The 55,334-nt window shown below is 64.9% G+C and carries 57 protein-coding genes and 4 tRNA genes (1 of these 61 running past the window's edge); 24 read left to right on the top strand and 37 right to left on the bottom strand.

Annotated elements, in window-relative coordinates:
• Positions 1–12: 12 nt before the first annotated feature.
• Complete coding sequence (locus EV691_RS08980; RefSeq protein WP_039802970.1) at positions 13–240, top strand: YheU family protein; 228 nt, start codon at positions 13–15, stop codon at positions 238–240.
• 9 nt (positions 241–249) lie between these two features.
• On the opposite strand, the gene EV691_RS08975 is transcribed toward EV691_RS08980, so the two are convergent.
• From EV691_RS08975 to EV691_RS08960, 4 genes are all read right to left on the bottom strand, one after another.
• Positions 250–609, bottom strand: coding sequence for a DUF2784 domain-containing protein (locus EV691_RS08975; protein ID WP_131302145.1), 360 nt, complete (start codon positions 607–609; stop codon positions 250–252).
• Between the two features lie 17 nt (positions 610–626).
• Positions 627–1,925 (bottom strand): hemolysin family protein, encoded by a 1,299-nt coding sequence (locus EV691_RS08970; RefSeq protein ID WP_131302148.1) that lies wholly within the window; start codon positions 1,923–1,925, stop codon positions 627–629.
• 160 nt (positions 1,926–2,085) lie between these two features.
• Positions 2,086–3,741: a cation acetate symporter gene (locus tag EV691_RS08965; RefSeq protein WP_039802963.1), complete on the bottom strand. Its 1,656-nt coding sequence runs from the start codon at positions 3,739–3,741 to the stop codon at positions 2,086–2,088.
• The gene (locus EV691_RS08960; protein WP_039802962.1) at positions 3,738–4,052 is read right to left on the bottom strand and encodes a DUF485 domain-containing protein; all 315 of its coding nucleotides are present in this window, start codon (positions 4,050–4,052) and stop codon (positions 3,738–3,740) included. The genes EV691_RS08965 and EV691_RS08960 overlap by 4 nt, the downstream gene beginning before the upstream one ends.
• Positions 4,053–4,356: 304 nt before the next feature.
• On the opposite strand from EV691_RS08960, the gene EV691_RS08955 reads away from it, so the two are divergent.
• Both EV691_RS08955 and EV691_RS08950 read left to right on the top strand, forming a co-directional pair.
• A complete protein-coding gene (locus tag EV691_RS08955) occupies positions 4,357–4,581 on the top strand; it encodes a DUF2061 domain-containing protein (protein ID WP_039802958.1) in 225 nt (74 codons plus the stop codon).
• A gap of 66 nt (positions 4,582–4,647) precedes the next feature.
• Positions 4,648–6,249 (top strand): glycoside hydrolase family 17 protein, encoded by a 1,602-nt coding sequence (locus EV691_RS08950; RefSeq protein ID WP_131302151.1) that lies wholly within the window; start codon positions 4,648–4,650, stop codon positions 6,247–6,249.
• On the opposite strand, the gene EV691_RS08945 is transcribed toward EV691_RS08950, so the two are convergent.
• Entirely contained in the window at positions 6,229–6,585 is a 357-nt protein-coding gene (locus EV691_RS08945; protein WP_131302154.1) for a hypothetical protein, read from the bottom strand. The genes EV691_RS08950 and EV691_RS08945 overlap by 21 nt on opposite strands.
• Before the next feature lie 138 nt (positions 6,586–6,723).
• Here EV691_RS08945 and EV691_RS08940 point away from each other — a divergent pair, with 138 nt between their 5' ends.
• A complete protein-coding gene (locus tag EV691_RS08940; protein ID WP_039802954.1) occupies positions 6,724–8,022 on the top strand; it encodes an alpha/beta fold hydrolase in 1,299 nt (432 codons plus the stop codon).
• Positions 8,015–8,791 (top strand): MlaA family lipoprotein, encoded by a 777-nt coding sequence (locus EV691_RS08935; protein WP_131302157.1) that lies wholly within the window; start codon positions 8,015–8,017, stop codon positions 8,789–8,791. The genes EV691_RS08940 and EV691_RS08935 overlap by 8 nt, the downstream gene beginning before the upstream one ends.
• A gap of 6 nt (positions 8,792–8,797) precedes the next feature.
• Here EV691_RS08935 and EV691_RS08930 read toward each other — a convergent pair whose 3' ends face one another.
• Positions 8,798–9,721 carry a lipid A biosynthesis lauroyl acyltransferase gene (locus tag EV691_RS08930; RefSeq protein WP_131302160.1) on the bottom strand — a complete coding sequence of 308 codons (924 nt, stop codon included), beginning with the start codon at positions 9,719–9,721 and terminating at the stop codon, positions 8,798–8,800.
• A gap of 233 nt (positions 9,722–9,954) precedes the next feature.
• Here EV691_RS08930 and minC point away from each other — a divergent pair, with 233 nt between their 5' ends.
• From minC to EV691_RS08905, 5 genes are all read left to right on the top strand, one after another.
• Positions 9,955–10,695: a septum site-determining protein MinC gene (gene minC, locus EV691_RS08925; RefSeq protein WP_131302163.1), complete on the top strand. Its 741-nt coding sequence runs from the start codon at positions 9,955–9,957 to the stop codon at positions 10,693–10,695.
• Positions 10,696–10,794: 99 nt separating this feature from the next.
• Positions 10,795–11,610 (top strand): septum site-determining protein MinD, encoded by an 816-nt coding sequence (gene minD, locus EV691_RS08920; protein ID WP_039802945.1) that lies wholly within the window; start codon positions 10,795–10,797, stop codon positions 11,608–11,610.
• Positions 11,607–11,861: a cell division topological specificity factor MinE gene (gene minE, locus EV691_RS08915; protein ID WP_039802943.1), complete on the top strand. Its 255-nt coding sequence runs from the start codon at positions 11,607–11,609 to the stop codon at positions 11,859–11,861. Before minD ends, minE begins: the two co-directional genes overlap by 4 nt.
• Before the next feature lie 98 nt (positions 11,862–11,959).
• On the top strand, positions 11,960–12,595 hold the full coding sequence (locus EV691_RS08910) for an RluA family pseudouridine synthase (RefSeq protein ID WP_131302166.1): 636 nt from the start codon (positions 11,960–11,962) through the stop codon (positions 12,593–12,595).
• Between the two features lie 85 nt (positions 12,596–12,680).
• Complete coding sequence (locus EV691_RS08905; protein ID WP_089168721.1) at positions 12,681–13,970, top strand: M18 family aminopeptidase; 1,290 nt, start codon at positions 12,681–12,683, stop codon at positions 13,968–13,970.
• An 89-nt stretch (positions 13,971–14,059) separates the two neighbouring features.
• On the opposite strand, the gene EV691_RS08900 is transcribed toward EV691_RS08905, so the two are convergent.
• Positions 14,060–15,022: a zinc-binding dehydrogenase gene (locus EV691_RS08900; protein WP_131254237.1), complete on the bottom strand. Its 963-nt coding sequence runs from the start codon at positions 15,020–15,022 to the stop codon at positions 14,060–14,062.
• 125 nt (positions 15,023–15,147) lie between these two features.
• Between EV691_RS08900 and EV691_RS08895 the strand changes: the two genes are divergently transcribed.
• Positions 15,148–17,229: a carboxy terminal-processing peptidase gene (locus EV691_RS08895; protein WP_131302168.1), complete on the top strand. Its 2,082-nt coding sequence runs from the start codon at positions 15,148–15,150 to the stop codon at positions 17,227–17,229.
• Positions 17,230–17,341: 112 nt separating this feature from the next.
• Here EV691_RS08895 and EV691_RS08890 read toward each other — a convergent pair whose 3' ends face one another.
• The 6 genes from EV691_RS08890 to EV691_RS08865 form a co-directional block, all read right to left on the bottom strand.
• Positions 17,342–17,704, bottom strand: a complete 363-nt coding sequence (locus tag EV691_RS08890) for a hypothetical protein (RefSeq protein ID WP_131302171.1) — start codon at positions 17,702–17,704, stop codon at positions 17,342–17,344.
• On the bottom strand, positions 17,701–18,042 hold the full coding sequence (locus tag EV691_RS08885; protein ID WP_131302174.1) for a helix-turn-helix domain-containing protein: 342 nt from the start codon (positions 18,040–18,042) through the stop codon (positions 17,701–17,703). The genes EV691_RS08890 and EV691_RS08885 overlap by 4 nt, the downstream gene beginning before the upstream one ends.
• A gap of 78 nt (positions 18,043–18,120) precedes the next feature.
• Entirely contained in the window at positions 18,121–18,558 is a 438-nt protein-coding gene (locus tag EV691_RS08880) for a YkvA family protein (protein ID WP_198866406.1), read from the bottom strand.
• Positions 18,559–18,865: 307 nt separating this feature from the next.
• Positions 18,866–19,618, bottom strand: coding sequence for a BamJ family beta-barrel-assembly machinery protein (bamJ, locus tag EV691_RS08875; protein WP_131302177.1), 753 nt, complete (start codon positions 19,616–19,618; stop codon positions 18,866–18,868).
• 244 nt (positions 19,619–19,862) lie between these two features.
• Positions 19,863–19,939, bottom strand: a tRNA-Asp gene (locus tag EV691_RS08870).
• Between the two features lie 12 nt (positions 19,940–19,951).
• Positions 19,952–20,027 (bottom strand) — tRNA-Val (locus EV691_RS08865).
• Between the two features lie 155 nt (positions 20,028–20,182).
• On the opposite strand from EV691_RS08865, the gene rdgC reads away from it, so the two are divergent.
• The 3 genes from rdgC (at position 20,183) to EV691_RS08850 (ending at position 26,577) form a co-directional block, all read left to right on the top strand.
• Positions 20,183–21,103 (top strand): recombination-associated protein RdgC, encoded by a 921-nt coding sequence (rdgC, locus tag EV691_RS08860; protein ID WP_131302180.1) that lies wholly within the window; start codon positions 20,183–20,185, stop codon positions 21,101–21,103.
• A gap of 661 nt (positions 21,104–21,764) precedes the next feature.
• Complete coding sequence (locus EV691_RS08855) at positions 21,765–25,250, top strand: hybrid sensor histidine kinase/response regulator (RefSeq protein ID WP_131302183.1); 3,486 nt, start codon at positions 21,765–21,767, stop codon at positions 25,248–25,250.
• Positions 25,251–25,317: 67 nt separating this feature from the next.
• The gene (locus tag EV691_RS08850) at positions 25,318–26,577 is read left to right on the top strand and encodes an MgtC/SapB family protein (protein ID WP_131302186.1); all 1,260 of its coding nucleotides are present in this window, start codon (positions 25,318–25,320) and stop codon (positions 26,575–26,577) included.
• Positions 26,578–26,728: 151 nt separating this feature from the next.
• On the opposite strand, the gene EV691_RS08845 is transcribed toward EV691_RS08850, so the two are convergent.
• A complete protein-coding gene (locus EV691_RS08845; RefSeq protein ID WP_242672658.1) occupies positions 26,729–27,100 on the bottom strand; it encodes a tetratricopeptide repeat protein in 372 nt (123 codons plus the stop codon).
• A 431-nt stretch (positions 27,101–27,531) separates the two neighbouring features.
• On the opposite strand from EV691_RS08845, the gene EV691_RS08840 reads away from it, so the two are divergent.
• From EV691_RS08840 to EV691_RS08820, 5 genes are all read left to right on the top strand, one after another.
• Positions 27,532–30,129 (top strand): intermembrane phospholipid transport YdbH family protein, encoded by a 2,598-nt coding sequence (locus EV691_RS08840; RefSeq protein ID WP_131302189.1) that lies wholly within the window; start codon positions 27,532–27,534, stop codon positions 30,127–30,129.
• Between the two features lie 12 nt (positions 30,130–30,141).
• The gene (locus EV691_RS08835; RefSeq protein ID WP_039802920.1) at positions 30,142–30,333 is read left to right on the top strand and encodes a YnbE family lipoprotein; all 192 of its coding nucleotides are present in this window, start codon (positions 30,142–30,144) and stop codon (positions 30,331–30,333) included.
• Positions 30,334–30,342: 9 nt separating this feature from the next.
• Positions 30,343–30,687, top strand: a complete 345-nt coding sequence (locus tag EV691_RS08830; protein ID WP_131302192.1) for a YdbL family probable chaperone protein — start codon at positions 30,343–30,345, stop codon at positions 30,685–30,687.
• Positions 30,684–31,340 carry a class I SAM-dependent DNA methyltransferase gene (locus EV691_RS08825; protein ID WP_131302196.1) on the top strand — a complete coding sequence of 219 codons (657 nt, stop codon included), beginning with the start codon at positions 30,684–30,686 and terminating at the stop codon, positions 31,338–31,340. Before EV691_RS08830 ends, EV691_RS08825 begins: the two co-directional genes overlap by 4 nt.
• Before the next feature lie 586 nt (positions 31,341–31,926).
• Positions 31,927–32,166, top strand: a complete 240-nt coding sequence (locus EV691_RS08820; protein WP_039802914.1) for a hypothetical protein — start codon at positions 31,927–31,929, stop codon at positions 32,164–32,166.
• 212 nt (positions 32,167–32,378) lie between these two features.
• Here EV691_RS08820 and EV691_RS08815 read toward each other — a convergent pair.
• From EV691_RS08815 to dapA, 4 genes are all read right to left on the bottom strand, one after another.
• Positions 32,379–32,468: transfer RNA gene (locus EV691_RS08815), tRNA-Ser, on the bottom strand.
• Between the two features lie 123 nt (positions 32,469–32,591).
• A complete protein-coding gene (locus EV691_RS08810; RefSeq protein ID WP_131302199.1) occupies positions 32,592–33,461 on the bottom strand; it encodes a phosphoribosylaminoimidazolesuccinocarboxamide synthase in 870 nt (289 codons plus the stop codon).
• 111 nt (positions 33,462–33,572) lie between these two features.
• Complete coding sequence (gene bamC / locus EV691_RS08805; RefSeq protein WP_131302202.1) at positions 33,573–34,685, bottom strand: outer membrane protein assembly factor BamC; 1,113 nt, start codon at positions 34,683–34,685, stop codon at positions 33,573–33,575.
• A gap of 19 nt (positions 34,686–34,704) precedes the next feature.
• Positions 34,705–35,583 (bottom strand): 4-hydroxy-tetrahydrodipicolinate synthase, encoded by an 879-nt coding sequence (gene dapA / locus EV691_RS08800; protein ID WP_131302205.1) that lies wholly within the window; start codon positions 35,581–35,583, stop codon positions 34,705–34,707.
• A 164-nt stretch (positions 35,584–35,747) separates the two neighbouring features.
• On the opposite strand from dapA, the gene EV691_RS08795 reads away from it, so the two are divergent.
• A complete protein-coding gene (locus EV691_RS08795; RefSeq protein ID WP_039802906.1) occupies positions 35,748–36,305 on the top strand; it encodes a glycine cleavage system transcriptional repressor in 558 nt (185 codons plus the stop codon).
• A 9-nt stretch (positions 36,306–36,314) separates the two neighbouring features.
• On the top strand, positions 36,315–36,791 hold the full coding sequence (locus tag EV691_RS08790) for a peroxiredoxin (RefSeq protein WP_131302207.1): 477 nt from the start codon (positions 36,315–36,317) through the stop codon (positions 36,789–36,791).
• Positions 36,792–36,816: 25 nt separating this feature from the next.
• On the opposite strand, the gene EV691_RS08785 is transcribed toward EV691_RS08790, so the two are convergent.
• Entirely contained in the window at positions 36,817–37,068 is a 252-nt protein-coding gene (locus tag EV691_RS08785) for a sulfurtransferase TusA family protein (RefSeq protein ID WP_131302210.1), read from the bottom strand.
• A 138-nt stretch (positions 37,069–37,206) separates the two neighbouring features.
• Here EV691_RS08785 and EV691_RS08780 point away from each other — a divergent pair, with 138 nt between their 5' ends.
• Positions 37,207–38,640 (top strand): M48 family metalloprotease, encoded by a 1,434-nt coding sequence (locus EV691_RS08780; protein WP_165496626.1) that lies wholly within the window; start codon positions 37,207–37,209, stop codon positions 38,638–38,640.
• A gap of 82 nt (positions 38,641–38,722) precedes the next feature.
• Here EV691_RS08780 and nadA read toward each other — a convergent pair whose 3' ends face one another.
• The 18 genes from nadA to EV691_RS08685 form a co-directional block, all read right to left on the bottom strand.
• The gene (nadA, locus tag EV691_RS08775) at positions 38,723–39,781 is read right to left on the bottom strand and encodes a quinolinate synthase NadA (RefSeq protein ID WP_089168738.1); all 1,059 of its coding nucleotides are present in this window, start codon (positions 39,779–39,781) and stop codon (positions 38,723–38,725) included.
• Between the two features lie 181 nt (positions 39,782–39,962).
• Positions 39,963–40,388 (bottom strand): polyhydroxyalkanoate granule-associated phasin, encoded by a 426-nt coding sequence (locus EV691_RS23850; RefSeq protein WP_242672659.1) that lies wholly within the window; start codon positions 40,386–40,388, stop codon positions 39,963–39,965.
• Positions 40,389–40,637: 249 nt separating this feature from the next.
• Positions 40,638–40,713: transfer RNA gene (locus EV691_RS08760), tRNA-Lys, on the bottom strand.
• Between the two features lie 57 nt (positions 40,714–40,770).
• Positions 40,771–41,472 carry a 7-cyano-7-deazaguanine synthase QueC gene (gene queC, locus EV691_RS08755; RefSeq protein WP_278250250.1) on the bottom strand — a complete coding sequence of 234 codons (702 nt, stop codon included), beginning with the start codon at positions 41,470–41,472 and terminating at the stop codon, positions 40,771–40,773.
• Positions 41,473–41,507: 35 nt separating this feature from the next.
• Entirely contained in the window at positions 41,508–42,155 is a 648-nt protein-coding gene (gene queE / locus EV691_RS08750; protein WP_131302519.1) for a 7-carboxy-7-deazaguanine synthase QueE, read from the bottom strand.
• 111 nt (positions 42,156–42,266) lie between these two features.
• On the bottom strand, positions 42,267–43,085 hold the full coding sequence (gene ybgF, locus EV691_RS08745; RefSeq protein ID WP_131302219.1) for a tol-pal system protein YbgF: 819 nt from the start codon (positions 43,083–43,085) through the stop codon (positions 42,267–42,269).
• Positions 43,086–43,091: 6 nt separating this feature from the next.
• Positions 43,092–43,634, bottom strand: a complete 543-nt coding sequence (gene pal / locus EV691_RS08740; RefSeq protein WP_089168742.1) for a peptidoglycan-associated lipoprotein Pal — start codon at positions 43,632–43,634, stop codon at positions 43,092–43,094.
• 64 nt (positions 43,635–43,698) lie between these two features.
• Complete coding sequence (gene tolB / locus EV691_RS08735; RefSeq protein ID WP_089168743.1) at positions 43,699–44,991, bottom strand: Tol-Pal system beta propeller repeat protein TolB; 1,293 nt, start codon at positions 44,989–44,991, stop codon at positions 43,699–43,701.
• Positions 44,988–46,367, bottom strand: coding sequence for a cell envelope integrity protein TolA (tolA, locus tag EV691_RS08730; protein ID WP_131302222.1), 1,380 nt, complete (start codon positions 46,365–46,367; stop codon positions 44,988–44,990). The genes tolB and tolA overlap by 4 nt, the downstream gene beginning before the upstream one ends.
• Positions 46,367–46,819, bottom strand: coding sequence for a protein TolR (tolR, locus tag EV691_RS08725; protein WP_131302224.1), 453 nt, complete (start codon positions 46,817–46,819; stop codon positions 46,367–46,369). The genes tolA and tolR overlap by 1 nt, the downstream gene beginning before the upstream one ends.
• Before the next feature lie 11 nt (positions 46,820–46,830).
• Positions 46,831–47,526, bottom strand: coding sequence for a protein TolQ (gene tolQ, locus EV691_RS08720; protein WP_039802885.1), 696 nt, complete (start codon positions 47,524–47,526; stop codon positions 46,831–46,833).
• A gap of 2 nt (positions 47,527–47,528) precedes the next feature.
• Positions 47,529–47,975 carry a tol-pal system-associated acyl-CoA thioesterase gene (gene ybgC / locus EV691_RS08715; protein WP_039802883.1) on the bottom strand — a complete coding sequence of 149 codons (447 nt, stop codon included), beginning with the start codon at positions 47,973–47,975 and terminating at the stop codon, positions 47,529–47,531.
• Between the two features lie 52 nt (positions 47,976–48,027).
• Complete coding sequence (gene ruvB / locus EV691_RS08710; protein WP_131302227.1) at positions 48,028–49,086, bottom strand: Holliday junction branch migration DNA helicase RuvB; 1,059 nt, start codon at positions 49,084–49,086, stop codon at positions 48,028–48,030.
• Positions 49,087–49,692, bottom strand: a complete 606-nt coding sequence (ruvA, locus tag EV691_RS08705; protein ID WP_131302230.1) for a Holliday junction branch migration protein RuvA — start codon at positions 49,690–49,692, stop codon at positions 49,087–49,089.
• Positions 49,693–49,708: 16 nt separating this feature from the next.
• Entirely contained in the window at positions 49,709–50,233 is a 525-nt protein-coding gene (ruvC, locus tag EV691_RS08700) for a crossover junction endodeoxyribonuclease RuvC (RefSeq protein ID WP_039802876.1), read from the bottom strand.
• A 55-nt stretch (positions 50,234–50,288) separates the two neighbouring features.
• A complete protein-coding gene (locus tag EV691_RS08695) occupies positions 50,289–51,038 on the bottom strand; it encodes a YebC/PmpR family DNA-binding transcriptional regulator (protein WP_131302233.1) in 750 nt (249 codons plus the stop codon).
• 90 nt (positions 51,039–51,128) lie between these two features.
• Positions 51,129–52,904, bottom strand: coding sequence for an aspartate--tRNA ligase (gene aspS / locus EV691_RS08690; RefSeq protein WP_131302236.1), 1,776 nt, complete (start codon positions 52,902–52,904; stop codon positions 51,129–51,131).
• A gap of 43 nt (positions 52,905–52,947) precedes the next feature.
• Complete coding sequence (locus EV691_RS08685; protein ID WP_131302238.1) at positions 52,948–53,214, bottom strand: FmdB family zinc ribbon protein; 267 nt, start codon at positions 53,212–53,214, stop codon at positions 52,948–52,950.
• 182 nt (positions 53,215–53,396) lie between these two features.
• Here EV691_RS08685 and EV691_RS08680 point away from each other — a divergent pair, with 182 nt between their 5' ends.
• Both EV691_RS08680 and EV691_RS08675 read left to right on the top strand, forming a co-directional pair.
• Positions 53,397–55,112, top strand: a complete 1,716-nt coding sequence (locus tag EV691_RS08680) for a proline--tRNA ligase (RefSeq protein WP_131302241.1) — start codon at positions 53,397–53,399, stop codon at positions 55,110–55,112.
• A 9-nt stretch (positions 55,113–55,121) separates the two neighbouring features.
• Positions 55,122–55,334 carry the 5' portion of a hypothetical protein gene (locus tag EV691_RS08675; protein ID WP_131302243.1) on the top strand. Its footprint extends 735 nt past the window's final position, so the window shows 213 of its 948 coding nt (coding positions 1–213); it begins with the start codon at positions 55,122–55,124; its stop codon lies beyond the right edge, outside the window.

Here is a 55,334-nt window from a genome sequence, read left to right as displayed (position 1 = left end):
CCGGAGACTCCCATGCTCATCCCCCACCACCTGCTGGAGGCCGACACCCTCACCCGGCTGATCGAGGACTTCGTGACCCGCGAAGGCACCGACAACGGCGACGAAACCCCGCTGGCGACCCGCATGCAGCGCGTCCGCCAGGCGTTGGAGCGCGGCGAGGCAGTGATCGTCTTCGAGCCGGACAGCCAGCAGTGCCTGCTGATGGCGAAACGGGACGTGCCGAAGGAGTGGCTGGACTGAGCCACGCGCTCAGTGCCGCCGCCCGAGCACCCACAGATAGACCAGCGCATTGACCAGCAGCACCAGAGCGCCCAGCCAGACCTGGATGCCCGGCGTCAGGCCGGCCGGGTAGATCAGCGGCCATAGGTAATGCTCGATGAAGCCGCCGCTGTAGCCGGACTCCCCGGCCGCCCGGAGCAAGGCGTTTTCCCAGTCGGTCAGCGGACAGGGCAGGCTGAAGAATTCGGTCGCCGCCCCCCAAGCCATCGCCGGCAGGTGCACCACGGCCAGGATACGCCAGCGCAGCAGCAACAGGCCGCCCAGCAGCACGAAGACTATGAACAGCAGATGCACCACCAGCAGGGCATCCGCGGCCAACCGGTACAGCATGCCGGCCTCCCCGGCGCTCAGGCCGCGGACGCGGCCAGACGCACCACCAGCACCTTGTCGATGCGCGTCCGGTCCATGTCGACCACCTCGAAGCGCCAGCCGTCGTGCTCGAAGTGGTCGGCGACCTTCGGCACGCGCTGCAGGCGGTGCATGACCAGCCCGGCGAGCGTGTGATAGGCATTCTCCGCCTCTCCCGGAAAACCGCTGGCGATGTCCAGCGCGGCCCTCAGCCGCTCGATGCCCATGCCGCCGTCGACCAGCCAGGAGCCGTCCTCGCGGCGGACGATCGCCGGCTCGCCATCCTCCAGCGTGCCGGGAATCTCGCCGACGATCGCGGTGAGCACATCCTTGAGGGTGACGATGCCCTGCAGGTCGTCGAACTCGTCGACCACGACGGCGAACTCGCAGCGCATCCGGCGGAAGCTTTCCAGCAGGCCGGTACTGCTCGCGCGCTCCTCGACGTAAAGCGGCGGGCGGATGCTCCGCTGCAGATCGAGCGCCTGTCCCTGCAAAGCCGGCCCGAGCAGGTCGCCGCGCTGCAGCACGCCGACCACCTGCTGCAGACCGCCCCGACAGACCAGAACGCGACTATAGGGACTCTCGGCGAGTCGCCTGAGCTGCTCCTCCCGCGGCTCGTCCAGATCGATGGCGTAGACCTGCTGGCGGGGCGACATGATCGCGCCGACCGGCTGCTCGTCCAGATGCAGGACATTGGCGACCAGTGCCTGCTCGCTCTCGTGGAAGACCCCGGCCTCGGCGCCCTGCTCCATCAGCACCTTGATCTCCTCGTCGGTGACCGGCGGCTCGTCGCGGTGCTTGACCCCGAGCAGACGCAGCAGCAGGTCGCAGGAGCACGACAGCAGCCATACCAGCGGTGCGGCGATCTGCGCCAGACGCTGCATCGGCGGGGCGATGGTGGCGGCGATGGCCTCGGGCGAGAGCAGTGCCAGGCGCTTGGGCAGCAGTTCGCCGAGCACCACCGACAGGTAGGTGATCGCCGCCACGGTGAGCACCAGGGCGATGCCCTCGGCATAGGGCGCCAGCGCCGGCAGCCCGGCGACCCGCTCCGCCAGCGGCCGGGCCAGCAGGCTTTCGCCGAGCGCGCCGCTGAGGATGCCGACCGTGGTGATGCCGACCTGGATGGTGGAGAGAAAGCGCGAAGGGTCCTCCTGCAGCGCCAGGGCGACCAGCGCGCCGTGCCGCCGCTCGTCGGCAAGCCTCTGCAGACGGGCCTTGCGCGAGGACACGACGGCGATTTCCGCCATCGCGAAGATACCGTTGAGCAGGATCAGCAGCAGGAGCAGGCCCGTTTCCATCGCTACGACCACCCTACACCGTTGGCGGTGCGACCTCGCTGTCGACTCGTCGAGACAACCATAGCATCGCCGGCCGGCGGATGACTCGGGGCGGAAAAGCCCTGCCACAGAAACAGGAAAGGCAGCCCGAAGGCTGCCTTTCCGACCTGCTAGGGAAGAATCAGTGGGCGACGGCGCCACTGGCTCCCAGGCCGGTCTGCGAGCGGACGAACTGCGGCAGGAAGCGCTCACGCTCTTCTGCAGCAGACTTCGACTTGTCGGTGATCGAGAAGAACCACACGCCAACGAAGGCCGCGAGCATGGAGAACAGCGCCGGGTACTTGTAGGGGAAGATCGCCTCGGCATTGCCCAGCACGTCAACCCAGACAGTCGGGCTGAGGATGGTCAGCAGCATGGCGACGGACAGCCCCAGAGTACCGCCGATCAGCGCACCGCGGGTGGTCAGGTCCTTCCAGTACATGGAGAGGAACAGGACCGGGAAGTTGCAGCTGGCGGCGACGGAGAAGGCCAGACCCACCATGAAGGCGATGTTCTGCTTCTCGAAGATGATGCCGAGCAGGATCGCCACGACGCCCAGGGACAGGGTGGTGATCTTGGTCACGCGCATCTCGTCCTCTTCCTTGGCCTTGCCCTTCTTGATCACGCAGGCGTACAGGTCGTGGGACACGGCCGAGGCGCCAGCGAGGGTCAGACCGGCAACCACCGCAAGGATGGTGGCGAAGGCCACGGCGGAGATGAAGCCGAGGAACAGGTTGCCGCCGACGGCGTTGGCCAGGTGGATGGCCACCATGTTGGTGCCACCGATGATGGCGCCTGCCGCGTCCTTGAACTCCGGATTGGTGCCGACCAGCAGGATGGCGCCGAAGCCGATGATGAAGGTCAGGATGTAGAAGTAGCCGATGAAGCCGGTGGCGTAGAACACGCTCTTGCGAGCTTCCTTGGCGTCACTCACGGTGAAGAAGCGCATCAGGATGTGCGGCAGACCGGCGGTACCGAACATCAGGGCCAGGCCCAGGGAGATCGCGGAGACCGGGTCGGAAACCAGACCGCCGGGGCTCATGATGGCCGCGCCCTTGGTGTGGATGTTCACGGCTTCGGTGAACAGGGTGCCGAAGTCGAAGCCCACGTGCTTCATCACCATGATGGCCATGAAGGTGGCACCGGAGAGCAGCAGGACCGCCTTGATGATCTGCACCCAGGTGGTGGCCAGCATGCCGCCGAACAGCACGTACATGACCATCAGCACGCCCACCAGTACCACCGCGACGTAGTAGTCCAGACCGAACAGCAGCTGGATCAGCTTGCCGGCACCGACCATCTGGGCGATCAGGTAGAAGGCCACCACGATCAGCGAGCCGAAGGCCGACAGGACACGGATCTGGGTCTGCCCGAGGCGGTAGGAGGCCACGTCGGAGAAGGTGAACTTGCCGAGGTTGCGCAGACGCTCCGCCATCAGGAAGAGGATCACCGGCCAGCCGACCAGGAAGCCGATCGAGTAGATCAGGCCGTCGTAGCCGGAGGTGAACACCAGGGCGGAAATACCCAGGAAGGACGCCGCGGACATGAAGTCACCGGCGATCGCCAGACCGTTCTGGAAGCCGGTGATGCTGCCGCCGGCGGTGTAGTAGTCGGAGGTGGAGGTGTTGCGCTTGGCCGCCCACTTGGTGATGCCCATGGTGAAGGCGATGAACACCACGAACATGATGATCGCGGTCCAGTTGGTGGCCTGCTTCTGCACTTCGCCGGTAATGGCGTCGGCCATCAGCAGGGGGGAGGCTGCCAGCAAGGCAGCAGCGGTCAGAAAACGCTTCATCATTTCTGCACCTCGTCGAGCACTTCCTGATTCAGACGATCGAACTCGCCGTTGGCGCGGTAGGTGTAGACACCGGTCAGCACGAAGGCGAGGAGGATCAGACCGACACCGACGGGCATGCCCAGGGTAGTGGCGGATTCGGCACTGAGCTTGGTACCCAGGACCTGCGGCACGAAGGCGATGATCAGGATGTAGGCGAAGTAGAGGCCCAGCATGATGGATGAGAGCAGCCAGGCGAACCGCTCGCGCCTTGCCACCAGTTCTCTGAAGCGCGGATTCTGCTCGATCCGCTTGTAGATACCGTCGTCGTTCATTTCTTTTATTATCCTCACGGAGTTGCGGGGTAGGCACACTCTAGATCGCCCGCCAACGGACAACAGACGACCTTAGTCTTAGCTCGCCGGCCCAATGCCCCGAAGTCCCTGTGTGAAGGCCTTCGCAGGGCTCTGCTCCGCGCCCGGACGGCCAGCCCGGGGACGCCTGCCGATCGTCGACACCGACAGAGTGCGCAGCGGGATTGACGGCCCCTATCGGAGCCATGTAGAGCGGCCATTTCCGCACCAGCCGTTCCGCCGCTATCGTGGTTTCATCAAGGAACGACTTCCTGCGAGGTGTGCCATGCTCAAGACCCTGACTTTCACGCTGATGCACTTCTGCATCGCCTTCGCCGTCGCCTACGCGCTGACCGGCAGCGTCGCGGTGGGCGGGCTGGTGGCGGCGGTCGAACCCCTGTGCAACTCGGTGGGCTTCTACGTTCACGAAAGAATCTGGCAGCGCCTGGACAAGGCCCGCGGCGCGCCGGCCGGAGCCTCGCAGCCTGGCTGGCGGCACCGCCACGCCTGAGGCCGGTGCGATACGCGGGCGGAAGCGGTTAAGATGCGCGGCCCGGCCGTCAGATGATCTCGAACCATGCCCGCCACCTCGCGCTTTCCGCTCCCCCCCTACCTGTTCGCCACCCTTCTCGCCCTGCTGGCCCTGAGTGGCATCTGGTACAGCGCCGGCCAGCCGGTCGTGCTGGCGGACGTGGTCAGTCCCACGCACAAGTTGCAGTGCGTGTCCTACAGCCCGTTCGACAAGGACCAGTCGCCCTTCGACCAGCCGTTCGTGCTGCGCGAGGCGCGCATGGACGCCGACCTGGCCCTGCTCGCCGAACGCTTCCAGTGCGTGCGCACCTATTCCATGACCGGCATGCAGGCACTCCCCGCCCTGGCCCGTAAGCACGGCCTGAAGCTGATGCTCGGCGCCTGGGTGAACCCCGACCCGGTGGAGACCGAGAGCGAAATCGCGCAGCTGATCGAGGCGGCCAGGGCCAACCCGGATATTGTCGAGGCGGTGATCGTCGGCAACGAGACGCTGCTGCGCAAGGAAGTCACCGCCAGCCACCTGGCCTCGCTGATCGCGCGGGTCAAGCGCAGCGTCGACCAGCCGGTCACCTATGCCGATGTCTGGGAGTTCTGGCTGAAGCATCCGGAAGTCGCCCCGGCGGTGGACTTCCTGACCATCCACCTGCTGCCCTACTGGGAGGACGACCCGGCCGGAATCGACAGGGCACTCGCCCAGGTCGCCCGGGTCCGCCAGGAATTCGGCCAGCGCTTCGCGCCCAAGGACATCCTGATCGGCGAAACCGGCTGGCCCAGCGAGGGCCGCCAGCGCGAAACCGCCCTGCCCAGCCGGGTCAACCAGGCCCTGTTCATCCGTGGCTTCGTCGCCATGGCCGAGCAGCATGGCTGGCGCTACAACCTGATCGAGGCCTTCGACCAGCCGTGGAAACGCGAGAGCGAAGGTGCGGTGGGCGGCTACTGGGGGCTGCTGGATGCCGACCGCGAGGACAAGCAGGTCCTCGCCGGCCCGATCTCCAACCTGCCGCACTGGCCGTTCTGGCTGGGAGTCGGCGGGCTGATCATGGCCGGCGCGCTGGTCGTCGCCGGACGTCCGGCCTCCACCGCCGCGGCCCTGCTGCTGCCGCCGCTGGCCGCGCTCGGCGGCGCCTGCATCGGCTTGTGGGGCGAGCTGGCGCGGGTCACCAGCCGCTATCCCGGCGAGTGGCTGTGGGCTGCCCTGCTGGTCGGCCTGAATCTGATCGTGCTGCTGCATGGCGTACTGCTGCTGTCGGCCCGCCAGGGCTTCCGCGCCCGGCTGTTCGCCTGGCTGGACGCGCGCGGCGGCTGGTGGCTGGCCGCCGCCGGCTTCGCCGGGGCGGTGATGATGCTGGCGCTGGTATTTGATGCCCGTTACCGCAGCTTCCCCAGCGTCGCCCTGCTGCTGCCCGCGCTGCTCTATGGCTGCCGCCCGGTGGCCGGCCCGCGCCGGGAGCTCGCCCTGCTGCTGGCGCTGATCGGTCTCGGCATACTGCCGCAGCTGTATCAGGAAACCCTGCTCAACCGGCAGGCACTGGGCTGGGCCCTTGTCAGCCTGCTGCTGGCGGTCGCCCTCGGCCGCAGCCTGCGGCTGCGCCAGCCCGCTCCGGAGGCTGTGGCGACGAAGGACGCCTCAGCGGCGAACCAGGCGTAGCCCGGCGATGACCACGGCGAACACCGCCAGACTGGCGGTGTAGAGCACCAGCGCCGGAATCCCCAGGCACAGCCCCGCGAGCGCCAGCCCCCAGCCGGCGCGCCCGGGCAGCAGGAAGCCGGCCAGCGCTGCGGCCAGGGCGCTCCAGGCCAGCAGGCGGAAGTGGATCATCAGCCCCAGCCCGGTGCGCAGCTGGCATTCCCAGCGCTGCGCCTGCTCGGCGCACAGGCCGACCCACTGGCCATCCTCCATGAAGCCGAAACGCAGCCCGTAGCTGGACGCCAGGCACAGCGACAGGACAATCAGCGGGACAATCGGGGACAGGCGCGAGGACATCGGGGCACTCCAGGGACAAATGTCCGCCAGCATAACCAGCGCCCGCCCGGAAGCAAGCGCCGGCGCGGGACTAGCCTGATTGCACTCGCTGCGTTAAAAGCAGTCCCATGGCCAGATCCCCGACGAGGTTGGATTCCCATGCCCCGCCTGCCCGCCTTCGCCGCCCTGCTCGGCGGCCTCCTCTTCTGCTCCAGCGCGCCGGCGGTCGACATCGATCCGGCGAGCTACGGCTTTCCGCTGCACAACCCCTTCGAGGCGACCATCGCCACCACGCCGCCGGAGTTGCGTCCTGCCCTGCCGCCCGACAGCGAGATCGATCAACGGGACTACAGCCTGAGCCTGCGCCCCGAGCGCCCGTTCGCCCTGCCGGGCAACCTGCGCCAGGTGCGGGACCTGCGCTATCGCCTGGCCCGCCAGGCACATGCCGCGCCGCTGATCTTCGTCATCTCCGGCACCGGTGCGCACTACGCCAGCAGTCTCACCGAATACCTGAAGCGACTGTTCTACGGGGCCGGTTTCCATGTGGTGCAGCTGTCCTCGCCGACCAGCTACGACTTCATGACCGCCGCCTCGCGCGCCGCCACGCCCGGCCTCAGCCGCGAGGACGCCGACGATCTGTACCGGGTCATGGAGGCGGTGCGGGCGCAGCAGGCGGACCTGCCGGTCACCGCCTACCACCTGGCCGGCTACAGCCTCGGCGCCCTGCATGCGGCCTTCGTCAGCCAGTTGGACGAGAGCCGTCGAGGCTTCGGCTTCAAGCGCGTGTTGCTGCTCAACCCGCCGGTCAATCCCTACAACTCGGTGCGCAACCTCGACCGCCTGGTACAGACCGAAGTCCCCGGCATCACCGGCGACCTGACCTTCTACGAGCTGATCCTCGGCAAGCTGACCCGCTACTTCCAGCGCCGCGGCTACATCGACCTCAACGAGGCCCTGTTGTACGACCTGCAGCAGTCGAAGGAACGCCTGACGGACGAGGAAATGGCGATGCTGATCGGCTCGGTGTTCCGCTTCGCCGCCGCCGACATCGCCTATACCTCGGACCTGCTCAACCGCCGCGGGCTGATCACCCCGCCGAACTACCCGGTCGAGGAGGACACCCCGCTCGCGCCCTTCTTCATCCGCGCCCTGCAGTGCAACTTCGGCTGCTACCTGAACGAGCAGCTGATCCCCCAGTGGCGCCTGCGCCACAACGGCGGCAGCCTGTCCCAGTTGATCGGCCAGATCAGCCTGCAAGCCCTGCAGGACTACCTGGCTGGCAGCGGCAAGATCGCCGTGATGCACAATGCCGATGACCTCATCCTCGGCCCCGGCGACCTCGCCTTCCTGCGCCGCACCTTCGGCGAGCGGCTGACCCTCTATCCATTCGGTGGGCACTGCGGCAATCTCAATTACCGGGTCAACAGCCAGGCCATGCTGGAGTTCCTCCGTGACTGAACGCGCGAGGCTCGTCGCCGCTGCGCTGCTCCTCGGCAACCTGGCCCACGCCGCCGAGCCCCCGGCTGCTGACGGCGACGGCTTCAAGCGCCCGCTCGACAGCCTGCAGTTCAACAGCGGCCGCGACCAACGCGAGTTCGAGCGTGCCAGCCTGGCCACCCTCAACGTCCCTGATCCCTGGGAGCGCTGGAACCGGCGGGTCTATTACTTCAACTATCGCCTCGACGAGTGGGTGCTGCTGCCGGTGGTGCGCGGCTATCGCTATGTCACGCCGGAATTCGTGCGCAGCGGCGTGCGCAACTTCTTCGGCAATCTCGGCGAGATCCCCAGCCTGCTCAACAGCCTGCTGCAACTGCGCGGCCGGCGCGCCCTCGACACCGGGACCCGTCTGCTGCTCAACACCACTCTGGGCGTCGCCGGCCTGTGGGACCCGGCCACCCGCATGGGACTGCCCAGGCAGAGCGAGGATTTCGGCCAGACCCTCGGCGCCTACGGCGTGCCCACCGGACCCTACCTGATGCTGCCGATCCTCGGTCCGTCCAACCTGCGCGATGCCGGCGGCCAGCTGACCGACTTCCTGACCGCCAACCGGGTCGACTACCTGAACGTCGCCACAGCCAGCGGCGCCCACCCGGAAATCTCCGCGCTGAAGGCCGTCGACAGGCGCGACGGCATCCCCTTCCGCTACGGACAGCTCAACTCGCCGTTCGAGTACAACCAGATTCGCTACGTCTATACCCGCGCCCGCCAATTGCAGATCGAGGAGTAGAGCGCCCTATTGGTAGAGACTCGGCTCGCCGCTCGGGCGGCTCTTGAAGCGCCGGTGTGCCCACAGGTACTGCTCGGGGTGCTGGCGCACCGCCTGCTCGACCCAGCGGTTGATGCGCAGGCAGTCGGCCTCCTCGCTCTCGCCGGGAAAATCCTCCAGCGGCGGGTAAATCGTCAGCTGGTAGCCGGAACCATCGGCCAGACGGCTCTGGACGAAGGGCATCACCAACGCCTTGCCCAGGCGGGCGAACTTGGTCGTCGCCGTCACGGTCGCCGCCGGGATGCCGAACAGGGGCACGAAGAGACTCTGCTTGCGCCCGTAGTCCTGATCCGGCGCGTACCAGATGGCGCGCCCGGCGCGCAGCACCTTGAGCATGGCGCGGATGTCATCGCGCTCGATGGCGGTGGCATCGGCATTGTGCCGCTCGCGACCACGCCGCTGGACGTAGTCGAAGACCGGGTTGATGTGCTCGCGGTACATGCCGTCGATGGTCTGCCGCTGGCCGAGCAGGGCGGCGCCGATCTCCAGGGTGGTGAAGTGCAGGGCCATGAGGATCACGCCCCGGCCCTCGGCCTGGGCCCGCTGCAGATGCTCGAGGCCCTCGATGTGCGCCAGCCGGGCCAGCCGCTGGCGTGGCCACCACCAGCTGATGGCTATCTCGAAGAAGGCGATGCCCATCGAGGCGAAGTTCTCCTTCAGCAGACGCTCGCGCTCGGCGGCGGACCGCTCGGGGAAGCACAGCTCCAGGTTGCGCCTGGCGATGCGCCGGCGCGAGCCGGCCAGGCGATAGGTCAGCGCGCCCAGCCCGCGGCCGAGCCGCAGCAGCCAGGCATAGGGCAGCCGGGCAATCAGCCAGAAGAGTCCCAGCCCCAGCCAGAGGCCCCAGAAACGCGGATGGAGAAAACAGGCACGAAAGCGTGGACGATCCATTAACGGCCCCCAAACGGCAAAGGCCGGCATTCTAGCGGGAAAATGCCGGCCACGACCGACGCGAAGAGCGGCCGCCCGGGGGGCCGGCCTCCGCCCGCTGCCGAGCCTGCGGCAACGCGCCACGGGCACGCCATACGGCGCATCGTCGGCCCAGGGGGCGGTTTTCTTCCGCCCGGCTAGCCTGATGCGACGTTTCCCGTTATAAGACCGGCATTCATTGCAATGGGCAGATCATGAGCCAAGCCGACCTCCTCGACCCAGCCCCCGTGTTCCAGCTCAAGGGCAGCATGCTCGCCATCACCGTACTGGAACTGGCGCACAACGACCTGGCCCGTCTCGACCACCAGTTGAGCGAAAAGGTGGCGCAGGCCCCCAACTTCTTCCAGAACACCCCGCTGGTCCTGGCCCTGGACAAGCTCCAGCCCGGCACGCAGCAGTTCGATCTGCGCGCCCTGCTGGCGGTCTGCCGGCGCCACGGCCTGCGTACCCTGGCGATCCGCGCCAGCCTGGCCGAACACCTCGCCGCCGCCCAGGCGCTGGACCTGCCGGTCCTGCCGCCTTCCAGCGCGCGGGAGCGGCCGCTCACCCCCGGCGCCGCACCGGCGCCGGCGAAGAAAGCCGAGAAACCGGCCGAGCCGGCGGTGCGTCCGACGCGGGTGGTCACCACCCCGGTACGCGGCGGCCAGCAGATCTATGCACCGGGCGGCGACTTGCTGGTCCTGGCCCCGGTCAGCGCCGGTGCGGAACTGCTCGCCGACGGCAACATCCATGTGTACGCACCGATGCGGGGGCGTGCCCTGGCCGGCATCAAGGGCAACAGCCAGGCGCGGATTTTCTGCCGGATGCTGGCCGCCGAGCTGATCTCCATCGCCGGCCGCTACAAGGTTGCCGAAGACCTCAGACGCGATCCGAACTGGGGCGAGGCCGTGCACATTCATCTGGCTGGCGACGTGTTGAACATCACTCGCCTTTAACGGATACTCGCGCGTTCTCAGGGGCTTTAACGGACTGGACTCCACAAGCCACCCGCGCGGCTCAACGCTCCCGTTTTTCTTCACTTGGGGTGAATCACCTTGGCCAAGATCCTCGTAGTCACTTCCGGCAAGGGTGGCGTCGGCAAAACCACGACCAGCGCCGCCATCGGTACCGGCCTCGCCCTGCGCGGGCACAAGACCGTCGTCGTCGACTTCGACGTAGGTCTGCGTAACCTCGACCTGATCATGGGCTGCGAACGCCGGGTCGTGTACGACTTCGTCAACGTCATCCAAGGTGATGCCACGCTCAGCCAGGCCCTGATCAAGGACAAGCGCCTGGAGAACCTCTACGTGCTGGCGGCCAGCCAGACCCGCGACAAGGACGCCCTGAGCAGCGAGGGCGTGGGCCGGGTGATGGACGAGCTGCGCGAGTCTTTCGAGTACATCATCTGCGACTCGCCGGCGGGTATCGAGAAGGGCGCCCACCTGGCCATGTATTTTGCCGACGAGGCGATCGTGGTGACCAACCCCGAAGTATCCTCGGTACGCGACTCCGACCGCATGCTTGGCCTGCTCGCCAGCAAGTCGCGGCGCGCCGAGAACGGCGAGGAGCCGATCAAGGAGCACCTGCTGCTGACCCGCTACAGCCCCGACCGCGTGACCAAGGGCGAGATGCTCGGGGTGGAGGACGTCGAGGAGATCCTCGCCATCCGCCTGCTCGGGGTGATTCCCGAGTCCCAGTCGGTCCTCAAGGCCTCCAACCAGGGCATTCCGGTGATCCTCGACGAACAGAGCGATGCCGGCCTGGCCTACAGCGATGCCGTGGAGCGACTGCTGGGCAAGGAAACGCCGCACCGCTTCCTCGATGTGCAGAAGAAGGGATTCCTGCAACGCCTATTTGGAGGCCGTGAATGAACATTTTTGACTTCTTTCGCGAACGCAAGAAACAAACATCTGCGTCCATTGCGAAAGAGCGTCTGCAGATCATCGTCGCCCACGAGCGCGGCCAGCGCAGTGCGCCGGACTACCTGCCGGACCTGCAGAAGGAGCTGATCGAGGTGATCCGCAAGTACGTCAACATCGACAACGATCAGGTGCAGGTAGTCCTGGAAGACCAGGGCAACTGCTCGATCCTCGAACTCAACGTCACCCTGCCGGATCGCTGAGCGACCGCCCTGCGACGACGGCGACCCTGCAGGTCGAGTGAAAGCGCAGGCGTTTTCACAACGCCTGCCGGTCGCCGTCGTCGCCTCCGGATATCCCGATGCCCCTGTCGAACATCGAAATCGTCCACCAGGACGAGGCCCTGCTGGTGGTCAACAAGCCCACCCTGCTGCTCTCGGTGCCGGGCCGCGCCGAAGACAACCGGGACTGCCTGGTCACCCGCCTGCAGGACAACGGCTACCCCGAGGCGCGCATCGTGCATCGTCTCGACTGGGAAACCTCCGGCCTGATCGTGCTGGCCCGCGACGCCGACAGCCACCGCGAGCTGTCCCGCCAGTTCCACGACCGGGAAACCGAGAAGGCCTATACCGCGCTCTGCTGGGGCGAACCGGAAGCCGACAGCGGACGCATCGAGCTGCCGCTGCGCTACGACCCGCCGACCAAGCCGCGCCATGTGGTCGACCATGAACTGGGCCGCCACGCCCTGACCTTCTGGCGGGTGCTGGAGCGCTGCGGCCACTACAGCCGTGTCGAACTGACGCCGATCACCGGCCGCTCCCACCAGTTGCGCGTACACATGCTGTCCATCGGCCACCCACTGCTGGGCGACCGCCTCTATGCCCACGACGAGGCCCTGGCCGCCGCCGGACGCCTGTGCCTGCATGCCAGCCTGCTGGTCCTCGGCCACCCGCAGAGCGGCGAGCGCCTGCGCTTCGAAAGCCCTGCACCGTTCTGAACGCCTCGCCCCACGCGCCGGACGTCTGACTGCAGCCCGGCGCCCTTTTCGATACACTCCGCCGCAACGCTGTCCGGAGTCCACTATGCGTACAGAACTCAACCAGGGCCTGATCGACTTCCTCAAGGCATCCCCCACCCCCTTCCACGCCTGCGCCAGCCTGGCCCAGCGCCTCGAATCCGCCGGCTACCAGCGCCTGGACGAGCGCGAAGCCTGGCCGGCCCAGCCCGGCGGACGCTACTACGTCACCCGCAACGACTCCTCGATCATCGCCATCCAGCTCGGCCGACGCTCGCCGCTGGAGGGCGGCCTGCGGCTGGTCGGCGCCCACACCGACAGCCCCTGCCTGCGCGTCAAGCCGCAGCCGGAACTGAGCCGCCAGGGCTTCTGGCAGCTTGGCGTGGAGGTCTACGGCGGTGTCCTGCTCGCCCCATGGTTCGACCGCGATCTGTCGCTGGCCGGCCGGGTGACCTTCCGCCGCGCCGGCCGCGTCGAGAGTCAGCTGATCGACTTCAAGCAGCCGATCGCGATCATTCCCAACCTGGCGATCCACCTCAATCGCGAGGCCAACCAGGGCTGGGCAATCAACGCGCAGAACGAACTGCCGCCCATCCTCGCGCAGGTCGCCGGCGACGAACGGGGCGACTTCCGCGCCCTGCTGGCCGAGCAACTGCAGCGCGAGCACGAGATCAACGCCGACGTGGTGCTGGATTACGAACTCTGCTTCTACGATACCCAGGGCGCGGCGCTGATAGGCCTGAACCAGGACTTCATCGCCGGCGCCCGCCTCGACAACCTGCTGTCCTGCCATGCCGGCCTGCAGGCCCTACTCGCTGCCGGCGACACGGAAAACTGCGTGCTGGTCTGTACCGACCACGAGGAGATCGGCTCCTGCTCTACCTGTGGCGCCGATGGCCCTTTCCTCGAACAGGTGCTCGGCCGCCTGCTGCCGGATGGCGATGCCTTCGTGCGGATCATGCAGCAATCCCTGCTGGTTTCCGCCGACAACGCCCACGGCGTGCATCCCAACTACGCCGACCGCCACGACGCCAACCATGGTCCGAAGCTCAATGCCGGCCCGGTGATCAAGGTCAACAGCAACCAGCGCTACGCCACCAGCAGCGAAACCGCCGGCTTCTTCCGTCACCTGTGCTTCGACGTCGAGGTTCCGGTGCAGAGCTTCGTGGTGCGCAGCGACCTGGGCTGCGGCTCGACCATCGGCCCGATCACCGCCAGCCGGCTCGGCGTGCGCACCGTCGACATCGGCCTGCCGACCTTCGCCATGCACTCCATTCGCGAGCTGGCCGGCAGCCATGACCTGACGCATCTGGTGAAGGTCCTGACGGCCTTCTATTCGAGTCCGGCACTGCCCTGACGGCTCCAGCCCTCTCCCTGCTCCTCCCGGGAGCAGGGCCGGGCGGAGCGGCGGTCAACCACCCGGAGCAGGGTCAGCCGCCCTCCGACTCAAACCAGACTGTCGTCAATCACCAGCGCCACCTTGCCGGACACGGTGTTGCTGGCCAGCATCTCGAACGCCGCGCCGACATCCTTGGCGGCGAAGCTGTGCTCCAGACGCGGATCGAGGCGCTTCTCGGCGAACAGCGGCCAGACCTGCCGGCGCAGCTCGTCGATCAGCTCGCCCTTGAAGGCATCGTCGCGGTTGCGCAGGGTCGAACCGATCAGCTGTACCCGCTTGCCCAGCAGCTTGGCCAGATCCAGCTGCGCCTCGCGCCCGCCCATCAGACCGATGATCACCCAGCGCCCGTCGCGCGCCAGCACGTCCAGATCCAATGCCGCGTAACGCGCGCCGATGGGGTCGAGGATCACGTCGAAGGGGGCGAAGTCGCGCAGCCCCTCGAGATCCTGGGTGCGCAGCACACCGCCCTGCGCGCCCAGCGACTCGCAGTAGGCCAGGCGTTCGGGAGAGCCGACGCTGACCCAGCAGGGATTGCCGAATGCCTTGCACAGCTGGATGCCCGCCGAGCCGACCCCGCTGGCTCCGGCGTGGATCAACACCTTCTCTCCCGCCTTGAGGGCACCCAGCTTGAACAGGTTGAGCCAGGCGGTGGCATAGACCTCCGGCAACACCGCCGCCTCGACCAGCGACAGTCCCTCCGGAACCGGCAGGACATGCCGTCCGTCGATCACCACCTCCTCGGCCATGCCGCCACCGGCCAGCAGCGCACAGACCCGGTCACCAACCTGCCAGTGGCTGCCCGCCCCGACCTCGCTGACCACGCCGGCGCACTCCAGCCCGAGCACGTCGCTGGCGCCAGGCGGGGGCGGATAGAGCCCGGCACGCTGCAGAAGATCGGCCCGGTTCAGGCCGGCCGCCGCCACACGAATCCTGATTTGCCCCACGTCACAGGAAAGCGCAGGCCGCTCGACCCACTCCACACTTCCCTCGATACCTTGCAATGCCTTCATGCTGCCTCCATAGTAGGTCCCTGAGTCAATTTGCCGTAGGCCCTGCTCCCTTCCATCAAGAAAGGAACCCGGGACCCTGCCTGACGGCCTAATATGCGTTATCACTCCCCCACTAGTCGAATGACATGAAGCGCCTTCTCCCCAGCACTCTCCTCGCCTTCACCCTCGGCCTCAGTGCTTCGCTGCTGGCCCAGACTGCTGACGCCGGCAACTGGGACGCCCTGCAACCGGACCGTGACCAGGTGATCGCCAGCCTGAACGTGGTGGAGCTGCTCAAGCGCCATCACTACAGCAAACCGCCACTCAACGATGCGCGCTCGGAAAAGATCTATGAAAGCTACCTCAAGCTGCTCGATCCGGCCCGCAGCTATTTCACCGCGGCAGATATCGCCGAATTCGACCGTTGGCGCACCCAGTTCGACGACCTCCTGAAAGGCGGCGACCTGCAGCCCGGCTTCACCATCTACAAGCGCCACCTCACCCGTCTGGAGGAGCACCTGCACTTTACCCTGAGCCTGCTCGAGAAGGGCGTGGACAGCTTCGACTTCGCCCGCGACGAGCACCTGCTGATCGACCGCGAGAACGCCCCCTGGGCGAAGGACAAGGCCGCCCTCGACGACCTCTGGCGCAAACGCCTGAAGGACGAGGTGCTGCGCATGAAGATCGCCGGCAAGGAGCCGAAGGCGATTCAGGAACTGCTCATCAAGCGCTACCGCAACCAGCTGTCGCGCCTGGAGCAGACCCGCAGCGAAGACATTTTCCAGACCTACATCAATGCCTTCGCGCAGACCTACGACCCGCACACCAACTATCTGTCGCCGGACAACGCGGAAAACTTCGACATCAACATGAGCCTGTCGCTCGAGGGCATCGGCGCAGTGCTGCAAAGCGACAACGAGCACGTCAAGGTGGTTCGCCTGGTACCGGCCGGCCCGGCGGAGAAGAGCAAGCAGCTCGCGCCCGCGGACAAGATCGTCGGCGTCGCCCAGGCCAACGGCGAAATGGTCGACGTGATCGGCTGGCGCCTGGACGAGGTGGTCAAGCTGATCCGCGGCCCCAAGGGCTCGGTGGTGCGCCTGGAGATCATTCCGGCCAGCAACGCTCCCAACGACGAAACCAGCAAGGTGGTGGCCATCACCCGCGAAGCGGTCAAGCTGGAAGAACAGGCCGCGAAGAAGTCCGTGCTCGAGTTGCCCCACGAAGGACACTCCTACAAGCTCGGCGTGATCGAAATCCCGGCCTTCTACCTGGACTTCAAGGCGTTCCGCGCAGGCGACCCCAACTACAAGAGCACTACCCGCGACGTGAAGCGCCTGCTCAGCGAACTGAAGGCGGAAAAGGTCGACGGCGTGGTCATCGACCTGCGCAACAACGGTGGCGGCTCGCTGCAGGAAGCCACCGAGCTGACCGGGCTGTTCATCGAACAGGGGCCTACCGTGCTGGTCCGCAACAACGACGGCCGAGTCGACGTACTCGCCGATGAGAACAAAGGCACCTACTACACCGGCCCGATGGCGGTGTTGGTCAACCGCCTTTCCGCCTCGGCTTCGGAGATCTTCGCCGGTGCCATGCAGGACTATCATCGCGCCCTGATCATCGGCGGCCAGACCTTCGGGAAGGGCACGGTGCAGACCATTCAGCCGCTCAACCACGGCGAACTGAAGCTGACCCTGGCCAAGTTCTACCGGGTTTCCGGGCAGAGCACCCAGCATCAGGGCGTGATTCCGGACATCAGCTATCCGGACGAGGTCGACACCAAGGAAATCGGCGAAAGCGCCCTGCCGGAAGCCATGCCCTGGGACAGCATCCGCCCGGCGATTCGCCCGGAGGCCGACCCCTTCAAGCCGTATCTAAACGAACTCAAGGCTCGTCACGACCACCGCACGGCGCAGGATCCCGACTTCGTCTTCACCCGCCATCGTCTCGACCTGAGCCGACAGCTGATGCAGGAAACCAGCGTCAGCCTGAACGAGAGCAAGCGGCGCGCCCAACGCGACTCCATCGAGTCCAGGCAACTGGCCATCGAAAACGAGCGACGCAAGGCCAAGGGCGAGGAACTCCTGACCGAACTGAAGGAAGAGGACGAAAACGCCCTGCCGCTGACGGACGACACGAGCAAGAAGCCTGAGGACGATGCCTATCTGGCGGAAACCGGACGCATCCTGCTCGACTACCTGGGCCTCAGCGCTTCCCTCGCCAAACACTGATACGCTCGGGCCGATACAAAGCGGGGCCGCTCATGCGGCCCCGTTGTTTTTCACTGCTGGCAAAACCTGCCGGAAGCCAGCGATAACACGGCATACAGCCTATCCATGCCCTTCATTGCTCCTCGTAACTGAACTCGAAGACCCGCACCACCTCCGCTGCATGCCAAGACGCGGCCGCCACACCGTCGGGAGCCCCCGAAAAACGCCCCAGTCGCGCTACACAGTCGAAGAAGCCGGGACGCGGCAGACGGCTGGCCCCCTGACTGATGACCAGCGAGCTGCGCAGTGGCCGTTCGGCACGCGCATCCAGGGCCGCCAGGTGCTCCAGTGCGGCAGCCAGCGTCTGCATGGCTGGCGGCGGCAGTTGCAGGCGCTCGATCAGCGCACGATAGGTCAGCAGATGCCGACTCTGACGCGCGTCATCCAGTTCGCCCAGCAGCGCCTGCCAGTGCTGGCGACTGATGCGAATGGTCAAGAGTCCTCCTCCCATTCCGCAATGCCCAAGACCCGCGCCAAGGCACGCCGGATCGCGGAATCCGGCTGTCGCTCACCCGTCTCTATCATGCCCAGATAAGACGGACTGATGCCCACGGCTCTGGCCAGTTGCTCCTGCGACATGTTTTGAGCTTCGCGCAGGGCAACCAATTCCGCAAGGATCGGAGTCACAGCAGGCGGCGCGGGCCTCTCAAGCACCTCGCCACCCTGCCCGGCAGCCCTCAGCAAGGCCTGGTAGTCGGCCCAGGGCAGCACGGCATACTCCGCTTCGCCATCGCGCATGATCACTTGAACGTTGGTACTTTTCTTCTCGTGCATCGATCCGATCCGAATGTTGACAAATTGCCTGCCACCCGAGCTCACGCCCTCTGCAACCGAGGAACAGAGCAGCGCGAATCAGCGTCCTTCCGGACGGCTTGCGGCCGGCAGCCGCTCCAGTTCCACCTGGCGCTGTGGCGACTGGGCAGCCAACCAGGCACGGAAAGCCTCCAACTCACCGCGCCAGCTGCGCACCACCCAAGCAAGTACCGCGATGTCGTCGAGAAACCCCAGACCGAGCAACCAGTCTGGAATCACATCCAGCGGAGACAGGAAATACAGCAACCCGGCGACCGCTGCGAGCAACGCCTGCTGACTGATCTGCCGGTATTCACCACGCCACCAGGCCAGACAGAGCATTTGCAGCAGGCGCAACTCCTCTTGGATACCAGCCAGCCATCGGCCCTTGCGCTCTCGTTTGCGCGCCACATCCAGCAGGAACTCGCTCAGCCGTCCGTCAGCCAGCAAGGATCGGGCAAGACGAAGAAATCGAAAGAAAAACCAGGGTGTTTTCATGATCGTCACTCCGCAAGGTGCGATTTCCCGACTTACCCACAAAGTCTGTCGGCAACGATGTGGGCAAAGGCTATAACAGCTTGGCAAAATTCCGCAGCATGCGCCTCGACAACAAATCGGACATTTTCCAACTCATGAAAAAACCAATTTGAATCAGAAAGTTGAGGGTTCGTCGTAAATAGACAGAAGCGATATCAACGAAAGGCGGCAAATAACGACAATGCGTATAAAACTCAGCAGCATGACTCTCTTGCAGAAATGAAAACGCCCCACACGAAGCGGGGCGTTGTCTTGAGGCGTTCCCGACTCACTCGCCCTGGGCTTCAGCCTGCCCTGCTTCGGGTTCGGGCTCAGCTTCCTGCTCGGTCGGCTGATCCTTGATGCCCAGCAGTTCCAGTTCGAACACCAGCACCGAATTGGCCGGGATTGAAGGGCTGGGGCTCTGCTCGCCATAGGCCAGCTCACTGGGAATGTACAGCTTGAACTTTTCGCCGACATGCATCAGTTGCAGGCCTTCGACCCAGCCGGGGATAACGCCGCTGACCGGCAGGTCGATGGGACTTCCGCGCTCGATGGAGCTGTCGAACACCACGCCGTCGGTCAGACGACCCTCATAGTGCACAGTCACCACATCGCTGGGCTTGGGCTGGGCGCCCTCGGTCTTCTTCAGCACCTCGTACTGCAGGCCGGACGCCGTGGTGGTCACGCCCTGACGCTTGGCGTTCTCCTCGAGGAACTTCTTGCCGGCCTTGGCATTCTCTTCGCCAAGAGCCGCCATGCGCTCCTCGGCCCGTTTCTGCAGGGCAGCGAAGGCCTCGATCAGCTCCTCGTCGCTCAGGCGCTGTTCCTTCTTGCCAATCGCATCCTCGATACCCTGGGCCACCGCCTTCGAGTCCAGATCATCCATGCCCTCCTGGGCCAGACTCTTGCCCATGTTCAGGCCGATACCGTAGGAGGCCTTCTGTGCGGGAGTCTTGAGTTCCACATTGGTTTGCGAATCGCAACCCGAAAGAACCAGACCCACCAAGGCCATCGCAGCGGCCAACCGATGTTGTCTCATGCTGTTTCCTTGTTCGTTCGCCATAGGGCTATCAGTGAAGGCGAAAGCTTAACAGGCGGCCGCGACCACTGGCTATGGAGATAGGAGCCCGGCAACAGCGATAAGTTCAGGTTTTCGAAGGGAGCTGGCAGGACGCCCGAGACCATCTGAATGACCCGGTCCAGGCGGTCTGCAAAACGAAAAAGGCGGCCAAATGGCCGCCATCTTCGTTTCGCCAAGCTCTGTCCAGCATGGCGATTTAATGTGGCGCAGCGGACGGGACTCGAACCCGCGACCCCCGGCGTGACAGGCCGGTATTCTAACCGACTGAACTACCGCTGCGCATAACCTCGATGGTGGGTGATGACGGGATCGAACCGCCGACCCTCTGCTTGTAAGGCAGATGCTCTCCCAGCTGAGCTAATCACCCTTCACTCTCGAAGTGGGGCGCATTCTAGAGAGCCGATTTCACCTTGGCAACCCCTCGATGAAAAAAAATTTTCAGATGTTCCAAAGGGTTAGGGTTGGCCCCCCGGTTCGGGGAGAGAATAATGCGTGCTTTGCGCAACGGAGATCGCCAGCCCCATGTGGTTCCGCAACCTGCTCGTCTATCGTCTCACCCAGGATGTCCCCTTCGCCGCCGAAACGCTGGAAGAGGCGCTGGCAGCCAAGCCAGCCCGCCCCTGCGCCAGCCAGGAACTGGCGACCTACGGTTTCGCCGCCCCCTTCGGCAAGGGCGAGGATGCGCCCCTGGTCCACGCCAGCCAGGACTTTCTGCTGATCGCGGCACGCAAGGAGGAGCGCATCCTGCCCGGCAGCGTGGTGCGCGACGCGCTTCAGGAAAAGGTCGAGGAAATCGAGGCCGAGCAGATGCGCAAGGTCTACAAGAAGGAGCGTGACCGGATCAAGGAGGACATCGTCCAGACCTTCCTGCCGCGCGCCTTCATTCGCCGCGCCACCACCTTCGCGGCGATCATGCCCAAACAGGGGCTGATTCTGGTCGATACCTCCAGCGCCAAGAAAGCCGAGGACCTGCTCTCCACCCTGCGTGAGGCCATCGGCTCGCTGCCGGTGCGGCCGCTGGGCGTGAAGACCGCACCGAGCGCCACCCTCACCAACTGGGTCAAGGCCCAGCAGGCCGCCGCGGACTTCCATGTGCTCGACGAGTGCGAGCTGCGCGATACCCACGAGGATGGCGGCGTGGTCCGCTGCAAGCGTCAGGATCTGACCGGCGAGGAGATCCAGTTGCACCTGAGCACCGGCAAGCTGGTCACCCAGTTGGCGCTGGCCTGGCAGGACAAGCTGTCCTTCGTCCTCGACGACAAGCTGGCGATCAAGCGCCTGCGTTTCGAGGATCTGCTGCAGGAGCAGGCCGAGCAGGATGGTGGCGACGACGCCCTCGCCCAGTTGGATGCCAGCTTCACCCTGATGATGATGACCTTCGCCGAGTTCCTCCCGGCGCTGTTCGAGGCCCTCGGCGGGGAAGAGATCCCCCAGGGCATCTGACCCCTACCGGCCGGCGCCGGCCGTCCGCCGGCGCTCCTGACCCAACAGCCAGCCCAGGAATTGCCCTCGAGAAAGCACCGGGGTCTGCGTCAGCCAGGTCGCGCCGAAGAACCAGCAGGTTGCCGAGCCGCGAACGTGACACGGCGCGCAGCCGCTCCAGCAGCCGAGGCTGGAAGATTGTCCAGAACGGGCGAAAGCCAGTCCGGACCAAGCGTCCGTAGAGCCACCGGGCCCTCGCAGTCCGGCACCGATGGTACCGCCAAGGATGGCCAGGGTGGACCCTATTCCCCCGAGGCGCTGTCCCCATCGGCTCGTGACGCTCCGGATACAGCTGCAGGATCGACCACTTGCACAATAGCGCCAATGCGAATGGGAGCTCATCTTCGCCGAACTCCTGAAATGAATCGCAGACGGCGTAGTCTTACCAGAGACCCAGGCAGCCCTGCGGACAGATGCCGACTGGTGCGGATCCACGAGGTGCGACAGATCCCCGCAAGCGACAGCAGGTCGCTTGCTACCTTGGTCGCAAACCGCGGATCACGGGGCGTTTTGCTGCAAGACTCTCAACTCCCGGACGATTTTTCGCCATTGCCGAAAATGCTCGGCGAGCCACACTTGTAGTCAAGTCGTCCCGGGAGCTACCGCTTTGTTTGGAGCTAACATGTCGTTGTCCATCGGGGTGATCACCCTGGCCGCCCTGGCCTACATGGCCACACTCTTCGCCATTGCCTTCTACGGGGACCGCCGCAACGCGCCCCTGCCGCCGCGCATGCGCGCCTGGGTCTACAGCCTCTCGCTGGCCGTGTACTGCACCAGCTGGACCTTTTTCGGTGCGGTCGGCCAGGCCACCGAACAGCTCTGGGACTTCCTGCCGATCTACCTCGGTCCGGTACTGCTGCTGCTCTTCGCGCCGTGGATGCTGCAGAAAATGGTGATGATCAGCAAGCAGGAAAACATCACCTCCATCGCCGACTTCATTGCCGCGCGCTATGGAAAGTCGCAACCGCTGGCAGTGGTGGTCACCCTCATCTGCATGGTCAGCGTGCTCCCCTACATCGCCCTGCAGCTGAAAGGCATCGTGCTCGGCGTCAACCTGCTGATCGGTGCCGGACCGGACAGCACCGGCACCCGCGCCCAGGACACGGCGCTGGTGGTAACCCTGTGCCTGGCACTGTTCACCATCCTGTTCGGCACCCGCACCCTGGACGTTACCGAACACCATCGCGGCATGATGCTGGCCATCGCCTTCGAATCGCTGGTCAAGCTGTTCGCCTTCCTCGCGGTGGGCGCCTTCGTCACCTACGGCCTGTACGACGGATTCGACCATCTGCTCGAGGAGGCCAAGTCCGCCCCGCAGCTGGCGGAATTCTGGGACAAGGGGACGAACTGGCCGGCGCTGCTGGTGCAGACCGGCGTAGCAATGATGGCAATCGTTTGCCTGCCGCGACAGTTCCATGTGACCGTAGTGGAAAACACCGAGCCACACGACCTGCGCCTGGCACGCTGGGTGTTTCCGCTGTACCTGGTGCTCGCCGCCCTGTTCGTGATCCCCATCGCCCTGGCCGGTCAGCTGCGCCTGCCGGCCGGAATCATTCCCGACACCTTCGTGATCAGCCTGCCCCTGGCCGAGCACCACCCGGCACTGGCGCTGCTGGCCTTCATCGGCGGCGCCTCGGCCGCCACCGGCATGGTCATCGTTGCCAGCGTGGCACTCTCCACCATGCTCTCCAACGACATCATGCTGCCCTGGCTGCTGCGCCGCAAAAGCACCGAGCGCCCCTTCGAAGCCTTCCGTCACTGGATGCTCAGCGTGCGCAGGGCCAGCATCGTCGGCATCCTGCTGCTGGCCTATGTCATCTATCGCCTGCTTGGCCCTACCACCAGCCTGGCGACCATCGGCCAGCTCGCCTTCGCCGCGATCTCCCAGTTGACACCGGCCATGCTCGGCGCGCTGTACTGGAAGCAGGCCAACCGCCGCGGCGTATTCGCCGGGCTCGCCACCGGCGCGCTGCTGTGGAGCTATACCCTGGTCCTGCCGCTGATCGCCCAGCGCATGGGCTGGCCACTGCGCGAACTCCCCGGCCTCGAGTGGCTGGCGAGCCGACCGCTGGGCCTGCCGATCACTTCGATTACCTTGGGAATGCTGATCTCGCTGGCCGGCAACTGGGCAGTCTTCGCTATCGTCTCCATGCTCTCGCGTACCCGCGTTTCCGAGCACTGGCAGGCCAGCCGCTTCGTCGGCCAGGAAATCAACCGGCGCTCCGGCGGCCGGTCCCTACTCGCGGTGCAGGTGCAGGATCTGCTCGAACTCGCCGCGCGCTTCGTCGGCGAGGAGCATGCGCGCCGGAAGTTCGAGCGCTTCGCCCAGCGCCAGGGCAAGGAGTTCAATCCCAACCAGGCGGCGACCAGCGAGTGGATCGATCACACCGAGCGCCTGCTCGCCGGGGTGCTTGGCGCCTCATCGACCCGAGCGGTGGTCAAGGCGGCCATCGAAGGGCGGGAAATGCAAGTCGAGGATGTGGTGCGCATCGTCGACGAGGCCTCCGAGGTGCTGCAGTTCAATCGCGCCCTGCTGCAGGGCGCCATCGAGAACATCACCCAGGGCATCAGCGTGATCGACGGCTCCCTGCGCCTGGTGGCGTGGAACCGCCGCTACCTGGAGCTGTTCGACTATCCGGAAGGCCTGATCTACGTCGGCCGGCCGATCGCCGACCTGATCCGCTACAACGCCGAACGCGGCCTGCTCGGTTCGGGCGATGTGGAGGAACATGTCAGCAAACGGCTGTACTGGATGCGCCTGGGTACGCCGCACACCTTCGAACGGCTGTTCCCCAACGGCCGGGTCATCGAGCTGATCGGCAATCCCATGCCTGGCGGCGGCTTCGTCACCAGCTTCACCGACATCACCGAGTTCCGTGAAGCCGAGCGTGCTCTCAAGGAGGCCAACGAAGGCCTTGAGCAACGCGTGGCCGAGCGGACCCAGGAACTCTCCAAGCTGAACCAGGCGCTGGTCGAGGCCAAGGCCCATGCCGAATCGGCCAACCAGTCGAAGACCCGCTTCCTCGCCGCGGTCAGCCACGACCTGATGCAGCCGCTGAATGCTGCGCGCCTGTTCGCCGCGTCCCTCGCCCATCAGGACCCCGTCCTGCCGCCCGAGGCACAGAAGCTGGTGCGGCACCTGGACTGCTCGCTGCGCTCGGCCGAGGACCTGATCACCGACCTGCTGGACGTCTCCCGCCTGGAAAGCGGGCGCATCACCACGGAGCGCACCAACTTCCCCATCGCCGACCTGTTCGACACCCTCGGCACCGAATTCAAGGCACTGGCCCAGGAACAGGGCATCGACTTCCACCTGCGCAGCAGCCGCCTGCGCATCAACAGCGACATGAAACTGCTGCGCCGGGTGCTGCAGAACTTCCTCACCAACGCCTTCCGCTACGCCAAGGGTCATGTGCTGCTGGGCGTGCGCCGCCAGGGCGACCAGCTGCGCCTGGAGGTCTGGGACCGCGGCCCGGGCATCCCGGAAGACAAGCGCCAGGAGATCTTCGAGGAGTTCAAACGCCTGGACAGCCACCAGACCCGTGCGGAAAAAGGCCTCGGTCTCGGCCTGGCGATCGCCGACGGCCTTTGCCGGGTACTCAACCATCGGCTGGAAGTGCGCTCCTGGCTCGGCAAGGGCAGCGTGTTCAGCGTCACCGTCCCGCTGGCCCGCAGCGTCGCCCCTGCCGTCACAGCCAAGTCCGACGGCACGCTGCCGCTCAATGCCCACACCCTGGCCGGCGCTCAGGTCCTCTGCGTGGACAACGAGGACAGCATCCTCACCGCCATGCACAGCCTGCTCTCGCGCTGGGGCTGCCAGGTGTGGACTGCGCGCAATCGCCTGGAGTGCGAGCAGCTGCTGGAGGGCGAGCTGCGCCCGCAGGTAGCGCTGGTGGACTATCACCTCGACCAGGGCGAAACCGGCACCGAGCTGGTGGCCTGGCTGCGCACCCGCCTCGGCAAGCCGCTGCCCGGCGTGGTGATCAGCGCCGACGCGCGCCCCGAAACCGTGGCCAAGATCCATGCCACCGGTCTTGACTACCTGGGCAAGCCGGTCAAGCCGGCAGCGCTGCGCGCTCTGCTCAGCCGCCACCTAGCCCTGCGCTGAACGGAGGCGGCCGACACCCCGCTCAAGCGCTGGACCGCACGCCCACCCCTCCGCGAGTAGCACCGACATGCCCAGCAACCTCGATGTCCTCCTCGACCTGGCCGTCGCCCTGGCCGTCGGTCTGCTGATCGGCACCGAACGCGGCTGGAGCGCCCGCGACATCGACGATTCGCACCTGGCCGCCGGCATTCGCACCTTCGGCCTGACCGGCCTGCTCGGCGGCATGGCGGCGCTGTTCGGCGAGCAACTGGGCATGGCCGCCTGGATCGTCCTGTTGCTGGTGTTCGGCCTGCTGCTGGTGGCCGGCTACCTCGGCGACCTGCGCAACACCGGCGACCAAGGCATGACCAGCGAAATCGCCATGCTGCTGACCTTCCTGCTCGGCAGCCTGGCGCAGACCGAAGAGCACCAGGCGCTGGCCGCCGCCGGCGCGGTGGTGGTAGCCCTGCTGCTCAGCCTCAAGGAAGCCCTGCATACCACCCTGCGCCGGCTGACTGCCCAGGAACTGTCCGGCATGCTGAAGCTGCTGTTCATTTCCGTAGTGCTGCTACCAGTGCTGCCGAACCGGGGCTATGGGCCCTGGCAGGCGTTCAACCCCTACGAAACCTGGTGGATGGTGGTACTGATCGCCGCCATCGGCTTCGCTGCCTATATAGCGATCCGCCTGGTCGGTACCCGCCACGGACTGCTGCTCACCTCCCTGCTCGGCGGGATGGTGTCCTCCACCGCGATGACCCTGACCCTGTCCCGTCTGCACCGGGAGGTGCAACTGCACCGCCTGCTCGCCTGCGGCCTGCTGGCCACCTCGGCGCTGATGTTCCCGCGGGTGCTGCTGGAGGTCGGCGTGATCAACCCAGCCCTGCTCGGCAGCCTGCTCTGGCCGATGGGCGTCACCACCTTGGTCTATGCCGGGGGCGCCCTCTTTCATTACTACGGATCCAGACGAGAGTCGGCCACCGACGGCGAGCCGCCGTTGCAGAATCCCTTCGAACTGGGACCGGCGCTGCGCTTCGCCGCGCTGCTGGTGCTGATCCTCTTCCTGGTGGAGGCGGGCCGTTACTGGCTGGGCGATGCCGGAGTCTATCTGGTGGCGCTGCTGGCCGGACTGGCCGACGTGGATGCAATCACCCTGTCGCTGGCCCGCAACGCCCTGGGCGAGCTGGATAATCGGGTGGCAATACAGGGCATCTTCCTCGCCGCCATGAGCAACAGTCTGGTCAAGGGAGGACTGATCGCCATGGTCGGCGGCCCCCGACTGGCCCTGCTCAGCCTGCCGGTGATCGCTGCCGGCCTGCTCGCCGGACTGGCAACGCTCTGGCTGCAGTGAGGAAACTGGCCAGTACTGGCCGGCCATGGGCCGCACCAGCCGGCAGCCCTCTGGCGCTCACCGAGCAGCCGATTGGGCAGATCGCCGGAAACCTCGCTGGGCATGGAGTAACTGGCTCTGCGGCAGGCTGGCGATCCTCCGAGCCGAACCCTCAGGAGGGCGCGACGAGGCTGCCAAGCAATCGCAGTGCCTCCTCCGAACCTTGGGCGGCCGCCTGCTCCAGCCAGTAGCGCCCCTGCTGCACTTCCAGCGGCCCCGCTTCGCAGCAATGACGGCCGAGCTCCAGCTGCGCCTGAATATCGCCAGCGCGTGCAGCCTGGCGCAACAGCTCGAGGCCAAAGCGACGATCGCGGGGAGTGCGGCAGTCGCGACAGAGCAGCCGACCAAGACGGCTCTGGGCAGCCACCACGCCCTGGCGCGCCGGCTGCTTGAGCAGATGTCCGGCGAAACGCTTGGCACTATGGGTCTTGCCGATACCCGGACTGTCCAGCAGCCAGGATGCCACCCTTACCGGCAGACGCATCTGGACACTGGCAGGCGAAGAGGACTGGACACGAATTCTCATGGCGAACAGCAGGCTATTTTGAGAAGGCGCGCACTGTACTCCTTTTTGCTGCCGAGTAAAGACTTGCCAAAGTATGACGAAGAAGTTCTGCAGGCCTCACAAGGGAAATCCACAGAAGCTGTGGATAACACAGTGGACAACATTCTCTCATCTTTTCCAAGGGTTGATGCCTTCTGGGCTCGACTCGAACTGATGCTTTTTTCGCCAGGAAAACTTCTTGATTTTCACTTAGTTAGATGCACTCATGAAGCTCATGAACAAGATGATCCGGGCCGAGCCGGAGGAACCTTGCCGGCATCTTTCATCGATTGGACACAAACGCGCGCCTTGATCTTGCTCTGGCGGAGAGCCATCCTCGGCCGAAACCAGGCGTGCAAAGGAGCCCGCGGATGACGGCTCGCCATCCAGGATGGCGCAGCGCCGGACGTATCGTTTTGGTCGGTGCCGTCCTGATCGCCGTCCTGACCTACGGCCACCATTGCTGGCAGCAGTTTCTGTACACCCAGGGCATCGAGCGGCTCGCCTGGCAAGGCTTGCGCGTCACCTTCAGCGGTCTCGTCCTGCAGCACCTGCACCTGGAGCAGCGACGGGGCGATGGCGGCCGCCTGCAGATCGTCGCCGAGCGCCTGGCACTCGACTGGCCCGTGCACGACGATCAGGGCTGGCAGCTGTCGCAGCTGCGCATCGCCCATCTGGAACTGGACTGGCAGCCCCCGCCCTCCACCGGCGACTCGTCCGCGGCCGATCCCCAGAGGCTGCACGACCTGGCCGCCCTCCCCCGGGCCCTGACGATCGATGCCTTCAACGTCACGCTGCCCTGCGCCACTGGACGCTGTCTCCTGCAGGGCTCACTGCAGGCACGCCATGCCGGCGCCCGCCTGTTGCCGGCCAGCCTCGAGCTGCGACTGCAGCACCAGGGACAGCGCCTGGCACTGCACGCCGATCTCGAGGGGCGCCCCGACCTCCAGGAACTGGCACTGCAGGCTCGCCTGCTGCTCAACGAGCAGCTGCGCGCCCGGCTTTCCACCACCTTGAGCAGCGAAGGCACGGAACAGGCCTGGCAGGGCGAGCTGGCCATACCGGGTCTGCCCGAGGCCCCCTGGCTGCGAGACTGGCTCGGGCAGTGGCTGGGCGCCTTGCCGCCGAACGCCGCAGCCCCCCAGGCCATGCAGCTGGAGGCCGACTGGCAGCTCCGCTGGCCACAGGGTCCGCTGGAGCTGCAGCGGCTACGCAAGGCGGCGCAGGGCGAGGTCCGTCTCCGCGCCCAACTGCCCGAGCCCTGGCCGCTGCCCGGGGTCGGCCTGCTGCAGGGCGATCTCGCCCTGGACCTGGCTGGCAACACAGGAGACTGGCTGCCGCGCCAGCTGCAGGCCGATCTCCGCCTGAGCCAGCCACAGGGCGCCTGGCTGGAGAGGCTTCCCGAGCCCCTGCGTCCCGAGGCAATGCAGTTGCGGATCACGCCCCTCGCCGTCCGCTCCAGCAAGGCGTCGAACGACATGCCACGCCTGCCACTGGCCCTGCAGCTGCGCAGCCAGGGTCCGCTGCGGGCTTCACTGCAAGGCGAGCTGAACATCACGCCTCGGCTGCCCGACTGGCGTGCCGAGCTGAAGACCCTCGAGATCAAGCTCAAGGCAGCGCACCTGCAGTTTTCCGATAGCCACCTGAAACGGCTGAACGCCCGCCTGCTGCTGGCTGGCCAGCTCGATCACCAACGCCTGCAGCTGACCCTGAGCAAGGGCTCGCGCTTCAGCCTCGGGCAATTGGCCCTGGCCGAGCTGCGCCTAGAAGAACTGCAGGGCGAGCTGGCCGGCCTGCGCCTCAGCGCCGAACACGTCGATGGAGCGCTGCATGCCCAGCAGTTGAGCGGCCCGCTACACCTGCAGACATCGCGCCTGAAGCACCCCCGGCTGCAGACCCAGGGCTGGGACTGGCAGGGCCGCCTCGACGCCAGAGGCGAGCGCCAGCAGCTCAGCGGCATGCTGCGGGGCAAGCAGGGACTGGGCATGGACCTGCAGTTGCAGCGTACAAGCAATGGCGAACTGACCCTGGATGCCCGCCTGGTGGAAATCTTCCTGCGCGCCGGCAATCCCCTGGCCGCGACGCTGCTCGATTGGCCCACACGACTCGAACTGGACCAGGGCCGTCTACAGGGTAACGCCCACCTGCGGCTGCGTCCCGGCATGTCGCTGCGGGCCGAGCTGGAGCTACAACCCAAGGGCCTTGCTGGCATCTACGACCGCAGCGAGCTGAGCGGCCTGAGCGGCCGCCTGCTGGCACAACTGCACGGGCCACGCCTGGAGCTGCAGCTGGCCGGGCTGGAAGTGGCACGTCTCAACCCAGGCCTCCCGCTCGGCCCGCTGCGCCTGCACGGCCAGTATTCGACAAGTCTGACGCAACCGCTGCACGGCCAGCTCGTCTGGCAGCAGGCAGAGCTCGCCCTGCTCGGCGGGCGTGCCTGGCTGGCACCCACCAGCCGGGAATTGTCGACGGCTCAGACAGCCCTCACCGTGCAACTCGAAGGCCTGCAGCTCGGCGAGCTGTTCCGCCTCTACCCAGCCGAGGGACTGGCCGGACAGGGCCGCCTGGACGGACGCCTGCCGCTGGTCATCGGACCGCCCGGCGTACGCATCGAGCAGGGCCGCCTGGCCAATCGGGGCCCCGGCGTGCTGCAGTTCCGCTCCGAAAAGATCCGCGCCCTAGGCCGTGCCAATCCGGCCATGCAACTGGTGGCTGAAGCGCTGGAGAACTTCCACTTCACCCGGCTGTCCAGCGACCTCGGTTATGATGAACAGGGCAAGCTGCGCATGGCCCTGCGCCTCGAAGGGCGCAATCCCAGCATGGAAAAGGGCCGGCCGATCCATTTCAACATCAACCTGGAAGAGGATATTCCGGCCCTGCTGACCAGTCTGCAGCTCACCGACCGCGTCAGCGAAAGCATTCGCCGACGCGTGCAGCAAAGCCTGCGAAAGAACTCCGACGCCCCCTGACTGGAGAGACTCATGCGCCCGCACCACCTGCTCGCCGTTCCGCTGCTGGGCTTGCTGGTCGCCGCCTGTACACCAACGGTACAGCTGGCCGTCCCCGACGAGCCGATCAACATCAACCTCAATGTGAAAATCCAGCACGAAATCTACGTCAAGGTGGACAAGGAGCTGGACGACATCATTGACAAGGATAGCGGCCTGTTCTGAGGACCCCCCATGAAAATCTGCACACGCATCGCAATCCTGCTGATCGCCCTGGGCCTTGCCCTGCCGGCCTTGGCGATGAACCTCAACGAGGCGATGGGTGCCCTCTCTGGCGCCAAGACCCGCGGCCAGTTGGGCGAGATGCCCAACGGCTACCTCGGCGTGGTCAGCGCCAGCGCTCAGGCCGAGGAGATCGCCCGCCTGATCAACCAGGCGCGACGCGCCGAATACCAGCGCCTGGCCAGGGAAAACGGCATCCAACTAGGCGACGTGGAAGCCATCGCCGGGCAGAAGGCCTTGGAGAAGACTCCGAGTGGCCAGTACATCCAGCTCAACGGCAAGTGGATACGCAAATGAATCCCCCCAGCGAAGCCCCGCCGGTACTCGAGGCCGGCGACCTCGAGCAGATCACGGCAACTACCCTGCAGCACTATGCGGCATCCGCCGAAGCCTTCCGCGAGGGTACTCGCGACCACGACGTGAGCCAGAACATCGCCGCCCTGCTGCGCCACATCGAGGCGCCACCGCCCTTCGCCATCCTCGACTTCGGTTGCGGCCCGGGACGTGATCTCAAGACCCTCCGCGCCCTCGGCCACCAGCCCGTCGGGCTGGACGGCTGTCCCCGCTTCGTCGAAATGGCCCGTGCCGACTCGGGCTGCGAGGTCTGGCAGCAGGACTTCCTACAGCTCGAGCTACCGGCCGAACGCTTCGACGGCATCTTCGCCAACGCCTCGCTGTTCCATGTTCCCGCCCAGGAATTGCCGAAGGTGCTCGGCAAGCTGTACGCCGCACTCCGGCCCGGTGGCGTGCTGTTCAGCTCCAACCCCCGCGGCCACAACGAGGAAGGCTGGAATGGCAACCGCTATGGCAGCTATCACGACCTAGATGCCTGGCGCCGCCACCTGAGCGCAGCCGGCTTCGTCGAACTCGAGCACTACTACCGCCCTGCCGGCCTGCCGCGCGACCAGCAGCCCTGGCTCGCCAGCGTCTGGCGCAAACCGAAGGCGTGACGACAGCAAGTCTCAGGGAGTCAGCGCCGGCTGGCTGCTGCCCAGCCGACGGAAGGCGTTCGGCGACAGCCGGTGAGGCGACGGAAGAGCCACGAAAATAGCAGGCTTGGAGAAGCCCGGCGGGCCGGGATATCGAATGAGGCAGGCGGCCGTCGAGCCGCAACACTGGCGCATGACAATACCCGCTGCTGTTCGGGCCTTCTCCATCCAACCCCTGCCAAGCCGGCCATCCCCCATAATGGCAAAGTTACCCCTTGAAAAGATGAGGGAATGGCAACAACTACCCCTGAATCGTGATTCGTATACAATATGAAGGACTCTTCAGTAAGTGCCATCCTGTTACGAAACAGATTTCGTTTTTATGATGAAATCCAGCCAGGCCGACATGTATGAAACGGCTCCCCATGCCGACAACAGTCTAAAATAACGAAAACACGCGTTGTTGAAGCTCCGTTGCCCTATGAATATAACTTGTGCCCCCATTCAAGGGATGAGCACTTACATCCATAAGGGTAACTTTTCCATGCTCAATGTTCAGAATTGACGGGTAAGCCCATTGAACTCACAGCAAATTACCGAAGCCGAAATGCGCGAAGCATTGGGTCTTGCACCAACAAAACCCGCCGCGGAGAAACGCAAGCACCCCTCCAGCTATATCCTGGTAGAGCTGAGTGTGCGCAAACTGAGCGGAGGCCCAGCCTTCCGGTTCGAATACAAGTCTCGCTCGCTCAGCACCCTGGAAGCAAAACTCGAAGCGGAAAAAGCCGTGCGCAAGAAAGGACTTGAAGTCTGGGCCGTGCTTGATGTCCGGCAGGTCAGCGAGTGAACCAGCAGACCTCTTGACCTTCCGAGGGCCACCGGACGGCCTGCCACTGGCAGCGCGGGAAAGATTGTCTGATTGCCCGGACTGAAGCCCAAGCCCATTGACCGAGAGTCAGTTGAGGTTCGCCATAGCCCGCTCGAATTGAATAGAGAGCGGGGGAATTCTGCGCACCATAAAAAAGCCTTGCAGTTCGAAAACTGCAAGGCTTTTGAGTATGGCGGGGAGATAGGGATTTGAACCCTAGGTACCCTCGCGGATACAACGGATTTCGAATCCGTCCCGTTCGACCACTCCGGCATCTCCCCTGGGCGGCGCGCATGATACCAGCTTGAATGTCTTTGGCGAACCCCCATACGGAATTTTTTGTGTGCTTTCAGGGAATTGGCTCACTCCGGCAAAATACCGCGACAAAGCGGCAGCCCTTTTTCTCAGCAGGCCAACCGAGTCAATGCCTCGCGGTACTTGTCGGCAGTTTTCTGGGCCACTTCGAGCGGCAATGCCGGTGCCGGCGGCTGCTTGTTCCAGCCGGTGGACTCCAGCCAGTCGCGCACGAACTGCTTGTCGAAGCTCGGCGGATTCTGCCCCTCCACATAGCTGTCGGCTGGCCAGAAGCGACTGGAGTCCGGAGTCAGCACTTCATCCATGAGGGTCAGAGTGCCATCCTCGTCCAGGCCGAACTCGAACTTGGTATCGGCGATGATGATGCCCCGGGTAGCGGCGTATTCGACGGCGGCGCTGTACAGGGCGATGGCGGTGTCGCGCACCTTTGCCGCCAGCTCCTTGCCGATGATGGCTTCGCACTGCACGAAGGTGATGTTTTCGTCATGATCGCCCACTGCCGCCTTGGTCGAGGGCGTGAAGATCGGCTGTGGCAGCTTGGCCGCCTCCCTCAGCCCGACCGGCAACGAGATGCCGCAGACGGTACCGCTCTTCTGGTATTCCTTCCAGCCGGAACCGGCAATGTAGCCACGCACGATGGCCTCCACCGCCACCGGCTTGAGGCGCTTGACGACCACGGCCCGCCCTTCGACCAGCGGCAGCTCGGCGGCCGGAACCACATCCTCGACCCGATCGCCGGTGAAATGGTTCGGCACCACGCCGGCCAGCTTGTCGAACCAGAAATTGGAGATGGCGGTGAGAATCTTGCCTTTGTCCGGAATCGGCTCGGCGAGGATCACATCGAAGGCCGACAACCGATCGCTGGCCACCATCAGCATGCGCTTGGCGTCGACTTCATAGAGATCGCGGACTTTGCCCGAATAGATCTTCTTCAGACTCAGGGTGGTAGTTGTGCTCATCGCGTCTTTCCGCCTTTATCAAACGAAACAGGCGAAACCGGAGAGGTTTCGCCCATCGATTCGTGCCATTGCCGAAGGAGGGGTCGCAGGAGCGACCCACCGGGCAGCCATTCAACCAAGGTGTTCCTGAAGCAGGCTCAGTACCCGGCGTGCCACCTCTTCCGGAGCAAAGGTATTCATATCCTTTTCCACCGTGACCTGGACACCCTCCGCGACGCGAGTCAGGCGCACCTGATAGCGTTCGGCGCGCGCCTCCACGTCCTCCGGATCCTCGCCCCTGCCGAGCAGGCGCCCGAAAAAGCCCGACTTCTCGTCCTTGTCGGCCTTCTCGGCGAGATTGATGTAGTACACGCCAAGGCTGCGGTTGATGTCGTCGACCCGCACATTGCCCATCTCCAAAGCGCGACCGACGCTCGACCAGGCCCGGTCGAAGTCGGCATCCAGACTCAGGAAGGGATTGCCATTGCCGTCCTCGGAGAGACTGACACGGCTCGGCGCATCGAAGTCGCGGGCCGCCAGCAACGAAACCGAACCACCCCGCTCGGCGCTGCTCGCCAGGCTGGCAGTCATCTCGTCCAGCAGCGCGGCATCCAGGCCGGCATCGCCGCGACCAGCCGCCCCGCCCAGGGAAGCGCTGCCGGACGGACGCAATGCGCTGCTCACGAAAATTTCGCTGGAGTTGCGCTGGACTCCTGGCTCGACACGCACACGCACCCGGATCTCGCCACTCGACGCCTGCTCGGAAGCGCGACCAGACAGGCGCCGCGCCATGGGTGCGGACAGCGCATCGAGCGGTTGCCAGGCCGTGATGAACTCGCCGACCTGCAGACGCTCCTCGGCAATCCGAAAACCATTGTCCTCGAAAAACTGCCGAAGCATCGGCCAGATCTCCGCCGGCGCCCGCTGGGCCACGACCCAACGCGAGTCGCCACTCTGCTGCAGGCTGAATTCGCTGGCCTCCTGCGTGCTCCGCAACGCCTGCGGACGCGGCACATCGAAATCGCTGCCACGCTGCGAGTCGGCCACGTTCAGCGGTACCTGCAGCAAGGGGTCGAGGCGACGGATCTCGACATTCGGCGGCAACTGCATCGGAGCAGTCTGGCGCGCATCGAGATAGTCGCTGCCACGGTCGCGGAAGTACCCCTCCTCCCCCCACAGCCAGCCACAACCGCTGACGGAGGAAAAGATCACGGCAAGGGCGGAAATCCCGGCCAGTCGCTTCATGCGCAATGCTTCCTGATGATCAAGCCAAGGCGCCGACCAGGCGAAGAGCCTGGCGCAGCGGTTCATGGCAACTGGAGCTCAGCCAGGTCAGCGGCAGGCGAATGCCCTCGGGAATCAGGCCCATCTCGTGCAGCGCCCATTTCACGGGAATCGGGTTGGACTCCAGGAACAGCGCCTTGTGCAGCGGCATCAGACGCTCGTTCATCGCCCGGGCGATAGCCGCCTCGCCACGCATGGCCGCGGCACAGAGGTCGCTCATGGCGCGCGGAACGACGTTGGCAGTCACCGAGATATTGCCCTTGCCGCCCATCAGGATGAGTTCGACGGCGGTGGGATCATCGCCCGAATAGACGAGGAAGTCCTTGGCCACACGCGCCAACACTTCGCGGCCACGCTCCAGGTTGCCGGTCGCTTCCTTGATGCCGATGATGTTCGGCACCTTGGAAAGACGTTCCACGGTTTCCGGCAACATGTCGCAGACGGTGCGTCCGGGCACGTTGTAGAGGATCTGCGGAATCGCCACGGCTTCGGCGATGGTGCGAAAGTGCTGATACAGGCCTTCCTGGGTCGGCTTGTTGTAGTAGGGGGTCACCAGCAGGCAGGCATCGGCGCCAACACTCTTGGCGTTCGCCGTCAGCTCGATCGCCTCGCGGGTACAATTGGCACCGGTACCGGCAATCACCGGGATCCTGCCGTTGACCTGATCGACCACGCGACGGATGACTTCGACATGCTCGGCGACGTCCAGAGTCGCGGATTCGCCCGTGGTACCGACCGCGACGATGGCGTTGGTACCCTCTTGCAGGTGGAAGTCCACGAGCTTGCCCAGGCCGTCCCAGTCCAGACCGCCCTGCGCATCCATGGGGGTGACCAGAGCCACCATGCTGCCCGCAATCATGCAACCACTCCTGCCGGAAAAATGAGTCGTAATGGTACTGTCGCCATCTGCCTTGTACAAGTTGACCACAAAGGCCAAGCATTCCCCTCGGCGCCGCTTTTCGTTACCCTTCCGGCTTTGCTCGGCGCCTCTTGCGACGACGGTCCATCGTTTAGGAAAGCTGCATGTCCACCCCTCCCGCTCGCGAACAGTTCCTCGTCATCAGCGTTCTCGGCAGCGCCCCCATGGAGCTGACCAACGTGCTGTGCCGTGCCAGCCAGGAAAGCCGCTGCTCGGTTGTCAGCACCCGCCTGACTCGCCATGGAGAAGTCTGCGCCCTGGTCGTGCAGGTGGCCGGCAGCTGGGACGGACTGGCGCGCATGGAAACCGGCCTGCCGACTCTGGCCAAGCGCCACGACTTCACCTACAACCTGACCCGCAGCCTGCCCCTGGACAATCGACCCCAGGCGCTGCCCTATGTCGCCTATGTCAGCGCAGCCTATCGCCCGGACATTCTCGCCGAGCTCTGCCAGTTCTTCATCGACCACCGCGTCGAACTGGAAAACCTTACCTGCGACACCTACCAGGCACCGCAGACCGGCGGCACCATGCTCAACGCCACCCTGACCGTCACCCTGCCGGCCGGCACCCAGATCAGCTGGCTGCGCGACCAGTTCCTCGATTTCGCCGATGCCCTGAACCTCGATGCACTGATCGAGCCCTGGCGCCCCCAGAACCCCTAAGGAGTCCTCATGCCCGTCGCCCTCGAGCAGTCCGTCCCCGACTTCCAGGCCCAGGCAACCAGTGGCCGGCTGGTTTCGCTCGCCGAACTCAGGGGCCGACAGGTGGTGCTGTACTTCTATCCCAAGGACAGCACTCCGGGCTGTACCACGGAAAGCCAGGGCTTTCGCGATCGCCATGACGAATTCCAGGCGGCCAATACGCTGGTCTTCGGCGTCTCCCGCGACGGGCTGAAATCCCACGAGAACTTCAAGAGCAAGCAGGCCCTCCCTTTCGAACTGATCTCCGACAAGGACGAGCAGCTGTGCCAGCTGTTCGAGGTGATCAAGCTGAAGAAGCTCTATGGCAAGGAATACCTGGGCATCGACCGCAGCACTTTCCTGATCGACAGGAATGGCGTGCTGCGCCAGGAATGGCGCGGCATCAAGGTCCCGGGCCACGTCGATGCCGTGCTGGCCGCCGCCCTGGCCCTGAATCAGGCCGGGTGAGCGCCGCCAGACTGACGAACACCCGTCATGCCTTGCGCAGCCAATAACGGAAGAAGTTGCCTTCAGCCTCCTCGCGGAGCAGGCAATGACCGGCCAGCTTGGCGAAGGCACGGAAGTCCCGTTGCGAACCGGGATCCGTCGCAGTCACCTTGAGCACCGCCCCGGAAGGCAGACGGTTCAGCTCCAGCTTGGCCTTGAGCAAGGGCAGCGGGCAATTCAGACCGCTGGCATCCAACTCGGCGTCGCAGGCATCGGCCTGCCATTCGGCATCAGTCATAGGGCTCTCCAGAAAAGGCCCCAAGGATAACCAAGCCGGCAAAGACCTGACCAGTCGCCTGCCAGGTGCGCCCAATGACGTCCGCGCGCCTAAACTTGAATGGATACAGCCATGCCTTTGAACGTCAGAACCTGCCGCATGAATCTCCTGCGCCCCAGCCTCTTCGCCCTCGCCTGCCTGCTCGCGCCCCCCGGCACGGCCAGCGACCTGCCGTCGCTGGGCGATGCCAGTTCGGCCATCGTATCTCCCGAGCAGGAACACCAGCTCGGCCGAGCCTGGCTCAGCCTGCTGCGCGGACAGGTTCCCCACCTGTCCGATGCGCAACTGAAGGACTACGTGGAAACCAGCGTCTACCGCCTGAGCGAAACCAGTCAGCTGCAGGACCGGCGCCTGGAGTTCGTCCTGCTCGACAGCCCGCAGCTGAACGCCTTTGCCGCGCCCGGCGGCATCATCGGCGTGAATGGCGGCCTGTTCCTCTACGCCCAGACCGAGGCCGAATACGCCGCCGTGCTGGCCCACGAACTGGCGCACCTCTCGCAGCGCCACTTTGCTCGCGGACTCGAAGCCCAGCAGCGCCTCCAGCTCCCCATGATGGCCACCATGCTTGCCGGCATCATCGCCGCCGCCGCAGGGGCTGGCGATGCCGGCATGGCGGCGATCGCCTCCAGCCAGGCGGCAGCGATGCAGGAAATGCGGCGCTTCTCCCGCCAGAACGAGCAGGAGGCCGACCGCATCGGCCTGCTCAACCTGGAAAAGGCCGGCTACGATCCACGCGCCATGCCGAGCATGTTCGAACGCCTGATGCGCCAGTACCGTTATGACGCCAAGCCGCCGGAGTTCCTTCTGACCCACCCGGTCACCGAATCGCGCATCGCCGACACCCGCAACCGCGCCGAGCAATACCGTCCCGGCGGCCGTCAGGACGACCACCGCTACCAACTGATGCGCGCCCGTGTACAGCTCGTCTACGAACAGACCTCCGGCATGGCGGTGAAACGCTTTCGCGCTCTACTCGATGAAAACCCGAAATCCGTCGCTGCGCGCTACGGCCTGAGTCTGGCCCTGACCAAAAGCGGCCAGCTCAACGAGGCCCGGGAAGTGCTGCTGCCGCTGCTGAACCAGGTGCCCAATGATATCGACTACAACCTCGCCGCGGTCGCCCTGGACATCACGGCCAACCGTATTCAGGAAGCCGAAATGCGGGTCAAGCGCCTGCTTGCCCTGTACCCGGGCAACTACCCGCTGCGACAGGCCCAGGCCGACCTGCTGCTCAAGCAAAACCAGCCGGCGGCAGCGGAGAAAGTGATCAGCCAGTTGCTCGCCAGCCGCCCCGAGGACCCGGACATCTGGTATCTGGCCGCCGAAGTCCGCGGCCTGTCCGGTGACATCGTCGGCGTGCACCAGGCCCGCGCCGAGTACTTCGCACTGGTCGGCAACTACGATCAGGCCATCGAGCAACTGGACTTCGCCAAGCGCCGCGCCAGCGGCAACTTCCAGCTGGCCGCGCGCATGGATGCCCGGCAGCGGGCCCTGAAGGAAGAAAAGAAGATGATCGAGGAAATGCTGCGCTGATTGGGCGACAGGAAGGAAAAAGCCCGGCGAGAGTATTCCCGCCGGGCTTCGCCCTTTTCAGCATGAACGCCTGCAGTTCTGCTCAGGCATTGCCGGCCTGCTTCAGACGGGCGGCATGGGTGAAGTCGAGCATCCGCGCGAGCGGCTTGACCGCCCGCGGGATCAGCGCCGGATCGACGAAGATCTCGTTGGTGCCGCCACGCAGACTCGCCAAGGTACGCTCGAGAGTGTTCATCGCCATCCACGGGCAGTGCGCGCAGCTGCGGCAGGTCGCCCCGCTCCCCGCCGTGGGCGCCTCGACGAAGCGCTTGTCCGGACAGAGCTGCTGCATCTTGTAGAAGATGCCGCGATCGGTGGCGACGATGAAGGTCGAATTGGGCAGCACCTGGGCGGCCTTGATCAGTTGACTGGTCGAACCCACCGCATCGGCCAGCTCGATCACCGCCTCCGGGGACTCCGGGTGAACCAGCACGGCAGCGTCGGGATAGAGCTGCTTCATGTCGAGCAGCTGCTTGGCCTTGAACTCCTCATGGACAATGCAGGCGCCGTCCCAGAGCAGCATGTCGGCACCGGTTTCACGCTGGATGTAGCGACCCAGATGGCGATCCGGCGCCCAGATGATCTTTTCGCCATTGTCCATGAGGCTTTCGACGATCTCCAGAGCGCAACTGGAAGTGACCACCCAGTCGGCCCGCGCCTTGACTGCCGCCGAGGTATTGGCATAGACCACCACGGTGCGCTCCGGATGCTGATCGCAGAAGGCGGAAAACTCCTCCAGCGGACAGCCCAGATCCAGCGAACAGGTGGCCTCCAGAGTCGGCATCAGTACGCGCTTTTCCGGATTGAGGATTTTCGCCGTCTCGCCCATGAAGCGCACGCCAGCGACAAGCAGCGTCTGCGCCGGATGCTGGCTGCCGAACCGAGCCATTTCCAAAGAGTCGGCGACACAGCCACCGGTTTCCTCGGCCAGCGCCTGCAGTACCGGGTCACAATAGTAGTGAGCTACCAGTACGGCATTCTGCCTGTGCAACTCGGCAGCGATCTCGCGGCGGTAATAGGCCTCCTCCTCGGCACTCAGCGGCTTGATCTGCTTGGCATCGAGGTGAGCCTGGACAAGGAAGCGTTCGGAAATATACGTCATATTCGCTGGACCTGCAGGCACGTGCGCGGAGAGCGAGTATATCACCTGCAACCCCGCGACAAAGGGCAGCGCAAATGATGGAAAGGATTCGCCGGGAGGTCAGCACGCTCGAGGAAAAGCAGAGAGAAATCCGCCTCAGACTTGCGCGTCGATCATTCGCCACGCACTGAGCCCGGCAGGCTCACGACCTGGTCCGACTCAGACGTCTGGCATTCCCCACTGCCCGTTTATGTAGTGGAGCCATGCCCTTGCCCAGCACACCCAGCATGGCGGACTGATATGCCTGCGCCGACTTGAACCACGCATCCTTTCCGCCCAGCATCGGATTCCAAACCTTCATCAGCGAAAAGGCGAGCTCCTGGCTGGCATGGAACATCTGCAGGTGCATGGCCACCCAGGACTCACTGAAGGCAGCCATCTTTTCCAGCCCCATCAAACGAAACTCGCGTCGCTCCCTGGCAGACGGATTCACCCCAGCCATGGCCATACGAGCCATGCGCTGAACAACCACTTGAGGCACCACCACTGCAAGCTCGACGGCCTGCCTGGAAACGCGATTCATTCGACGATGAACTCGAGCCATACTGTCCTCCAGCAATCGGGTCATGACAGGCATCCAGCGACCGCCCGCAATACGCCACAGGCAATCCAAGAGCGACAACCTAGAACTCTACTGGAAAAACAGTATAGAAAACCCGTCCGGCTGGAGAACTCATCGCAAACAACAAATGATCGGCCAGAACACAACTTCGGAGCACAGCAACAAAGATCCAAGCTGCGCCTGAGATAGACGAAGCACTCATCTCGGCAAGATCAAGGCCTTTACCACTACCGATGAGTGAATCGAAAGAAAGGATGGTGGGTCGTGTAGGATTCGAACCTACGACCAATTGGTTAAAAGCCAACTGCTCTACCGACTGAGCTAACGACCCAACGCGAGGCGTATAATACTGATTTATCTCAGAATTTCAACACCCTCTCAAAAAAACTCAAATATAACGGGTAGGGTCGGCAATGCCGGCTGCAGCGAAGCCTGCCGCCCTCAAGCGACAGGAGTCGCACTTGCCACAGGCACGGCCCTCCTCATCGGCCTGATAGCAGGACACAGTCAATCCATAATCGACCCCGTGGCGCAGACCGACCTGAATGATCTCGGCCTTGCCGAGATTCTGCAGCGGCGCCTGAATGTGGAAACTCCGCCCTTCCACACCGGCCTTGGTCGCCAAGTTGGCCAGCCGCTCGAAGGCCTCGATGAAAGCGGGGCGGCAATCCGGATAGCCTGAGTAATCCACCGCATTGACGCCGATGAAGATGTCATGCGCTTCCAGCACTTCGGCCCACCCCAGCGCCAGCGCGAGGAACACGGTATTGCGTGCCGGTACATAAGTGACCGGAATGCCCTCGCTGGGGATTTCCGGCACCGCGATCGAGGAATCGGTCAGCGCCGAGCCACCGATGCCATCGAGATTCAAGCCGATCACCTTGTGCTCCACCACACCAAGCTGACGGGCCACCCGCTCGGCAGCCCGCAGCTCGGCACGATGACGCTGGCCGTAATCGAAGCTCATGCTGTAGCAGGCATAACCCTCGGCCTGGGCCAAGGCCAGCACAGTGGCGGAGTCGAGACCGCCGGACAGCAGGATGACCGCTTTCTTCTCACTCATTTCGTATCGTCTCGCTAGGGCTTGCAAAGCCGGGACCTCCAGCTGGCGGGAAACACCATCGCTCAGCGTCCCTGAGCATCGTTCCAGAGGATCTTGTGCAACTGCAGCTGCAGGCGCACCGGCAGGTTGTCGGCAACGATCCAGTCTGCCAGCTCCCGGCTGTCCAACTGACCATGGCTGGGCGAGAACAGCACTTCTCCGGCACGTTCATTCAGGCGATATTCGATTAGCTTGGAAACCGCCCAATCATAATCCTGGCGGGAGCAGAGCACGAACTTCACCTGATCGTTGCGGGTCAACAGGGCCAGGTTCTCGTAGCGGTTGCGGGCGACTTCCCCCGAGCCCGGCGTCTTCAGGTCGAGCACCCGACTCACCCGACCATCCACGGCCGAGACATCGAAGGCCCCGCTGGTTTCCAGGGAAACCTCGTAGCCCGCATCGCAAAGCCGGCGCAGCAGCGCAATGCCATTCGGCTGGGCCAGCGGCTCGCCACCAGTGACACAGACATAACGAGGCTTGTAGCCAGCCACGCGCTCAAGGATCGCAGACAAGGAGAGAATCTCTCCGCCGCTGAAGGCGTAGGTGGTATCGCAATAATGACAGCGCAGGGGGCAGCCGGTGAGGCGCACGAATACCGTCGGCAAGCCGGCGGTACGCGTCTCCCCCTGCAACGAGTAGAAGATCTCGGTAATTCGCAGGGTTTCTTGCATATCAGCCACGGGCGTGACGGCGAAACAGGCCATCCGCCTCCGTTGCGGGAAATAGGGGACGTGGATTTTAACGAAAAAACCCGCGACAGGCGCGGGTTTAGATGGCGGGCTTCAGCGCAGATTCTGCAGATCGCGCTGAGCCAGCTGGGCTGCCGAACTGCCGGGGTACTGGGCAATGACCTGCTGCAGGGCAGACCTCGCCTTTTCCGTATTGCCTAGGCGACGCTCGACGTCTGCCAGCTTGTACAGCGAATCGGGCACCTTGGGGTGTTTCGGGTAGTTCTGGCTGACCCGGGCGAAGGCCTGCCCCGCGCCCTGCAGGTCACCCTTGGCCAGATTCACCTCACCCAGCCAGTACTGTGCATTGCCAGCGTATTGGCTGTTCGGATATTTACGCAGGAAGGCGGTGAATGCCTGGCTGGCCTTGTCGAAATCCTTGGCCTTGATCAGGTCGAAGGCCGCATCGTAATACAGCTTTTCCTTTTCAGGATCGGCAGGCCCGCCGCTCGCAGGGGCCTCGGTGGCCGGCGACACGGCGGGTGAGCCGGCATCGATGGCCCCGGCGGGAATGTTCTGCTGCTGAGCCGGGGCGCTTGCGCCCGCGGACAGACGGCTGTCGAGATCCTGATAGCGATCCAGGCTTTCCTGCTTCAGACGACGGATCTCGTACTGCTGCTCCTCGACCATGCCACGCAGACGCGAAACCTCGTCCTGCAGCTGCTGCAACTGCAGGAACATTTCGCCCTGTGCCGAGGTCGGCGTAGTCATCCGTCCCCCGGCATAGGCACCGCTCGCGTCCTGTATCGCCTGCGGGTAACCGTTACTGGCATAACCATAACCGGCAGAGTTATCCACCACGGGGTCCTCTGCCCAGGCTGCGAGCGGCAGACTGAGCACCAACAGGGACATGACACGGCGGTACTGGTTCATGGCGAATTACTTGCGCAGTTCGACGCGACGGTTCTGCGCCCAGGACTGCTCGTCGGCACTGCCGGCGGCAGGACGCTCCTCACCGTAGGAAACCAGCTCCAGCTGGGCCGGGGAAACCCCCTGCAGCACCAGGTAGCGCTGGACGGCCTTGGCGCGACGCTCACCCAGAGCCATGTTGTATTCGCGGGTACCGCGCTCGTCGGTATGGCCTTCCAGCACAACGCGAGCGCCATTGCCCTTCAGATCCCCGGCATGCACGTCAAGGGCACGCATGGCTTCCGGCTTCAGGTCGGAGCTGTCGTACTCGAAGTAGAAGGTGGTGATGGCGCGCAAAGAAGCCGCATCGCCGCCCATACTGCCGTCGTAAGAGCCGGAGCCGGAGCCGGAGCCATAGCCAGAGGTACCGGCACCGTAGCCTGCATTCGGGTCAACGCCGCCATTCGCGCCGGCGCCTTCCCCGGAAGCGTCGCCGCCCTTGGAAGAACAGCCAACGGCAACCGCCATGGCCAGCGCCAGCGCGGCGAATTTACCGAATTTCAGCATTTGCATGATGGAACTCCTAAAGGAAGCTCAGGTGTTGTGTGAGGTTGTTGGTTTGGTTTGGAATGTCGTATCAGTTCAGGTAGGGAGACCAGGACGGCTCGCGAACCTCACCTTGCGCGGTAGGAAGCGGGAGCCTGACCCTGCCGTTGATCGACGCAAGCATCAAGACTCCCCGGCCCTGCTGACGGGTGGCGTAGATTAGCATGGTGCCATTGGGCGCGACAGTGGGCGACTCGTCCAGACTGGTCTCCGACAGCACGCGCAGGCTGCCGCGCTCGAGGTCCTGGGCAGCCACCTTGAAGTTGGTGTAACCCTCCTGCCGGTGGATCATCACCAGGGTCTTCTCGTCGGCCGACAACTTCGGGTTGGCGTTGTAGTTACCGACGAAGGTCACCCGCTCAGCTCCGCCACCGATAGTCTGCCGGTAGATCTGCGGCTTGCCGGCACGGTCGGAAGTGAAATAGAGGGTCTGGCCATCTGCGCCCCAGAAAGGCTCGGTGTCGATGCCTAACTGGTTGGTGACCCGCTGCAGCTGCCGGCTGGCCAGATTCATCACGTAGATCTCCGGGTTGCCGTCCTTGGATAGCACGAAGGCCAGGCGGGAACCATCCGGCGAGAAGGCCGGCGCGCCGTTGAGCCCCTCGAAGTTGGTGATCTGCTCGCGGCGACCGGTATCGACGTGCTGGATGAAGATGCGTGGACGCTTCTGCTCGAAGGAGACGTAGGCGATGCGCCGGCCATCGGGCGCAAAGCGCGGCGACAGGATCGGCTCGCGCGACTGCAGCAGGGTCACCGCCCGCGCCCCGTCATAGTCGGAGCGCTGCAGGGTATAGCGGGTGCCCCCCCCCATGTGCTCGGCGGTGACGTAGAGCAGACGTGTGGAGAAGGCCCCCTTGATGCCGGTGAGCTTCTCGAACGCCTGGTCGGCGATGTAGTGGGCCATGTCGCGCACCTGATCGCCGCTGCCGCTGACGGTACCGGTCAGTACCTGCTGCTCGGTGGCCACATTCATCAATGCATACTGCACCTGCAGTCGCCCGCCGGCCGGGACTATGCTGCCGACCAGCACATACTGGGCGCCCAGCGCCGTCCAGTCGCGGTAGATGATCTCGCCGGCGCTGCTCGGCTGGCTGATCATGTTCTGCCGGGGAATCGGCTCGAAGACCCCCGAGTTGCGCAGGTCGTTGCCGACGATCTCAGCCATGTCGTCGCTCATCACGCTACCGCCCTGCCAGCCGAAGGGCACTACGGCGATCGGCGTGGCACGCGCGGTACCGCTGGTCACCACCAGCGGATCGGCCGCCTGGGCGATGCCGGCCAGCAAGGCCAGGCCGAGCAGGGCAAGACGAATCAGGGTATTCACAGATCCAAATCCTCAGGTTTGAAAATCATGCGCCGCTGCCGGTATTTACTGTCGAAGGTGGCACGATCCACTTGCCGCAACTCCGGGATCCTGCCCACATTGCGCACCGCGGCGACGGCTGAATTGTCGAAGGGCGCGTCCCCACTGGAACGGGTCACCCGTGCATTGGTTATGGTGCCATCCGGCAGCATCTGGATCAGCACCTCTACGCTCATTCCATTACGGGCCGACGGTGGCCGGCGCCATTGCTGGCTGACCAGACTGACGATGAGATCATCGAAACTGCCAGCGACCTGATCGCCCTGGCTCTCGGCCAGGGCCTGCTGTCGCTCCGTGGTATCGGAAAGCAGTTCGGCCAGGGCCTGAGCCTTCTTGTCCTCGGCAGCCTTGCGTGCAGCCTCCGCTGCAGCTTTCTTCTTGGCTTCCTCGGCCGCCGCCTTCTTCTTCGCTTCCTCTGCTGCCTTCTTCTTGGCCTCCTCGGCCGCCGCCTTCTTCTTCGCTTCCTCTGCTGCCTTCTTCTTGGCCTCCTCGGCAGCCGCCTGCTTCTTCGCTTCCTCTGCTGCAGCCTTCTTCTTGGCTTCCTCGGCAGCCGCCTGCTTCTTCGCTTCCTCTGCAGCCTTCTTCTTCGCTTCCTCTGCAGCCTTCTTCTTGGCCTCCTCGGCAGCTGCCTGCTTCTTCGCTTCCTCTGCAGCCTTCTTCTTGGCCTCCTCGGCAGCCGCCTGCTTCTTCGCCTCTTCCGCGGCTTTCTGCCTGGCCGCTTCGGCCATGGCCAGTTTCTTCGCCTCTTCCGCTGCCTTCTGCTTGGCGGCCTCGGCGGCGGCCTGCTTCTTCGCCTCTTCGGCAGACTTCTGCTTGGCGGCCTCGGCAGCAGCCTGCTTCTTCGCCTCTTCGGCAGACTTCTGCTTGGCGGCCTCGGCTGCAGCCTGCTTCTTCGCCTCTTCGGCAGCCTTCTGCTTGGCAGCCTCGGCGGCGGCCTGCTTCTTCGCCTCTTCGGCAGCCTTCTGCTTGGCGGCCTCGGCTGCAGCCTGTTTCGCCGCTTCCGCCCTTCGAGCTTCCTCGACTTTCCTTTGTTCCGCCGCCTTGGCCACAGCCAGTTGCTGCTGCTCGATCTTCTTCTGCTCCATCTGCTCGACTTCATATTGGCGAGCAGCGGTTTTCTGCGCCTCTCCAGCAATTTTCTGGTTGGTCTGGGTGGTTGCCCGGCTCTGCGATTTCATTTGATAGAGCGTGGCCTGGACTATCGGCCTGGCCGGCGGCAACTCCGGCGCCATAGAGAAGCTGACGAACAGCATGGCGAAGACGAGGAGGTGCAGGCCGACCGCCAGCACGACCGGCCAGAAATAGCTTTCCGAGGAAGAGCGCTCGCGCCGTTGCATCAGGGAGCCTCGGTGATCAGCCCGACATTGCCCACGTCGGCCCCTTGCAGGCCGCCCATCAGGGCCATGACCGCCCCGTAGTCGACGGATTTGTCGCCGCGCACGAAGACCTGCACCTGCTTACCCTGGCTGCGGGCCTGGGCGATGATCTTGCCCACCGCATCGACCAATTCGTCCAGCTTCTGGGCAGTGTCCTGCGCGGTCTCGGTATCCACCTCGCTGCCCATGTTCCAGTAGTAGCTCTTGTCGGCCTTGATGGAGATGGTCAGTATCTGCGCATTGTTGTCCTGCGGCAGCACCTCGCTGGACACCTTGGGCAGGTCGACCTTGACGCCCTGGTTGAGCATCGGCGCGGTCACCATGAAGATCACCAGCAGCACCAGCATCACGTCGATATAGGGCACCACATTCATCTCGGCGACCGGCTTGCGCCTGTTGCGAATTCTCGCCATCAGCTAAGGCCTCATGCGTCCGAAGTGTGCACCTTGCGATGCAGGATTGCCTGGAACTCGTCGGCGAAGGTGTAGTAGCGGGCGATCAGCATCTCCCCGCGCGCGGCAAAGCGGTTGTAGGCGATGACCGCCGGAATCGCAGCGAACAGGCCGATGGCGGTGGCGATCAGCGCCTCGGCGATCCCCGGCGCCACGGTTGAGAGTGTCGCCTGCTGCACCTGGGCCAGCCCGCGGAAGGAGTTCATGATCCCCCAGACGGTGCCGAACAGGCCGATGTAGGGACTGGTGGAACCCACGGTGGCGAGAAACGGCAGGCTCTGCTCGAGCTTTTCCTCCTCGCGGGAGATCGCCACGCGCATGGAGCGGGACACCCCCTCCATCACCGCATCCGGAACAACCCCGGACTGCTGGCAGAGGCGGGAGAACTCCTTGAAGCCGGCACGGAAGATCCGCTCGAGGCCGGAGTCCGGGTCCGGCTCGCTGCCCGCCTGGCGATAGAGCTTGGCCAGATCGATGCCCGACCAGAAGCGCTCCTCGAAGGCATCCAGGGACTTCTTGGCGGCGCGCAGCATGTTGCCGCGCTGGAAAATCATGATCCATGAGGTGACCGAGGCGGCCACCAAGGTGAGCATGACCAACTGCACCACCAGGCTGGCGTTGCTGATCAGGCTCCACATGGACATATGGTCAACGGCGTTGGCTTCCACGCTTACTCTCCTGCTGAAGATGGACCCGGGCCCGCCAGGGCGGCCCGCAGCGCTTCGGGAAGGGCCCGGGGTTTCAAACTGTCGGCGCGCACACAGGCCACCAGAACCCGTCCCTCGCAAAGCAGCGCATCATCCACGGCGCGCCGTACCTGCTGATGAAAGCGCAGGCTGGCACGGCTCAATTCGCATACCTCGGCACTCACCAGCAACTCGTCGTCCAGCCGCGCCGGCGCGAAATAGCGCGCCTCGCTGGAATGCACAACGAACAGCAGGCCCTCCTCCCCGGCCAGCCGGGACTGGAAGAGGCCCAGCGCGCGCAGCCGCTCGGTACGAGCCCGCTCCATGAATTTGAGGTAATTGACGTAATAGACGATGCCGCCGGCGTCGGTGTCCTCGTAATACACCCGACAGCGATGGATGAACGGCGATACTCCGCTTTGCGCGCGCATACTCTAGTGCCAGCCCTCGAGGTTGCCAATCGGATGGAAAAACAATTTCCCCTCACTCGTCGTCAGCCGGCTCGCCGGCGAGCGGATTGACTGTTGCAGCCTCCATCCGGGCAGGCAGGTTCAGGCCGAAATGCAGATAGGCATGGCGCGTGACCACCCGCCCGCGCGGGGTGCGCATCATGTAGCCCTGCTGGATGAGGTAGGGCTCGAGGACATCCTCGATGGTATGCCGCTCCTCGCTGATCGCCGCCGCCAGGCTGTCCACGCCGACCGGACCGCCATCGAACTTCTCGATCAGGGTCAGCAGCAGGCGCCGGTCCTGATGGTCGAAGCCGCGCTCGTCGACATCCAGGAGATTCAGCGCCAGGTTGGCGATCTGCCGGGTGATGCGCCCTTCTCCGCGCACTTGGGCGAAGTCCCGCACCCGGCGCAGCAGGCGGTTGGCGATACGCGGCGTGCCGCGCGCACGACGGGCGATCTCGAAGGCGCCCTCGGCCTCGATCGGCAGGCCGAGAATACCGGCGGAACGGCTGACGATGGTCGACAGATCGGCGACGGAATAAAACTCCAGGCGCTGCACGATGCCGAAGCGGTCGCGCAGCGGATTGGTCAGCATGCCGGCACGGGTGGTGGCGCCGACCAGGGTGAACGGCGGCAGGTCGAGCTTGATCGAGCGCGCGGCCGGCCCCTCGCCGATCATGATGTCGAGCTGGAAGTCCTCCATGGCCGGATAGAGCACCTCCTCGACGACGGGCGAGAGACGGTGGATCTCGTCGACGAACAGCACATCCCCGGATTCGAGGTTAGTCAGCAGCGCAGCGAGATCGCCGGGCCGCTCCAGCACCGGACCCGAGGTGCTCTTCAGCGACACCCCCATCTCCTGGGCGATGATGTTGGCCAAGGTGGTCTTGCCCAGCCCCGGCGGGCCGAAGATCAGCGTGTGGTCCAGCGCCTCGCTGCGCCCGCGCGCGGCCTGGATGAACAACTCCATCTGCTCGCGCACCACCGGCTGGCCGATGTAATCGGCCAGCCTCAGCGGACGGATGGCGCGGTCCTGCTGCTCCTCGCGGTCGCGGCTGGTCGCGGTGATCAGACGATCGGCTTCGATCATTTAGGCCATTCCCCGCAACGCCCGGCGGATCAGTTCTTCGCTGCTCAAACCTTCCTCCTGCACGGCGGCGACCGCACGACTGGCCTCCTGCGGCTTGAAGCCGAGAGCGACCAGCGCGCTCAGCGCATCGCTTTCCGCATTTGTGACCATGGTGCCTAGCTGAGGCTCCAGCGTCAGCGGAGCGATGGCCGGCAAATCTTCCCAGGCCTTGAAACGATCCTTGAGCTCGACCAGCAGGCGCTCGGCGGTCTTCTTGCCCACGCCGGGCACCCGGGTCAGCGCCTTGGTATCGCCAGCCTGCACGCAACGCACCAGCTCGTCCACCTCCAAGCTGGACATCAGCGCCAGCGCCAGCTTGGGGCCTACGCCATTGAGGCGAATCAGCTCGCGGAACAGCTCGCGCTCGCGTTTCTCGCAGAAGCCGTAGAGCAGATGGGCATCCTCGCGCACCACCAGATGGGTGTGCAGGGTGACCGGTTCGTTCAGCGACGGCAGGCGATAGAGGGCGCTCAGCGGCACCTCGACCTCATAGCCGACGCCATTGACCTCCACGAGCAGGTACGGTGGCTGCTTCTCCGCCAGGGTACCGCGCAAACGTCCGATCAAGATCCGCTTTCCTTATTCACAAACGCAACCGCCCGCCCCGTCGCCTGGCGCCATCCAGACCATGGGGAATCAGGCTCTGCCGGTGGTGGGCATGACACAGGGCGATGGCCAAGGCATCGGAGGCATCGATCTGCGGCTTCTGTACCAGTCTGAGCAGGTGCATCACCATCATCTGCACCTGCTGCTTGTCCGCCCTGCCGCTGCCGACGATGGCCTGCTTGACCTGGGTGGCGGTGTACTCAGCAATCTCGAGGCCCGCCTCCGCCGCCGCGACGATCGCCGCGCCGCGGGCCTGACCGAGCTTCAGGGCGGAGTCGGCATTGCGCGCCATGAACACCTGCTCGATGCCCATGGTCACCGGGCCGTGACTGCGGATGATCTCGGTCACGCCGCGATACACCGCCTGCAGGCGCTCGGGCAAGGGACCACTGCCGGTTCGGATGCAGCCGGAGGCAATGTATTCGCAGCCACGCCCGCTGTCGCGCACCACGCCGAAGCCGGTGATCCGCGAGCCGGGGTCGATACCCAGGATAAGCGTCATGAGAAGGCCGCCCGCAGCCGACGCGGAGCCCTTGCTTCAGGCGGCATGCTCGTCGTCAGCCGAGCTGCTCCATGATCTCGTCGGGAATCTCGGCGTTGTGGTAGACGTTCTGCACGTCGTCCAGGTCCTCCAGCATGTCGATCAGCTTGAGTACCTTCTGCGCGGTTTCCAGATCGGCGATCGGTGCGGTGATCGAGGGGATCATCGCCACTTCCGCCTCGTCGCCCTTGAAACCGGCGGCGGTCAGCGCCTCGTTGACGCCGTGGAAGTCGGCGAAGCTGGTGAACACGTCCACCGAGCCATCGTCGTTGCTGACGATATCGTCGGCACCGGCCTCCAGCGCCGCCTCCATCAGGGCCTCCTCGTTGACGCCCGGAGCGAAGCTGATCTGGCCCTTGCGCTCGAACATGTAGGCCACCGAGCCGTCGGTACCCAGGTTGCCGCCGCACTTGCTGAAGGCATGACGCACTTCGGCGGCGGTGCGGTTGCGATTGTCGGTCATCGCCTCGATGATGATCGCCACGCCGCTCGGTGCGTAGCCTTCGTAGCTCAGCTCGGCCATGTTGTCGGCTTCGCTGGAGCCAGCGCCGCGGGCGATGGCACGGTCGATGGTGTCACGGGTCATGTTGGCGGTCAGCGCCTTGTCCACCGCCAGGCGCAGGCGCGGGTTGTCCGCCGGGACGCCGCCACCGTGCTTGGCCGCCACGGTCAGCTCGCGGATCAGCTTGGTGAATATCTTGCCCCGCTTGGCGTCCTGACGCTCTTTGCGGTGCTTGATGTTGGCCCATTTGGAATGACCAGCCATAACTCGCTCCGTTGTATCTCGTGTGAATCTTGTCTTTTACCGCCCCAGAACCGAAGGAGCCTGGCAAATCCAGGCTCCCGTGGGATCGGCTTATTCGGCCTTGGGCTGCTCGCGCAGGCGAATGTTCAGCTCGCGCAGCGCCTTGGCGTCCACCACGCCCGGCGCCTGGGTCATCACGCAGGCGGCGCTCTGGGTTTTCGGGAAGGCGATGACTTCGCGGATAGAGTGGGCGCCGGTCATCAGCATCACCAGACGGTCCAGGCCGAAGGCCAGGCCGCCGTGCGGCGGTGCGCCGAACTTCAGCGCATCGAGCAGGAAGCCAAACTTCTCCTGCTGCTCGGCTTCGTCGATGCCGAGGATGCGGAACACCGCCTGCTGCATTTCCTTGCGGTGGATACGGATCGAACCGCCGCCCAGCTCGGTGCCGTTGAGCACCATGTCGTAGGCACGGGACAGCGCGGCGGCCGGGTTGGCCTCCAGCTCTTCCGGACCGCACTTGGGCGCGGTGAACGGGTGGTGCAGCGCGCTCAGCGAACCGTCGTCGTTTTCCTCGAACATCGGGAAATCGACCACCCACATCGGCGCCCACTCGCAGGTCAGCAGGTTGAGGTCGTGGCCGAGCTTGATGCGCAGGGCACCGAGCGCCTCGGAAACGATCTTGGCCTTGTCGGCGCCGAAGAACACGATGTCGCCATCGACCGCACCGACGCGATCGAGGATCACGTTGAGGTTGTCGAGCGGGATGTTCTTGACGATCGGCGACTGCAGGCCCTCGACGCCCTTGGCGCGCTCGTTGACCTTGATGTAGGCCAGCCCCCTGGCGCCGTAGATGCCGACGAACTTGGTGTAGTCGTCGATCTGCTTGCGCGGCATGCTGGCACCGCCCGGAACGCGCAGGGCGGTTACGCGGCACTTGGGATCGTTGGCCGGCCCGGCGAACACCTTGAACTCCACGTCCTTCAGCTGGTCCTCGACATCGACCAGCTCCAGCGGGATGCGCAGGTCCGGCTTGTCCGAACCGTAGCGGCGCATGGCCTCTTCGTAGGGCATGTGCGGGAACTCACCGAACTCGACGTTCAGCACTTCCTTGAACAGCTGGCGGATCATCTTCTCGGTGAGGCCGATGATGTCCTGCTCGTCGAGGAAGCTGGTCTCGATGTCGATCTGGGTGAATTCCGGCTGGCGGTCGGCACGCAGGTCCTCGTCGCGGAAGCACTTGGCGATCTGGTAGTAGCGGTCGAAGCCGGCGACCATCAACAGCTGCTTGAACAGCTGCGGCGACTGCGGCAGGGCGAAGAAACTGCCGGCGTGGGTGCGGCTCGGCACCAGATAGTCGCGCGCGCCCTCCGGAGTGGCACGGGTGAGGATCGGCGTCTCGACGTCGAGGAAGCCGTTCTCGTCCAGGTAGCGACGGATGCTCGAGGTGATGCTCGAGCGCAGCTTCAGCTTGGCGGCCATTTCCGGGCGGCGCAGGTCGATGAAGCGGTAGCGCAGGCGGGTCTCCTCGCCGACGTCGCTGTATTCGTCCAGCGGGAACGGCGGGGTCTCGGCCTGGTTGAGCACTTCCAGCTCGTAGCCCAGCACCTCGATGGCGCCTGAGGCCATGTTCGGGTTGACCGCCCCGGCCGGGCGCAGGCGCACCTTGCCGGTGATCTTGACCACGTATTCGCTGCGCACCCGGTCGGCCTTGGCGAAGGTTTCCTCGCGATCCGGATCGAACACCACCTGAGCCAAGCCTTCGCGGTCGCGGATGTCGAGGAAGATCACCCCGCCATGGTCGCGGCGACGGTGTACCCAGCCGCAGAGGGTGACTTCCTGGCCTTCCAGGCTTTCGTTCAGTTGGCCGCAATAGTGGCTGCGCATCATGATGGTGCTTCTTCTCTCGATACTTGAATTCGGGTGGAACGGCTTACTCGGCCGCCGCGCAGGCGCCGCCGCAACCGCCGCCCGCACAGGCGGGTGCACTGTCGCCGCTGGCGAGATTCTTCTTCGCGCCGGACTTGAAGTCGGTCTCGTACCAGCCGCCGCCCTTGAGACGGAAACCGGGTACAGAAAGCTGCTTCTTCAGCTCGGGCGCCTGGCAGCTCGGACAATCGACCAGCGGCGCATCGCTGAACTTCTGGATGGTTTCCAGCAGATGGCCACAGGCAGCGCACTGATACTCGTAGATAGGCATCGGACACTCCACGCATGGGGACGACTGCGCCGCGAGCCCTGTCGGCGGCAAAGCACGGGATTATATATGGTTCATCGTCCCTGCGCAGCCCGCCCGCCCGCGCCGATTCTGTACGTGCCCTATCCGCCGCCGTACAATGCCCGCCACTTTTTCCGCCCCCGCAACGGACAGAACGGCCCAACATGCGCACCAGTCAGTATCTGCTCTCGACCCTCAAGGAAACCCCCTCCGATGCCGTGGTGATCAGCCACCAGCTGATGCTGCGCGCCGGGATGATCCGCAAGCTGGCCTCCGGTCTCTACACCTGGCTGCCGCTGGGGTTGCGCGCCCTGCGCAAGGCCGAGGCGATCGTCCGCGAGGAGATGAACAAGGCCGGCGCCCTGGAGGTGCTGATGCCGGCCATCCAGCCCGCCGAGCTGTGGCAGGAGTCCGGCCGCTGGGAGCAGTACGGCCCCGAACTGCTGCGCATCCGCGACCGTCACGACCGCGAGTTCTGCGTCGGCCCGACCCACGAGGAAGTGATCACCGACCTGGCGCGCAACGAGCTGAACAGCTACAAGCAGCTGCCGATCAACTTCTACCAGATCCAGACCAAGTTCCGCGACGAGATCCGCCCGCGCTTCGGCCTGATGCGCGGCCGCGAATTCCTGATGAAGGACGCCTACTCCTTCCACCTCAGCCAGGAATCGCTGCAGGAAACCTACGACCGCATGCACCAGGCCTACTGCAACATCTTCAGCCGACTGGGCCTCGACTTCCGTCCGGTGCAGGCCGATACCGGCTCGATCGGCGGCACCGGCTCCCACGAATTCCACGTGCTGGCCGAGTCCGGCGAGGACGACATCGCCTTCAGCGACAGCTCCGACTACGCCGCCAACATCGAGAAGGCCGAAGCCATCCCGCGCGAGACCGCGCGTGGCGCCGCCAGCGAGGAACTGCGCCTGGTCGACACTCCCGACGCCAGGACCATCGACGAGCTGGTTCAGCAGTTCAAGCTGCCCGTCGAGAAGACCGTCAAGACCCTGGTGGTGCATGGCGTCGAGGAAGGCCAACTGGTCGCCCTGATCGTGCGCGGCGACCACGAGCTGAACGAAATCAAGGCCGCCAACCTGGCGCAGGTCGCCAGCCCGCTGGTATTCGCCTCGGAAGCCGAGATCCGCGCCGTCATCGGTGCCGGCCCCGGCTCCCTCGGTCCGCTGAACCTGCCGATTCCGGTGATCGTCGACCGCTCGGTGGCACTGCTGAGCGACTTCGGCGCCGGCGCCAACCTCGACGGCAAGCACTACTTCGGCCTCAACTGGGAGCGCGACCTGCCGCTGCCGGAAATCGCCGACCTGCGCAACGTGGTGGAGGGAGACCCGAGCCCGGATGGCCAGGGCACGCTGGTGATCAAGCGCGGCATCGAGGTCGGCCACATCTTCCAGCTCGGCACCAAGTACAGCGAGGCGCTGAACTGCAAGGTGCTCGGCGAGAACGGCAAGCCGGTGACCCTGATCATGGGCTGCTACGGCATCGGCGTATCCCGCGTGGTCGCCGCCGCTATCGAGCAGAACTACGACGAGCGCGGCATCCTCTGGCCGGAGGCGCTGGCGCCATTCCAGATCGCCCTGGTGCCGATGAAGTACGAAAGCGCCGTGGTCAAGGAAGCCACCGACCGTCTGTACGCCGAGCTGGTCGCTGCCGGCTACGAGGTGCTGCTCGACGATCGCGACAAGAAGACCAGCCCCGGGGTGAAGTTCGCCGATATGGAGCTGATCGGCATTCCCCACCGCATCGTGGTGAGCGAACGCGGCCTGGCCGAAGGCACCCTGGAGTACAAGAACCGCCGCGAAACCGATGTCCAGGCCATCCCGGCCGCCGACCTCATGACCTTCCTTAGCAACCGCATTGGCCACTGATCCCACGTCATGCCCACCCGAAGCTCCCTGCGTCTCGGCGCTGCGCTCTGCGGCGCCCTCCTGCTCGCCGGCTGCGCCAACCAGCTGCCCCAGCGCAGCGAGCAAGAAGAGCGCGTCGAACGCAAACTGCTGAGCCACAGCCTGCAGATCGATCTCGGCGAGCCGCCCATGCTGGAGCTGCCGCAGCGGCGCGTCCGCATCCATGACCAGCGGACCTTCGAG

Source organism: Azotobacter chroococcum, from assembly GCF_004339665.1.
Classification (GTDB): domain Bacteria; phylum Pseudomonadota; class Gammaproteobacteria; order Pseudomonadales; family Pseudomonadaceae; genus Azotobacter; species Azotobacter chroococcum.
The sequence above is the reverse complement of the archived record's forward strand: the minus strand, read 5'-3'. Positions and strand labels throughout refer to the sequence as shown.

Excerpts from the sequence above, each read along its gene's own strand:
- minC (WP_131302163.1), top strand. The coding sequence starts at position 9,955 with ATGAGCCAAGCCGACCTCCTCGACCCAGCCCCCGTGTTCCAGCTCAAG.
- EV691_RS08825 (WP_131302196.1), top strand. The coding sequence starts at position 30,684 with ATGAATCCCCCCAGCGAAGCCCCGCCGGTACTCGAGGCCGGCGACCTC.
- EV691_RS08965 (WP_039802963.1), bottom strand. The coding sequence starts at position 3,741 with ATGATGAAGCGTTTTCTGACCGCTGCTGCCTTGCTGGCAGCCTCCCCC.
- aspS (WP_131302236.1), bottom strand. The coding sequence starts at position 52,904 with ATGATGCGCAGCCACTATTGCGGCCAACTGAACGAAAGCCTGGAAGGC.
- EV691_RS08945 (WP_131302154.1), bottom strand. The coding sequence starts at position 6,585 with ATGTCCTCGCGCCTGTCCCCGATTGTCCCGCTGATTGTCCTGTCGCTG.
- EV691_RS08895 (WP_131302168.1), top strand. The coding sequence starts at position 15,148 with ATGAAGCGCCTTCTCCCCAGCACTCTCCTCGCCTTCACCCTCGGCCTC.
- EV691_RS08835 (WP_039802920.1), top strand. The coding sequence starts at position 30,142 with ATGCGCCCGCACCACCTGCTCGCCGTTCCGCTGCTGGGCTTGCTGGTC.
- EV691_RS08910 (WP_131302166.1), top strand. The coding sequence starts at position 11,960 with ATGCCCCTGTCGAACATCGAAATCGTCCACCAGGACGAGGCCCTGCTG.
- minE (WP_039802943.1), top strand. The coding sequence starts at position 11,607 with ATGAACATTTTTGACTTCTTTCGCGAACGCAAGAAACAAACATCTGCG.
- EV691_RS08685 (WP_131302238.1), bottom strand. The coding sequence starts at position 53,214 with ATGCCTATCTACGAGTATCAGTGCGCTGCCTGTGGCCATCTGCTGGAA.
- EV691_RS08980 (WP_039802970.1), top strand. The coding sequence starts at position 13 with ATGCTCATCCCCCACCACCTGCTGGAGGCCGACACCCTCACCCGGCTG.
- EV691_RS08970 (WP_131302148.1), bottom strand. The coding sequence starts at position 1,925 with ATGGAAACGGGCCTGCTCCTGCTGCTGATCCTGCTCAACGGTATCTTC.
- EV691_RS08790 (WP_131302207.1), top strand. The coding sequence starts at position 36,315 with ATGCCCGTCGCCCTCGAGCAGTCCGTCCCCGACTTCCAGGCCCAGGCA.
- ruvB (WP_131302227.1), bottom strand. The coding sequence starts at position 49,086 with ATGATCGAAGCCGATCGTCTGATCACCGCGACCAGCCGCGACCGCGAG.
- EV691_RS08820 (WP_039802914.1), top strand. The coding sequence starts at position 31,927 with ATGCGCGAAGCATTGGGTCTTGCACCAACAAAACCCGCCGCGGAGAAA.
- EV691_RS08940 (WP_039802954.1), top strand. The coding sequence starts at position 6,724 with ATGCCCCGCCTGCCCGCCTTCGCCGCCCTGCTCGGCGGCCTCCTCTTC.
- EV691_RS08845 (WP_242672658.1), bottom strand. The coding sequence starts at position 27,100 with ATGCGTCTGCCGGTAAGGGTGGCATCCTGGCTGCTGGACAGTCCGGGT.
- EV691_RS08830 (WP_131302192.1), top strand. The coding sequence starts at position 30,343 with ATGAAAATCTGCACACGCATCGCAATCCTGCTGATCGCCCTGGGCCTT.
- EV691_RS08905 (WP_089168721.1), top strand. The coding sequence starts at position 12,681 with ATGCGTACAGAACTCAACCAGGGCCTGATCGACTTCCTCAAGGCATCC.
- EV691_RS08680 (WP_131302241.1), top strand. The coding sequence starts at position 53,397 with ATGCGCACCAGTCAGTATCTGCTCTCGACCCTCAAGGAAACCCCCTCC.
- bamC (WP_131302202.1), bottom strand. The coding sequence starts at position 34,685 with ATGAAGCGACTGGCCGGGATTTCCGCCCTTGCCGTGATCTTTTCCTCC.
- EV691_RS08955 (WP_039802958.1), top strand. The coding sequence starts at position 4,357 with ATGCTCAAGACCCTGACTTTCACGCTGATGCACTTCTGCATCGCCTTC.
- ruvC (WP_039802876.1), bottom strand. The coding sequence starts at position 50,233 with ATGACGCTTATCCTGGGTATCGACCCCGGCTCGCGGATCACCGGCTTC.
- EV691_RS08780 (WP_165496626.1), top strand. The coding sequence starts at position 37,207 with ATGAATCTCCTGCGCCCCAGCCTCTTCGCCCTCGCCTGCCTGCTCGCG.
- EV691_RS08950 (WP_131302151.1), top strand. The coding sequence starts at position 4,648 with ATGCCCGCCACCTCGCGCTTTCCGCTCCCCCCCTACCTGTTCGCCACC.
- EV691_RS08960 (WP_039802962.1), bottom strand. The coding sequence starts at position 4,052 with ATGAACGACGACGGTATCTACAAGCGGATCGAGCAGAATCCGCGCTTC.
- EV691_RS08930 (WP_131302160.1), bottom strand. The coding sequence starts at position 9,721 with ATGGATCGTCCACGCTTTCGTGCCTGTTTTCTCCATCCGCGTTTCTGG.
- tolR (WP_131302224.1), bottom strand. The coding sequence starts at position 46,819 with ATGGCGAGAATTCGCAACAGGCGCAAGCCGGTCGCCGAGATGAATGTG.
- ybgC (WP_039802883.1), bottom strand. The coding sequence starts at position 47,975 with ATGCGCGCGCAAAGCGGAGTATCGCCGTTCATCCATCGCTGTCGGGTG.
- EV691_RS08880 (WP_198866406.1), bottom strand. The coding sequence starts at position 18,558 with ATGAAAACACCCTGGTTTTTCTTTCGATTTCTTCGTCTTGCCCGATCC.
- rdgC (WP_131302180.1), top strand. The coding sequence starts at position 20,183 with ATGTGGTTCCGCAACCTGCTCGTCTATCGTCTCACCCAGGATGTCCCC.
- bamJ (WP_131302177.1), bottom strand. The coding sequence starts at position 19,618 with ATGAGACAACATCGGTTGGCCGCTGCGATGGCCTTGGTGGGTCTGGTT.
- EV691_RS08695 (WP_131302233.1), bottom strand. The coding sequence starts at position 51,038 with ATGGCTGGTCATTCCAAATGGGCCAACATCAAGCACCGCAAAGAGCGT.
- EV691_RS08810 (WP_131302199.1), bottom strand. The coding sequence starts at position 33,461 with ATGAGCACAACTACCACCCTGAGTCTGAAGAAGATCTATTCGGGCAAA.
- nadA (WP_089168738.1), bottom strand. The coding sequence starts at position 39,781 with ATGACGTATATTTCCGAACGCTTCCTTGTCCAGGCTCACCTCGATGCC.
- EV691_RS08785 (WP_131302210.1), bottom strand. The coding sequence starts at position 37,068 with ATGACTGATGCCGAATGGCAGGCCGATGCCTGCGACGCCGAGTTGGAT.
- queE (WP_131302519.1), bottom strand. The coding sequence starts at position 42,155 with ATGCAAGAAACCCTGCGAATTACCGAGATCTTCTACTCGTTGCAGGGG.
- EV691_RS08900 (WP_131254237.1), bottom strand. The coding sequence starts at position 15,022 with ATGAAGGCATTGCAAGGTATCGAGGGAAGTGTGGAGTGGGTCGAGCGG.
- dapA (WP_131302205.1), bottom strand. The coding sequence starts at position 35,583 with ATGATTGCGGGCAGCATGGTGGCTCTGGTCACCCCCATGGATGCGCAG.
- EV691_RS23850 (WP_242672659.1), bottom strand. The coding sequence starts at position 40,388 with ATGACCCGATTGCTGGAGGACAGTATGGCTCGAGTTCATCGTCGAATG.
- EV691_RS08850 (WP_131302186.1), top strand. The coding sequence starts at position 25,318 with ATGCCCAGCAACCTCGATGTCCTCCTCGACCTGGCCGTCGCCCTGGCC.
- EV691_RS08855 (WP_131302183.1), top strand. The coding sequence starts at position 21,765 with ATGTCGTTGTCCATCGGGGTGATCACCCTGGCCGCCCTGGCCTACATG.
- pal (WP_089168742.1), bottom strand. The coding sequence starts at position 43,634 with ATGCAAATGCTGAAATTCGGTAAATTCGCCGCGCTGGCGCTGGCCATG.
- EV691_RS08885 (WP_131302174.1), bottom strand. The coding sequence starts at position 18,042 with ATGCACGAGAAGAAAAGTACCAACGTTCAAGTGATCATGCGCGATGGC.
- EV691_RS08975 (WP_131302145.1), bottom strand. The coding sequence starts at position 609 with ATGCTGTACCGGTTGGCCGCGGATGCCCTGCTGGTGGTGCATCTGCTG.
- EV691_RS08795 (WP_039802906.1), top strand. The coding sequence starts at position 35,748 with ATGTCCACCCCTCCCGCTCGCGAACAGTTCCTCGTCATCAGCGTTCTC.
- tolA (WP_131302222.1), bottom strand. The coding sequence starts at position 46,367 with ATGCAACGGCGCGAGCGCTCTTCCTCGGAAAGCTATTTCTGGCCGGTC.
- EV691_RS08840 (WP_131302189.1), top strand. The coding sequence starts at position 27,532 with ATGACGGCTCGCCATCCAGGATGGCGCAGCGCCGGACGTATCGTTTTG.
- ybgF (WP_131302219.1), bottom strand. The coding sequence starts at position 43,085 with ATGAACCAGTACCGCCGTGTCATGTCCCTGTTGGTGCTCAGTCTGCCG.